Raw genomic sequence first — 57,671 nt, forward strand, 5'->3', positions numbered from 1 at the left:
CCCAACCCAGCATCAAGATGGCGCGGTCGCGGCAATCCCGCCGGGACCCCCGACAGGTGGACAGCAACTGCTCGAGCACATCCCGGGTAATCGGGTGCTGCGACTTCGGGGCCTGGGGCCGGGCGGCAGCGCGGCGGGCCTTGGACCGGGCCTGCTTCACCTGAGGCGCGTCAAACGGGCTGGCCAGGTTCTTCATCCGATGGAAAGCAAGCCAGGAGGCGATGCGCCGGTCCAGCGTCGAAGGGGCAGGGCAGGCGAGGGACTTGCGCAGCCCCTGAGCAATCAGCGCTTCTGCGGTTTCGCGTGCCACATCCGTTTCTGGTGCGTCATTCAGATCACGGGCGTGATCGAGAATGAAGGCGAGGGCGGTGGCCTCAGATTCCGGCCAGTCCAGCGTCGCTGCGAACCGCGCGGACTTCCAAGCGGTGACATAAAGCAGATCCCGTTCATATGCCCGCAACGTGTTTTCCGGTGTGCCGCGCACATAGAGATCGGTGAGCGCCTCCTGATCTGTTTCCGAGAGGGCAGGAGCGGCGGCGGGGAGGTATTGGGCAGGGGGCTTCATAAGGGGTAGTCTGCGCACAAATTCGTGGGAAATCAATCACACATAATAAGGGATACTTATCAAGTGTAATTATGATTCAAGAATGTGACAAAAGTAATGATCAAAAATCTAAAATAATGCGAACAAACCGAAGAAAACGTTTAATCCAAAATCAATCTGACGTTCCGCCCAGTTCTTGAAAAACCTGAAAGAGCGCGTGGAGGTAGGAGGGAAATTGCGAGGCGATCCTGAGTGGAAGCCAACCTTACTTTTAAAACGAGAGATGCTTTTGAGGACAGGTCAAACTGCTTCATCTTCAAATGCTGGATGTGGCGTCCTGAACTGGACTGTCACCCGGTCTGCTGATCTTTTGTTGCGGCCCAGCTTTCCTGCGCAGCCGGGTCGATCCGGTTGGTGATGAAGAGAAAGACTGCGCCAACCCCACCGACGGTGAACATGACGGCCTGCCAGACCAGACCTGCGGCGACGATCGCCGCAGCGTCAGCCCCGAACGGGATAAGCATTGATGCCAGTACCCCCTCGCGCAGACCCAGCCCGTTCAGTGTGACTGGTAGAACGGCGATGATCTTGGCCAACGGCCATGCGAACAGCCAGAGTCCAACATCGATGTCAATGCCTGCCGCCTTGCCAAGCCACCAGGACATGAGCACCAGCGCGGTTTGAATGGCGACGGATGACAGAAAGACCACCAAAAGCCGTTTGGGCTGCCGTGAAATGGATGAGAAATGCCCAACAAGCTTTTCTGCGAAAGACCGCCCGGGAAGGCTGGGGAAGATCCGCCAGACCAGATCGACCAGCTTTGACAACATGACGAGGCAAATGAATACCAGCGCCAGCAAAAAGCCTGTCAGCAAAAGCAATTGCAGCTCCCCCGACTGGCCCGACGCATATACGATGCCAATGGCGGAAATGGTCAGCAGGGCGGTCATGTCGATCAGCCGGTCAGCAGCGGCCACACTTACGATTCTGGGGGCGTCTCCGATCGAGTGATATGCCACAGCGGCTCGGACCGCATCACCTCCGATCGCGCCGGGCAGGCAAAGATTGGCGGCTAGGCCCGCAAAATGCGCACGAATGGCTGTCGATACCGGCAACCCGCCATCCAGCAGATACCGCCATTTCAGCGCCGCACCTATATGGGCCATGATGAACAGGCCAACTACAATGAAGAAAGTTAAAAGATGGACAGATCGGAAGGCGGCCAGGATCTGTTCATCGGAAAGCAGCCAGAAAAGCAAGAACAGGGCAACGAAGGATCCTCCGACCCTTAATAGCCAGTTGCGATACTTCGGTGACAACCGCTGCAAACTTACACCCCACCACCCCAATCGATCGTGCCTTCTACTGTGAATTGTATCAATTCACTTTCTTGCTCAGAGGCATCTGGCAGATCGTTTGAACAATTTGAAACGTATCCCGGTAGAATGAGCGTGGGTTGAGCGATTTGTCACCAGCGGCAATCGGGCTTTTTAACAGGCTGTGGCGCTGAAACATCATGAGAATAAGGAAAAACCCGTTAACTCTCTGAAATGCAACCTGTAAATAGGGGGGAAATTGACATGCAATGCGTGCCTTCCAAATCCATGTGCTTGATGCTGGTTTGTAAAATACTCAACACACCGCCCCTTTTTGTTTGATTGTTGCTTTTTGGAAAACAATCATGAAGAGGTTATATTCACGTTTTGCTTTATCTGCGATGGATGGGCTGTTCCTCTCCGACATGTTTCTACCCTAGGCTTAGGTGGCTTAACGCAGGCAAATCCGGTGAAAAGAGGTTGGGATGATCTCTGCAGATCGCTCGACAATCATGTCCTAGCCGTCGAAAATGTCCGTGACAGGATGACATTTCCCAGATGAAATCGACGGCATCCGCTCTTTGTGCCAATGTGCCAGATGAGGGATATTCGAGAGAATTTGGCGGCGGGTTCCGCCTACCCGGAATGTGATTGTTTTTTGCTTGGTGCCCTGAAGTGATTAAGAGTGTGACCGGAGAAGCCCCATGACCCAGCCGTCTGCAGTGCTTGGCCGCAATGATCTGGCAATACTTTTGTTCATCCTTCTCCTTGCCGCAGTCCTCAGAAGCGCGGGGCTGAACGCGCCCTTGTGGTATGATGAGATCCGGACCGTCGATACGCATATCAGCCTGCCGTGGAATGAGATGATGCGCGAATATTCGATGAACCATCATTACTTTTTCAGCATGAAGGCAAAGCTGGTTTCCCAGATCTTCGGAGATCAGGCCTGGGCATATCGGTTTCCAGCCGTTCTGTTTGGTGTTGGTCTTGTCGGGGTGATCTGGTGGCTAGCCAAAGAGGTTGCGGACAGCACGATTGCGCATGTTTCAGCCTTGCTGGTGGCCCTGTCCTATCATCAGGTCTGGTTCTCTCAAAACGCGCGCGGGTATACTGAGCTGGCGTTCTGGAGCACGCTTGGTTTTATTTTCTTTCTGCGGGGGATGCGCCAGCCAGTAACCGGGACCTGGGTCGCCTTCGGCTTTACTGCCGCTGCCGCTGTTTTCACGCATCTGACCGGTGCGTTTTTCTTTGTCGCTCTGGGAATTATCTGGCTGCTTTGTCTGGCGACTGGGTTCGGCCGGGGTACTCTTACTCGGGAATGGGTGTTGCATCCGCTGATGGGTGTTGCGGTTGCGCTGGTTTTGATCCTGCTCGCATATCTGCCGATTTTGCCAAGTATCGCGGGCACAGTGAGCGAGGTTTCGGCAACATCCGCAGTAGATCCCATGCAGGAATATCAGAACCCGCTTTGGGCAATTGTCGAGGGCCTGCGGACTGCGGTTGGAAACACCGGTCTGCTGATGCTGTTCATCGCCGTCGGTGGGCTGGCGGTCATCGTATTTGGTGCAGTTGGGGCGCATGCGACGCAACCGTTGTTTTTCCCGTCCATCGCCATGCATATCGCCGTGACGCTGGCCCTTCTTCTGTCGCTTGAAATGCGGATCTGGCCGAGGTTCTTTTTCGTCGATATCGGCCTCATCCTTATTCTGGCCGTTGTGGGGTGTCGATACGGTGCTGAAGTGGTGGCACGGTGGACCGGTCAGCCCCGGTTCGGACAGCCGCTCTTTGCGCTGGGTGTTCTGGCGATGATTGTGGTGTCCGTGTTTCTGGTGCAGCGAAACTACTCCGCTCCGAAACAAAACCTGGCTGGGGCTTTTGCGCTTGTGGAAGAAACCCGCAGCCCGTCAGAGCGCATATATGCGATCAATCCGGGCGGTCCCCTTTTCGAAAATCACTTCGACGCCGACTGGGGAACCATCGGGGATGTGCAAGACTATTCCGAAGCGATGGCACAGCCAGGTCCCGTCATGCTGGTTGTTCTGTTTCCAAGCCGGATGTTCCGCGCCATTCCTGATCTGAAACGTGATGCTGAAGGGCAATTAGACCGCGTGCACGCGTTTGCCGGAACACTGGGGGACGGGCAGGTTCTTGTCTATCGGCGCAGATAAACTGCAGACGGATTTGCAGCGCGGCTGAGAGATCAGGGTGAATGACTGTCTTGGGGGTCAAGCCCCAGGCTGCTTTCGACAATATAAAGCGGCCTTTTCTGTGCTTCCGCATAAAGTCGCCCAAGATATTCCCCGATGACGCCCAGCACGACAAGCTGCAGGCCGCCGATCAACAATACTGCAACCATCAATGAGGCATAGCCAGGCACATCCACCCCGTAAATAAGGGTGCGTGAGATCAGGAAAATACCGTAGATAATCGCGGCAAATGCAGTCAGCATGCCGATATAGCCTGCAATTCTGAGCGGTACGGTGCTGAAACCTGTAATACCATCCAGTGCAAAGTTCCAAAGGCGCCAATAGTTGAACTTGGTCTGTCCCGCCGCACGCTCGGGACGGTCATATGCAACTTCGGTGTGTCGAAACCCGACCCAGGCAAAAAGTCCTTTCATGAATCTGTTTTGTTCGCGCAGCTTAACGATGGCCCGAACCACACGTTGATCCATAAGGCGGAAATCACCGGTATTGGCCGGAATTGGCACACCAGAAAGACGGTTGATGACCTTGTAGAACCTGATCGCAGACCAGCGCTTCATCGCGGTATCGGTGTCGCGGTGACGCCGGACGGCATAGACGACATCATATCCTTCGCGCCACTTTTCCAGGAAGGTTTCAATCAGCTCGGGTGGATCTTGTAAATCCGCGTCTATGGGAACAACGGCCTGACCCGAGGCAAAATCAAGCCCCGCAGTCAGTGCGACCTCTTTGCCGAAATTGCGCGAAAAGTTCAGCACTTTGATACGCTTGTCGCGCCTATGCGCCTCGGCCAGAAGCCCAGTGGTTGCATCCGTGCTGCCGTCATTGACGCAGATGATTTCGTAGCTTTCGCCGAGATTTTCAAGGAAACCGCCCAGACGGTCGAACAGGAACGGCAGGACATCTTCTTCGTTGAACATCGGCACAATGATACTGAGCGTCGGCGTCTCTGCCTGGGGCAAGGGAGGGCGGGTGTTCACGTTCTGCGACGCCATGACGAAAGCCTTTTCCTGTCTGGTCCGGCACAGATGATCATGGTTTTGCCCCGGGCTCAAAGAGTTCTGCATGGGCCCGCAGTTTTTCGAATTCCAGTGTTTTCTCATAACCACTCAGCGCCTCACGACGCGCATCGGTGATGACGGGCATTTCTTCATAAGGCCATGTAACCAGCCAGACGCGGGCTTCGGGGTTGTTCCGCAAGGCGGCTTCATGGTTTGAAACAATGAAATTTGCTTCGTTGATGTAGTAAAACAGTGGCGTATCGGCCCAATCCCGATTCCTTAGAAAAACCAGATCATCGGGCTGCATTTCAGTCAGCATGGCTTGTGCAATGCCCTGATAGTCAATGGCATCGCTGGGTTTTCTGAGGGCATAGGGAATACTGGAGAAAAAGATAAGCACGCAAAGGCCTGTCAGAGCCAGTCGAAGAAAGGTGTTCCGAAACAGCCAAATTGTGCCGGCGGCGCAGAGGATCAGCAGGTAAGGCACAAAGATCAGAAAAGCCCGCGGAGCCAGAACGGATACCGCATAAGAGGCCATAAACAGGATCAGTGGAGCAACAACAGCAAGCAGCCACAAAAGCAGTGTCCGTTCTTGGGGGTAGTGCAGGGTGTTCGATGGCAGACGGGGGATAAGGGCCCCCCAGAGCCCACCCAGAACGGGAATGAGCAGCGCCAGAAAAGGTAGGATGGACATCGCCATCAAGGCTTCGGTCCTGCGGTGAGCGATCGAGGCCAGCCAGACCATGAAACACGCTGAACACAGGGCGGCGAGACCCAACACCCATGCAGGGATTTTAGGGTCAGGGCTATAGATCGGCGCTTCGCGTTTTGGGGCTTTCAGACTGGCTGCCAGCACCACCAAAGCAAAGGCGAGAAGAAACCAAACCCAAATCGACCCGATCTGTAGCGGCGGAATGGCGAATTCATCCGTTGCAAACAAAAACCCGAAGGAGAAATACTCGATCAGAAAATCCTGAGATGGATCGGCCGCCCCGCCTTTGCGTGCACGGTAAACCGCATGGATCAGGGCCGGTGCGGATAGGATGAAAGCCAGGGCTTGCACCTGAAACAGCCGGGGCGCCTGTCTCAGGCCCACCCGTTGTAGAAGCGGCCCGGATGTCACATCGGGTCGGGGCAGAACCAGTGCTGTCCAGAACAGATGGATCAGGATCAGGGGCCAGAACAATTCGACCGTCAGAACCCCGACCAAGACCGCTGCGATATAGGCAATTTCGATCCAGGGTCGTGGTCTGTGTGTTCTGAGCAGGCGCAACAACAGCCAGGTTGCCAGAAGGGACAGGAAGGTTCCGGCGACATACATGCGGGCCATCTGGCTCCAGAAGATATGAAAGCCGTGAAGCGACAGCAGCAGTGCGGACAGGCAGCCGATGGTCGATCCGAATACACTGCGGGCGATCAGAAAGATCAGCGGGATCGATCCCAGGGCAAACAGAACTCCTGGAACCCGCAACGCGAAATGCGAGGTTCCGAATGTCTTGGTCCAGCCCAGCATGGCCGTATACCACCCCATGGGGTGCGGTTCGTCGTGAAAATGCCACCAGAGCGTTTCGGCAAAGCCATGTCGTGGCGGTGGTTCGGAAATGCCGGGAATAAGATTTATGCCGGGTACGTAGATTTCGGGGTGGGACAAGCTGCGAGGCTCGATCCCCCAAAGCCGCAATATGACGGTAAGTGCAAGGGCGATGCCAAGGGTGCACAGAACGGCCTGAGTGCGGTATTTGCGCTGGATGAAGAGAATATGTTCGTTATCTGATGGCGGCATGGGGCTGAGTTTCTACAACACTACATGTCAGCTGTGGGTGGCAGGCCGAAGATATCCTGTAAAAGCACTTTGGCTTCGGGTCGCAATAAGTGAGCACCCTGCACGCTGAGGTGATCCCCGTTTCGGAAGACCGGTTCATTGTCTTTGAACAAGGGACAGATGTCTGTGTCGCAAAGAGATAAGAAGAATGCTCGATATACCACGTTTGGATGCGTTTCTGCGACCTCTACGAGAAGAGGTTCGTATATTGCCCTTTGGTCTGCGTAGCTTTCGGCATGCATGCCGATCTCTTCATGTTGATCGCGGGCTTGGAACAGCAGTGAGCGCAGGTGGGTTTTCAAATCAAGATCATCACTGCTGGGTACGTCATCCAGCAGAATGAACTGGCGCTTTGGGAAGGCCTCTGCCAGTCTGCCAATCCCTGTAAGTAAAGCTTCGCGGTTTGTTTGCCCGTTCCAGTCGGTTTGCCCTGCATCGAACCAGATGTCACCGCTATGGCGGTAGGTTGCGCCGGTTATCTGATGCTCCCAGAACGCGGTGATGATGACTGTGTCGATCTCAGGCCTGTCTGCAAGAAAGCTCATGAAAGCTTCTGTCTGGGCGGCATATGACGGGTCGCCCTTTTTTTGGATTTGGGGCAGAGGGCGAAACCCGGCCTGGGTATATTGATAACCGCTCAGCCCGACGGATTGCGCGGCGGCAAAGATCGCCGGGCTGAAAGCATCGGCATGGCTATCTCCGACAAGAACAAAACTGGGGGCGACCCCAGGGGTGCCACGCAGGCAGATATCTCCTGCTCTTGCACGCTCTGGTGTGATGAAATGACAGTTACGTTGATCGTGCAGGAACCGGTCTTCCTGCAGAAGTCGTGTAATGTCCGAAGGCATCCGTGCGGGTAGCCCGCCGGTGATAACCAGACCACCGCCAATCCCGGCAATAAGAACAGCGGATACGCTGCCGAAGGTAAAGATCTGCTGCCGGCCGAAGCCCGGGCTTTTCCGGAAAGGGGCTTCGACATAACGCCACGACAAAGTGGCGAGAAGAAAGGACAGAAGGATACATCCTATAAGCTCTGAAAATGTCAGAGGGTCGACCGAGACATAAATAGCGAAGACAAGAACCGGCCAGTGCCACAGGTAGAGCGAATAGGAAATCTTTCCGATGAAGACCATTGGCGGAACGGATAGCAGCCGGGTTGCGACGGTCTTTCTGTAGGCACCGGTTAGAATGAGAATGGCCGTGCCAAGGCACGGTGGTACTGCCGAAAACCCCGGAAAAACGGTTTCCGGACCATAGGTTGCCACCGGCCAGATGATCAAAGCCATGGCCAGCAGAACCAGCCAGAAGGTCAGATTGGGCCGTGTTTCAATGACCTTTCCCCATCCTTGTGCGACGCAGATCGCGGTCATGGCCCCCAGCAGCAATTCCCATGCGCGGGCCTGGGGCAGATAGAAGGCACCAGGGGGGTTGCGTTGAACCATCCAGACCGACACGATCAGCGAAACGGCTGCAGCGGCGACAAGCCAACCCAGAACGGCTGAGGGGCGGAACATTTTGAACAGTAGAGCCAGTATTGGTGGAAACAGAATATAATACTGCTCTTCCACCGCCAGAGACCAAGTATGCAGCATTGGTTTCAGATGCGCGGCTTCGGTGAAATAGTCTGTTTCGAAATAAAAATAGAGGTTTGACAGGAAGATATTCGCGGCAAACATGCTTTTGCCAAAATCGGCCAGATGGTCTGGCAAAAATAGCAAAACGGCAAGCACCGTTGAAGCCAGCATGACTACGAACAGGGCTGGCAGAATACGCCTGACCCGGCGTTCATAGAAGTTCATGATTGAAAAGCGGCCGGTCTGCAGATCCGTCCAGAGAATTGTCGTGATTAGAAAGCCGGAGATGACAAAGAAGATATCGACACCGACAAACCCACCTGGAAAGCCAAGCCCTGTGTGAAACAGCATGACAGAGCAAACGGCAACTGTCCGGAGGCCGTCAATATCCGGGCGATATTTCATCTACGTCCCCCCTTTGAATGCATATCCTGTGTTAGAATGAAATATAATTGCAAATACTTATGTGTGATTGTGTCAGGTTATTATCATGTGCAGAATACGTGCCTGTATACACAAAAATGATATGAATGATGGAAGATGATACTTTTGTCGTTTTAACGGCCGGAATGTCAGGGCGTTGTGTAAATTTTGACAGGACGTTTAGTGTAAGAGTTTTTTGGTAGCGAGTTCCAGGTTCGGATGAAAAGTCTATCCTTCAATACAGTAGCGGGATTGGTGCTTATCGGTCTGGCGTTACTGTTGCCGAGTGGTGCGCTTGTCGCGGTATTGAGAGGCAGCGATGCGGCTGCCGATCCGGCGCTGTTGCAGGGGATATGGGTGTTCAAAGCCGTCCTGATCCTGACCGGAGGCTATCTGCTTTTACTGCGGTTTCTACCGGTTGGTTATCCGCAATCACGGCAACGGCCAGAGCTTGCGCCGGCCAGCCAGACCCAGAGCGTTGTTTTTGGCCTTGTGTTGTTCGTCGCAGCGGGTTTGCGGCTTTATCACCTTGATACCGGTATCTGGTACGACGAAATTCTGACATCCGTGAACTACATGCCGCTAACGATTGGTCAGATTGTCAGTACTTATCACGATGCCAACAACCATGTTTTGTTCTCGGTTCTGGCGCGCCTGTCGTTGTCGGTGTTTGGCGACAGCGTCTGGGCTCTTAGAATCCCGGCGGCGGTTTTTGGTGTTGGCGGCATTGCCGCGATTTACTTTTTTGCCCGCCGCGTCGGGCCAACCCAAGAGGGCCTGTTTGCAGCTGCGCTGATGACAGTCTCTTATCACCACATCTGGTTCAGTCAGAATGCCCGTGGCTACACCGCACTGCTGTTCTTTTCCGTTCTGTCCAGCGCCTGGTTTCTGGACGCTATGCGACAGGGAAGCCCGCGCAAATGGGGGCTGTATTGTCTTGCGGTTGTTCTGGGAGCTTACGCGCATCCAACCATGGGTCTGATGGTGTTGGCGCATTTTGCGATCTGGGTAGCCGCGTTGTTTCAGCAGGATGCGGCGCGCAGACCTTACCGCTGGAACGGGCTGTTTTTTGGTTTCATTCCGGTGGGTCTGCTGACGTTGCTGGCTTATGCGCTGGTTTTGCCCAGCATGGTGGGCGGTGCGCTGTTGAATTCCGGGCTGCAGGGCAAAGAGAATGAGTGGACAAACCCTCTTTGGGCTCTGGCCGAGCTCTTCAGCAGTCTGCAGATCGGTTTTGCAAGCGCTGGTGTTGTATTCGTAGCGGGTCTTATCTTTGCTGTCGGAGTTGTCAGCTTCGCCCGAACGCGCCCGGCTGTTGTGGCGTTGTTTCTGATCCCGGTCGGAGTCGGGCTCATTGCAATGACCAGTATTGGTTACACACTGTTTCCGCGGTTTTTCTTTTTCACCTTCGGGTTTGCCATTCTGATCGTGATCAGGGGCGCTTCCGTCACCGGCCAGTTGGCGGCGCGGCTGATACGATTGTCTGCGCCAGCGGCAAGGTGGTTTCCTGCGGTGCTGTGTGCGGGCATCGTGGCCGTGTCCATACTGTCATTGCGCCATGTCTATTTGCCGAAACAGGACTACGCTGGGGCGATCGCGCTGATCGAGCGCGAAAAGCAAGCCGGTGATACGGTTCTTGCTGTCGGGATCGCGGGATTTCCGTTCAATGCATACTACCATATGGGGTGGGGTGTTATCGAAACGGGTGATGACCTGGATCGCCTTGCGGCGCAGTCCGGCAGAACGTGGCTGGTCTATACCATGCCGGTGCATGCCCGGACCACGTATCCGGATATTCTGACCCGGATCGAACGGGATTATTCTCTCGCCGGTCGGTTCTTCGGGTCTTTGGGTGGGGGCGAGGTTGTTGTCAGCCTTGAAAACTAGGACGGGTCACCTCGCGCAGATAATAATAGTGCGGATTATTTGAAGGATAACGATTGATATGTGTGGAATTTGCGGGATCCTGCGGATTGATCCGGCGACTGAACGTCCCGGAGAGGGGTTGATCACAGCTATGGCAGCGACGCTGGTTCATCGCGGACCAAATGATGATGGTATCTGGCTGGACGAAGATGTTGCGCTGGGTTTCCGCCGCCTTTCGGTGATCGATCTGTCTTATGCCGGACACCAACCGATGACCAATGAAGACGGTTCGGTGGTGATTGTCTTCAATGGTGAGATCTACAATTTTCAGGAACTGAAAGAGAAATACCGCCTCGAAGAGCGTGGCCATGTCTTCAAATCGCGCACCGATACTGAAGTGCTCATTCATCTTTACGAGGAGATTGGCCTGGATATGATCCCGGAGCTTAACGGGATGTACGCCTTTGCGATCTGGGATACCCGCAGCAAGTCACTTCATCTGGCGCGTGACCGTTATGGCATCAAGCCGTTCTTCTATCAGGAAGATGGCGATCATTTCCGGTTCGGTTCCGAGATCAAGGCGATCATCGCCGATGACCGGGTTGCTCGAAAACCGTCGATGCAGGCTTTGCACGATTTTCTGACCTTCAACTATATCCCGGGCACACAGACGGCCTTTGAGGGTATCTCCGAGGTGCCGCCGGGTCATTACATGACCGTCACTGCAGAAGGGGTGATCACTACACAGCGCTATTGGGATCTTCATTTCAGCGTTGATGCCAGCATCACAGAGGAACAGGCGATTTCGCGATCCTACGAATTGATGGACAAAGCCTTGCAGCGCCGTCTGGTCGCGGATGTGCCGATTGGGGTATTTCTGTCAGGCGGGCTCGATTCCAGTACCCTGGTGGCGCTCATGCATAAGCATGTGGATGAGCCCATTCATACATACTCGGTTGGTTTCGAAGCCCAGAGTTTCAACGAATTGCCGTTTGCCCGGATCGTGGCCGAAGCGTTCAATACCAAACACCGCGAGGTGACAGTCACGGCCGACATGGTCCGGGACATGCTGCCGAAATATCTCAGCTTCACCGATGAGCCATATGGCGACGGCTCGGCGATACCCACCTATTTCATAAGTGAGCTGGCCAAGGACGAAGTGGTTGTTGTCCTGTCGGGTGAGGGCGGCGATGAAGCCTTTGCCGGATATGACACCCATGCGGCCTACAACATCTACAAACAGGCCCGGAAAATACCCGCTTTCATTCGGAACGGTGTGATGAAGCCGCTGGTGAACTGCCTGCCCGTTTCAGATAAAAAGCTCAGCTTTGAATTCAAAGCCAAAAGATTTCTCGGCGGGCTGGACTTGCCGCCGGAAGAGGCACATCTGTGGTGGCGAACCGTGCTGGGCGAAGCCGAGAAGTTCGACCTTTATGCGGATGGGATGGCCGAACCTGGTTCGCTGCAGCCTTCGGTGCGGCATTTTCAAGTGGCTTATGAGCATTGCGGAGCGGACGAGACCCTGTCGCGGCTGATGTATATCGATTCAACCGTCTTTCTGCCTGATGACCTGATGATCAAGAATGATCGCATGACCATGGCGCATTCTCTGGAAGCCCGGGTGCCCTTTACCGACCCGGAGCTGACCGGGTTTCTGGCCACAGTGCCGTCGGATCTGAAGATGAAGAACCGGCGCAAGAAACACCTCATGCGGCGGGCAATGGAAAATGCCCTGCCCGACAGCATTCTCAACAAAAAGAAGGTCGGGCTTGAAATGCCCTATTCCAGCTGGCTCAAGGCTGAGCTGAAGGACCTGATGATGCGCTATCTTGGGCCCGAGAATATTCGGCGCACAGGTCTGTTTCGTGTTCAGGCGGTACAGACACTGATTGACGATCACGTGACCGGAAAACGGGACAATGGTCGCCCGCTCTGGGGGCTTTTAAACTACATGATGTGGTACGAGCTTTATATCGATGCCTAGTCCGGTTTGCGGAACACCCAGAGCGTTGAAATCACATAGCTGGTAATAAATGAGGCGCCGATCGCAACCAAGAGGATAAACCAGAAAGGCAGGGCGGTCACATATCCCAGCCCTGCCACTACTGCGAGACGGCTCACCAAAGATGACAGGACCGCCAGAAGGTACTTCCCATATCCTAGGAACGAGATTGTGCTTTTGTCGGTGTGTTCATAGCTAAAGACATTATGTCCGCAGTAATTGACTGCCGATCCCAGGATAAAGCCGCAGGTCGAGGCAAGGACATAAGGTGCGGAAAAGACTAGGGCGAGCAGCACTGCCAGCAGGTAATCCGCAGTCGTCCCGACAACGCTGATACTCAGAAATCTGAAAAAGAGGCGCTTGTCTTTGAGATTTGAGATCATGGATTTGGCGGCTCGTGCTAATCATTGGCGGAGGAGAGAGGGTAAAATCGGCTGAGGTTCAACGGGGTTTGATGGGCAAAACAGGGACAGCGCGACCGCTGGGTTCCTGTCGGATACGGCCTATCGTCGGGTTGGATAGCCTTTTACCAATGATGAGCCAGCATTGAGGCGTTCGATCTGGCTGCCCGGTCGCACACCATATTCGTGAAACCCGTTTGCGGCCCCGGTCGCATAATAAATGAATTCCCGGTCATAATATCCCTGCGCTGAAGGGGACTGATCCTGAACAATAGCGTTATTGAGGACAACCCAGTCGCGCTGGTTGTCGAACCCCTTGATGCCGCTGACGACGTTCTGTTCGATGACGACATGTCGTGAGGACGCAATGTTGATACGCGGAATAGTGATGCCTCCGTCTTTGCTGCGCCGCACCCGAATGATTGAGTTTTTGCGGATCGACAGGTTGTCGATACCGTCCACCGAGATGCCGTGAACATGCGCATTATAGATGACGTTGTTTTCGATCAGGACATTCTGGTGGCGCAATTGGGGGTCGTTCATGTTCTTGCCACTGCTGCCAATGAATATGGTCTGGGTGTAATCCCCGCGACCGATATCGAAGACATTGTCGCGGATGACGATGTCAGAGCTGCGCAGGCCGGAACTGCGCATGATCTGAATCATGTCCCGGTGATCGCGGTTCGGGACGCCCCGGAAGTTGTGGAGGCGATTACCTTCGACCAAAAGGCCTGCGATGCCGCCAAATCCCATACCGTCTGACCGGATGTCGTATATTTCATTGCCTCTCAATGTAATGTCGGTGCCGTGGCCGCCGGTCACAGCTTTCCACCACTTCCTGAAAGTGTTGTTCAGAATATTGACCGAAGAGCTGCCCTTGAAGCGCAGACCGCGCCCGTGCCCGACGCCGGAATTGTGGTCCCCGTCGAAAACCGAGTTGGCGATCGTTATCCTGTGGCTGTCTTTGATGCTGAACGGGTTGATCGAATCCTTGTCCCCCGGAGAGTATACGTAGTCGAAGGCCAGCCCATCGAGTGTGACATTGCCAGCTTTGTTCAGGCGCAACTCGGTGAAGCAGGCGGGCGATCCCGGAGTGGCCGACCGGATCGTGACAGGTTTGGGAAAAGATTTTTTGATTTTCAAAGAGCCGTAATTGCCGCCGTCCAAAACGAGTGTTTCACCGCCCTTCGCTTTTTGGATTGCAGCAGACAGTTCTGAAGGGGTGCGGATGTTCTGGCCGTTGGCTGCTTTGGCCACATTTGTTGTGATCTTTGGGTTCGTACAGGCCGAGGCCGCGGACAGCGATGCAGGGAGCGACAGAAGACTCAAGCAGGCGCAAGCCAGTACTCCGATAGAGGTGTATATGTGTCGCCGCATCAGAAGGGACCCGCTTTAATCGCTACTACTATGCGAAAAGAAGGCTAGGGGTGCGGATGAGTCGTGTCCACAGCCGTGTATGAGCAGTGTTTGGGGTGTTTTGGCGGGCAAATTGCACCGGGTGACGTAAGGGTACCGGGCAATTCACCGCCGACGCCAGTTGGTGATACGCGAGTACACGCCTGAAAAAAGGCATTTCTGTGACCATTGTTGCGACAAGAGAATCAATTCGTAAAACCTGATGTTACCGCCAAGGGAAGGGGAACAATTCCCGGTATCGAGTATTCGAGTTCACTCGGAAATGACAGCAATTGGGCAATATTGTCCCAATACAGGCAACAGTTTCCAAACATAGCCATATTCTGGCCCCTCTGTCGCCTTCGTGCGGCTGTTCCTTCTGTCCTGGGTGTGCGGGATCTCGTGCGCTGCCACTCACAGCGCCTATGAAACAGAAGGTGAAATATGTCGACGACAATCACGGTAACCTCTGCAGCGGAGTTGAACCAGGCTCTGTCTCAGGCGACAGGTGGGGAAACGATACTGCTTGCGGCAGGTGATTATGGGACTCTGAATCTGGATGGGAAATCAGGTTTCAACATCAACTACGCATCGAACGTAACGATCAAATCGGCAGACCCCAATGCGCCTGCCACAATCTCAGAGATGACGTTGGATGGCGCATCGAACATAACTTTCGAAAACATTACGTTCGATTACACCTTCAATGGTGAATCAACGAGCTATAAGCCGTTTGAAATCAAAAACAGCGCAAACATCACGATCAAGGATTCAATCTTTGATGGCGATCTGGCCCAGGGCGTTTCTGCCATTGACGATGGTTATGGAACAGGGAAAGCCCTGGCGGTGCGGGACAGCACGGGTATCGTTATCGATAACAATGAATTCTATGACTGGTGGAAGGGGCTGAGTGTCGGTGCCAGCACCAACGTCACTGTCTCGGGCAATGATGTGCATTCGCTCCGTTCCGATGGGATGTCGTTTGGAGGGAACCAAAACCTTCTGATCGAGAACAACTATCTCCACGATTTCCGCGCTTCGCCCAATTCCGGGGACCACCGGGACATGATCCAGTTTTCAAAGGGGCTTGGACCCAGTGACAGTGTGATCATCCGGGACAACGTGTTCGACATGGGGACGGGAACACACGCGCAGACAATTTTCATGGGCAACGGTAAAACCGATCCCAACGATCCTGCCATGTTCTACACGAACATTCTGATCGAAGATAACATAATCTACAACGCCCACACTCACGGAATCACGGTTACCGGTGCCAAGGATCTGACGATCTCGCACAACACTATTCTGGCCGTGGATCGGGCTGTGACAGGTGGGATCACTATTCCGAAAATCAATGTCACAAGCACGTCGCAGAACGTCACAATTGATGGGAATGTTGTTTCCGGTGTTGCCGGGCATAACGGTCAGTCGGACTGGACGGTCATTGACAATGTCTATGTTCAAAACACGGACCCGAGCGCGCCTAACCACTACGACAACATGTTTGTCTATTATGCGACTGCGGCACAGGACGGGTACAATCAATACGGTGTTATTCCGGGCAGTACAGTTGATACGATGAATGCCGGTTCGGATCTCGCGATGCAATTTCCTATGTCTTACGATGCATGGGTTGGTAGCACAGGGGTCAGCGCGCCACCCGCGTCGATCAATCCCGGCCCGGCGCCAGCGCAGCCGGACAGCGGCACACCTCCGACCCAGCCGGATACGGGAACAGGGCAGCCGGACAGCGGCACACCTTCGACCCAACCAGACACGGGAACAGAGCAGCCAGACAGCAGTACGCCTCCGACCCAGCCAGATACTGGCGGCACGGGGACTGCACAGGGGCAGGTGATAGTCGATGATTATGTACTGGACATCGCAGGCTTGCCCAATAATGGCCAAGCTGAATTTAGAGGGGATGCCTCAGTTGTGAACACGGCCTCTGGCTCTGCCATTCATTTTGACGGGCACGGTGATGCGGTAAAACTCGGCCGCCTGCAGGAGTTCGAATCTTCGGATCAGCTGGCATTTACCGTCGAGTTTACCAGGGATGAGGCAGATGGCAGTGATCAGCGCCTGGTCTGGAACAAAGGCCGCGTGGGTCTGACTTTGGAGGATGACGGGCTGGTTGCGCATGTTCAGAACAATGATGCCAAGTTCAGCAAAGGGTTCAAGGTCGACAATATCGGTCTCAACGACACCGATACGCACCAGATCACAGTCCTGGTCGATGAAACGGCGGATCGTCTTCAGGTTCTGGTCGACGATGTGCTGGTCCTTGAAGAAACCTCGGTGGATTTCGACTTTTCCGATGCGCATGGCGGCAGACAATGGGGTTGGAACCTCGGATCAACCCGCAAGGATCACGTGGACGGTGAAATCAGCCATTTTGCTGTTGATGACGACGTCACTTTCGTTGACTCGTCAGCTACACAGGGCGATTGGTTGGGGGGGTAATCCAACACCGCGCCACAGGTGCGTATGGAACAAATGAAAAAGCATGTTGGCCGGGTGTAAACTTGCACCCGGCTAAAATAGCATTGAAGGATAGCTCCATCGTAGGTGTGCGCATCTGATGCAATGGATACAGGCGATGCTGAAAGTTATGGGTTTTTGAGTTATGATTTTATCTGATAATCACCGCTTCGTATTCATTCATATACCCAAATGCGCCGGCACGTCGGTGCGCAATGCGGTTCTGCCGTTTCATGATGCAGATGTAAGATTTCTGAAAGAGGTCGAGCGTCACCCGGAGCTGGGTGAGATAGATTACCGCCATCTGCCCCTTGCGCTTTTGCATGATCTCGATCCTGAGGCCTTCCAGAAGCTGCAGGACTACGACAGCTACGCTTTGCTGCGTGATCCGTTCCGACGTTTCCAGTCTGCGATGTCGCAACGGGCCAAAATGTATCTTGGCAAGGAATTTGCTCAGCTTGATGATGATGAACTGCACGGAGAAACCCAAAAGGTCATTGCCTACCTGAATTCTGATCCTGAGGTGGTTGCCTCTGATTACATTCACTTCTCGCGGCAATCCGATTTTATCAGGTTCAATGGTGAGCGGCTGGTGCAGCACCTCTATCCGGTTGAACGGCTTGATTTGCTCGTTCAGGCGCTTTCCCAGCAGATCGGCACGGACATGCTGGAAATTGGGCACGCAAACAAGACAACTGTGTTTCGTCATCCGGCTCTGAAACGCGCCACATATAAAGGTAGTGCGCTGGCCCGGCGATTATTGCCTGCCCCAGTGCATGAAACCTTGCGCGTCTCTGCCCGGCGCGTCTTGATGAAGCCGGGGAGCACCCAGCCGCATCCCGTTTTCTGTGAACCCGATATGCAGAACTTTGTCCGGGAATATTACGCCGCTGATATTGCGTTATATAAGGAGGTTCTGGCAGATGTGGCTGCGTGATTTGAGGTTCGGGTGAAAAGTGGAGTGAGCGGGTGCGACCGGTACAGGAATGGCGCATACATCTTGGAGCGCATAAGACGGCGACGACACATCTGCAGGACACATTGCTCGCGCATCGGGATCAGCTGGCGCAAAAAGGCATAGATTACATTCCCAGAGAGGTATTCGGGCCTCTGCAACGACGCTATTCCAACCCAAATCATTGGCGGCGGCGGTTCTGGTCCGCACCGCTGGCCTATCAGTTCCGGCGTCATGTCAACGCGTTGCGGAATGGTGCTGAAACGGTCTTGTTGTCGGATGAGGATTTGCTTGGATATTCCGACGATCTGCTTGCACGCGATCTCTATCCATCATTTCGGGGAGAGCATCTTGTGAATGCGCTGTCACGTGGGGGAACGGTCAAACTTTTTCTCGGTATCCGGGCTTATGACAAGCTGCTGCCATCAGCTTATGCGCAGATGCTCAAGACTTTTGTACCCAGACCGGAATGGGCTTTGCGGATCGGTGACGCAGTTCTGGATGCGCCGCCCAGTTGGCCCGACCTCATCGAGCGGCTTTTGAGCGCTTTTCCCAACGCCAGCCTTCAGGTCTGGAAACACGAGGATTATCGGGTGTGCTGGCAGGAGATTTTGACGGAATTCGCAGGTCGGGATGTCGGGGTCTTTCCGGACTTGCCCCCGCCAGAACGCACGACCTCGCCATCACACGAGGCGATCCGCAAAGCGGAAGCTCTGGACAGGTCCTTGTCGGTTCAGGAAAGGCGTGCCTGCGTCAAACGTATTTACTACGAAGAATTGCCCGCCGGACCAGACCGTTCTCGGTTTCACCCATACCGGCCCGAGACCGTCGCCGCCTTACAGCAGAAATATGCGCAAGACCTGCAACGGATCGAACGTGAATATCCTGGGATGCTGTTCCAGGTTTCCTGAACTGCGGAAAGGTCAAACGGCCTTTGGGCGTTTCAGGGGTTCGGTTTCGTCAACATGCAGCAGGGATTTTGCAATTGCCAGTTTCTGCTCATCCCATTGCCAGCGCAGTTTTTGTACCGGTGCTGCGCCATTATCCAGAATGCGGGATATCCTGGCGGTGTCGCGGTTGCGAATGACACAGTCATGGACCAGATGTGGCCCCAAACACCCGATTTTAGGAACTTGACGCCAGGCGCGGCGAAACGGGCGGCGCATGTAGATCAACAGCTCAAAGAGTGTCTGGCACCAGAAATAGAGATGGGGTTTCTGCCGATTTTCCCAGTAGCGGACACTATAGTTGTACCAGTCCACCATGATCGGGCTGCCGGGTTCCGCGGCCAGGAACCAGGTTGCAACTTCGCGGGTATATCCGGGCCATGTGAACCACCGGGTTTCCGGGGTCCAGAAGAACGCGAAGAACCCTCGTTGCCCCACAATCGGCAGCCATTCGTCCAGCGGTTTGATGCAAAAGGCCGTCGCGTCTGCCCAGACGCCGCCATGGTCTTTCAGCAGTTTGAAGCGCAGGATGTTGGAATAGGATTGAATCGACATTTCCGGCGATAAGGGAGGCAGGTCGACGAAATCCTTGACCGTATTCCGATCGAGAATACGTATCGTCCAGTCCGGGTTTTTGGCCTGCCAGGACGCGATGCACATTTTCACGACTTCCGGGGCCTCGTCGATGCCCTTGTCCCAGAACATCCAGATGTTGCGCGGAATTGTCCGCGGGACTGCGGCTTCAAAGCCATCCGGTTGTGTTTTTCCGATTTTCCGAGTGACCTTGCGCACCAGACTGCGGAGCTTCTTAACTTTAACCAGAGATACAAAAAACAGAATCCAAGGGTTTCTCGCCAATTTAGTCGCTCCTATAGTCACCCGCTGGTGTTTTAGCCGCCAATTCAATGTGGCACCAGACGTCTGTCAAAAAGTGAAATACCATTCACTGACACTGCTGCTTCATAGGTGTAAAATGGAAACAGATCTGTGATTTGACGACCATTGTCCTGAACATGTTCCAGCGCAAGCGGTGCGATTCAGTTCTGCGTTGCGACCGGGACAATGGTGTCGGTATACTCTTTTGCGGGTGTCTGGTGCGCATCGGATATCTGAGCGAAACCGAAACGAGCAGCTCATAGAGGAAGTGGATGCGTTTTGGTAACGCAGGCTGATATACAGCATAGATCGGGGAAAGGGCATGGTGCCAACAGCACCAAGCCTTCGCTCTATCTTGTGCCAGCGCTTATCCTTGGCTTTATCCTGCCCTATTATTTTGATGTGGCCGGGCTAAGGTTGGGTGGCTATCGAATTGTATTAATTATATTTTTCTTACCGGCTATCGTTCGTTGGCTTGACGGGAGTGACCGGGTTCGTGCGATCGACATCCTGATGGTCTGCTTCGCGCTGTGGGGCGGTTTGGCCATTTTCGTCAATCACGGATTTTCCCAGTGGGAGTTTATTGGCATCCGGATCATTGAGACGCTATCGCCATACTTCATTGCGCGCTGGGTGATCAGGGATGCAGAAGCTTTTCGCTTCCTGACCCTTTGGCTTTTCATTGCTGTTTTGTTGATGCTGCCATTCAGTATTCACCAGAATTTTACGAACCGATCTATATTGCTGGATTTTTTCAGCAATTTTGGTGACGTGTATCGCACAGTACAACATGAGCCGAGATTGGGTTTGTATCGTGCACAGGGATCTTTGCCGCATCCAATCCTTTACGGATTGTTCTGTAGCCCGGTTTTTGCACTGACATGGTATGTTCTCGGATACGACAAGAGTATCTTTTACAAACTCCCAAGGGTAGGCCTTGTTACCTTGGCCGTCTTTTCATCACTGTCTTCGGGGGCATGGCTGTCAGTGGCTGTGCAGTTCGCATTGATGATGTGGTCGACAGTTCTGGCTTCGGTGAAAAAGAAATGGAATCTGCTGCTTTACATGTTTGCGGGTTTGTATGTGTTTATCGAAGTTTTTTCGAACCGATCCCCAGCTCAGATGTTTGCAGCCTATTTGACGCTGAAACCGTCTACGGCATGGAACCGGATTCATATCTTCAATAACGTCACCGACGACATCATGCGCAACCCTGTGTTCGGCATCGGTCTGAAGGATTGGACGCGCCCGCGGTGGATGCTCTCGAGTGTGGACAACTTCTGGCTGGTTCTCGCGATGCGCAACGGCATCCTGGGTTTTTTGCTGTTGCTTATTCCCGTTATTTTGATTTTCCGCGATGTAGGTCGGGCACCTCTGACGGGCAAGTTGGCAAGTTATCGGTTGGGGTATCTTTTTTCACTGGCCGGTATATGTATCGCGGCCATCTCAGTTCACCTTTGGGATGCGATCTTCTGTTTGCTGATGTTCATGCTGGGGGCGGGCATCTGGTTCATCGACGCCAGGGACGAAGACGATGCGGGGCAATCAGAGCCTGTACCCGCGCGCGCGCGGCGGATCAGGTATACCCGGTTTGAATGAAATGCTGTGTGTGTTGCCGACGATATCATTGATGCCTTCGTAATGGCGATCAGGGTGCGGAAAATTGGTTTGTTTTTGGTTCGGTCAGAGTAAATGGTAAAGGATTTTCGATTGAAACAGCTTTACAGAGATTTGGAGATTTATCTTTTCTATACCTCCGTACAAACGGGGCCTGCCCGGGACAACACCGATGTCGGTGTGATGAGATGAGGGAAGCCAGCCAGATGACGGTTCAGGACAATAAGGTGATGACAGATGCTGGCCTGGGGCATAAGCCGAAACGGTCGCGGCTGCGTAAGAAAATTACTCAGGTTCCTATTTCTTTTCGAAAGAATTACGGGCTGCTGAAGAACCCGGAATTCTGGCAGATGCTTCCCTTGCTTTTGATTTGCAGGTTCAGCGACCGAGACTTTGCCAAAAGCCGGACCAAGGTCTTTGTCGGAACGCATCACAAGGCTATGACCACCTATTTTAAGGCGGTGCTCAAGCTGCTGGCCCTTGGGTTGGGGGTGCGGTTTGAAGATATTTCCAAAGGACCACCAAAGCCGGAAACCCGTGTTTTCCTGTCGCCGCACAGCCGGACGCCGCTGTCCGAGATCGGACCATATCGGGGGATACATATTATGCGCGATCCGCGCGATATGATCGTATCATCCTATCACTACCATCTGTGGACCAACGAACTTTGGGCCCATGTGCCGGACGAAACCGGCAAAACCTATCAGGAAAAACTGCAGGCTGCCGGAAAGACCGAAGGGCTGTTCATGGAGATCCGTCACTTCATCTATTTCAGCCGCGAGAATCTCGAGAACTGGGATCTGTCCGACCCGGATATCCTCGAGGTGCAGTATGGTGATCTGATGGGTCCCCGCCGGGATGAAATCTATGCGGAAATCTTCACCTTCCTTGGGATGACTGGCAGGGTGCATGAACTGGGTGTCCGGCTGATGCGCCTGTTCGAGGCTGGCAAGCGCAGCAAGATTTCTGCGACAAAACCAAATGAGCGCGCACATATCCGCAGCGGGCGCAGCGGTCAGTGGAAAGATGAACTGGAGCCCGAACATATCGCCTATATCGAACAGGAGCTCGGGCATATTCTGGACAAGTTCGGGTATACCCGATCAGGTTAACGGTAAGAGCCGTTTTTTTGTCATTCCAAGCATACGGCGCAATTGTTTTGCCGGTGGCATTCGGCTGGCCAGAATGTCGTCGAACTGAGCTGAGCTCATATCTCCGCGCAGGGATGTGCGGGCACGCAGGAAGCTCTTGTCGTTCATGTGCCCTGTATCGCTTGAGAACGCGACCGTATATCCGTTGCGGCGCAATGCGCGTAGGACACGGGCGTTGTACAAGCCAAAGGGGATGCCTGCCTCGGTGATCGGAAGGTCGCAGATGTCCTGCAGTACGTTGCGGGAGTGTCCGAGTTCCCTATTGAGCGCATCTCGGTCCAACCCGCTCCAACCGACATGTGCAATGCCGTGGCTACCGACGCGCATCCCGGCATCCAGCAGGGCCGAAATGTGATCGCGCCCCAACGATCCGGGTTGGTCCAGCCGTCCAGTCAGAACAAAGAAACGCGCGGACAGGCCCCGTTCGACCAGAGCTGGAAGCGCGATGTCATAATCCGACAGGTTGCCATCGTCAAAGGTCAGAACAAAGGCCTGCGGATCATGGGCTGCAGCGACGCGGTCAAGAATTCCCGTAAACTGCGCCTCGGACAACCAATAGGGGGCCTCTCCCTCTTCGAGGTCGCGGGCCGGTGAGCCAATGCCGTGAAAATTGAGTCCGATCCGACGTGCCATTTCAGCGCTTCAACCTCCCGTGCAGAGCTTCGGCTAGACCGATCAGGTTTGCCATGGGACCTGCCGGCCATGCCTCATAGGGTCCTGCGGCCGTGGTATCTGTACCGCCGGTACGCAATTTGAAACGGGTGACGCTGGGGTTTGCATCCTGATCTATTCCGCCCAGGTCAAAGCACCTGATCCCGTGTTCCCGACAATGCAGTATGGCCTGCCACATCAGATAGTGCCCGGCATTGAGCTTGCGCCCCGCTTCCGAAGTTGCTCCGAACAGATAGACAGCGTTTGTGCCGGTGCGTCCGATGGTCATTGCGCCGATATCGGCACCGTCCTTGCGTGCAATCAGAACATCGTGTTGGAAATCCGGCCCCGTGAGCGGATAGTAGAATTCCGGCGGAATGTCAGGCTGGAAGCCTTTGGCGGCCTGCACTTGTTCATAGAGCTTGTGAAATCGCCCTGACAGATCCGCAATCGGACCGGTCTCAAGCACTATTCCCGTCTTGAGTGCATTGCGCAATGGGTTGCGCCATTTGCCGTGCAGAGCGCGCATCAGGGTATCGTCGTCCTGATCAGGGTCAATCAGGACCGTCCGATACGGGCTTGCCCGTTCGGTGGGCAAAAAACCGGCACCTGTTACCGCGTCGTCGGTGGGGGTGGCCATGACCGGAAAGCGTAGGCGCAGGACATGACCGCTGTCATGTACGTGCCGACGCAGATCCGAGAGGATTGCGCGGACCATGGCTGCATCGGGAGTACCCCGCCCCTTGGGGTGGATCAATGGCCCGGCCGCAATCCAGGCAATACCGCGGTTCAGAACCGGAACCCGTTTGATCCTGAGACATGTCGCAGCCACCGGTGCGCCCTGCGCATCATGCAGGCCGAGAAATTCGGCGGTTGCCCCTATGCGTCTGGCGGCGGCCCGCGCATAGGTCACGCTTTGCTCATAGGTGAGGTCTTCGAACCTGTTGCTCAGGCCGGGCCAGTCTTCCGCCGCAACCCGGCGCACAGAGAGGGTGCCATCAACCATCAGATCACTGCAGTTTCCGCATGAGGCGTCAGCATCCGGTCCAGATCGGCCTCTTCCTCCGCTTCAAGAGGTTTAGAGGCCCGCAGCGTGAATCGTTCAGGAACCGAGCCACCTGGACGTGGTTTGGCCGGTACGCCGTGCTGCTCCAGAAACGCTGCAACGCTGGCCAAGATGCGTTTCGGGTCGGCGCAAAGCGCTTCGTATTCGACCCTAAAATGCCTGTCAGCTCCGATATGGGCGCAATCGCGTTCAATATCATTGGCAACGCCGACAACCTGCCGACAGGCACGTTCGATATCGGTGTCGCCACCTGCATTTGAGGGGCGGACAGACCACCATTCCTCATGATCCCGCTCAGGCCCCTTCTTCCGCCTTTGGGCCCGGATGATGGATCTGGCAGTGTCTTTGGCATCCCGCCGGATTTCAATGAAAAGACAGCCGTGAAACAACGCATCCAGCAATCGCACGCGGTTGGAATGCATCACGTTCTTGTTGATGAACGGGGCGTCTGACAAGGTCGACATGCCTGCCAGCGTCGCTTGGATTTCCGCAATAGGTAAGGATGTAAGGTGCCGCTCATTTACCCAAGGGCCATCCTCCAGCCATCGCTGCCAAATCCAGCCGCCTTCATTCGGAGCAGCCCATCCCGAAATATGGCCATAGTCGCTTTGGTAGGCGGGCGTGTGGTCCGATATCAGCTTCCCTCCGATCCGGGTCGCGGCCAGAGGGGTTTTGTAGAACCGGTGTGCAAGGTTGGAAAAAAAGGCGAAATCGAAGCCGGTTGTCATAAGCTCATAAAACAGAGACGTGCCGGATCGGGGGGCGCCCAGAATGAAGATATGCGGCCACCGCGCGGCGGGCTGCTGCGCAAGCATCCGGCGTTCAAGCGGGGTGAGAACGGTGTGGACAATACCGCGCAATACGGGTTTCGCCAGGTTCTTCATGCCAACATGTCCGGGGCGGGTTGCGGTGGCACCTGCCCCTGTGGAGGCCTGATCAGAGCCCCCAGCAGAAACGCAAATCGTGCCCGCCAGGCCTGGGCGCCTTCGTGCCGGGGCTTTATCAGGCTTATCGGCAGAAACCACACGCCCCGCAACAGATCCCCGATTGTCATGAGACCGGTTCCGAGCCATGCGATCAGTGGACCACGCGAGAAGCGCAGAAACAGAATATGTCCTTTGGCGATCTCGACGGATTTCCAGGGCGAGGTCTGTCCGGTGGAAACCGCGCCGTAGTGCAGAAGCCGGATGTCCGGGTTGTAACACACTTTCAGACCGGCCTGACGGACCCGCCAGCACCATTCGGATTCCTCGCTATACATGAAAAATCGGTCATTCATGACGCCGACGGTGTCGATGACCGTTTTGGGGACCATCATGAAACACCCGGCGACGACATCGACATCCTGTACGGTGTCACGAGCACGCGAGGCATAGCGCTGATCCCCGAAAAGGCGGGTTTTGCGGATGATGCGGTTTGGTATCAGGATATTCCAGAAAAGGCTGCTCAGGGAAACCTGACGGAACAGGGTGGGCTGTTGTATGCCGTTTTCAAGCGAGACATGCCCACCAAGAATGCCAATGTCTGGATTGTTTTCCAGGTATGAGACAGCGCGCTCAAGCGTTCCGTCATAAACCTGTGCATCCGGGTTGAGGATCAGCAGATAGCGCCCTCGTGCCTGTCGGATGCCGATGTTGTTGCCCCAAGCATAGCCACCATTTTGTCCTGCGGCCATAATCGTCGCTTCGGGAAAAGCCGCCCGCAAGGCTGTGACGCTGTCGTCGCTTGAATCGTTGTCGACGACAATGACTTCGAGTTTCAGATTTCCCCGATGATCTAGCACTGACTGGATTGCCTTGGAGGTCACATCGTGGGTGTTGTAGTTCACGATTATGACGCTCAGATCCAGTTCCGGAAGAACGGATGTCGTATCAGAAACGGATGAGCTCGGCCTCTGATCGTTTTGCGCGTGGTCCATCCTGTCCGGTTCTCTGGCTATGTACATCGAATGATCTGTCACTGTTTACTAGTTTAACCTACAAGTCCCAGGGGCGGGATTGCTCTAACGTTGCTTTGCCGCGCTCGAATCCAGGTAATGTTTAAGTACGCGCTTTGGAAACTGCAGCGCGACCTTCTCAACGCCGTCGGGTTGACCGACCAGCAGCCAAAGCAACAGATGTGTTGCGACGTAAGTGAACGCTCCGGCCAGGACTTTTGTCAGGAAGATGACAAGCAGCCTTGGGACGTCATCCCAGGATTCGAAAGCCCAGCCAACATGGACCGGTGTTCCAAATGCGCTGGCAATAAACAACACAACCGCGATCATGGCGATACAGGAGACGATGCTTCTCCAGGCTACAGTCAGGGGGCCAAAGAACGTACGCGTTCCGTGCCGTTTGGCGATTGTGAGGGTCATCGCGATGGCAGCAACGCTTGCGGCACCTGCCGCGATCAGCGCACCAGTGAACCCGAAATTGACGCCGACCAACATGAAAAGGCAAACCAGTACCAGCAGAATGGTATTTCGGGCGAACAGGAGCTTTGTCGATCCTTCGACATAAGTTGCCGCCCGAACATTCGCCTGCAAGGTCTCCAGGGCCTTGAGTGGAGCCAGAATCCATATCACCTGCGCAGCCGCAAGCCACTTGAAGCCGAAAACGACAAGGATGATGTGGTTGGCCACCAGAGCCATGCCGACCGACATCGGCAACACAATTGCAATGAGCAATTCGTTGAGCCGGATGAATGCTTCGTCTTTGCGGTCCGTATTCCGGGCAATATCAGCAAGGCCTGGATAGATCACCCGCTGCATGGGGGCAAAAAGCTGGGTCGTTACAAGCGTGCTGATGCGGTTGCCGAGCCGGAATATCCCGGCATCGGCCAGTCCCAAGGTCGCGCCGATAATCAGCTGCGGCATGTTTTTGGAAAAGAACTGAGCAATCTGGGCACCCAAGGACCACGTGGAAAACGACAGACTGTCGCGCCACCGGGCCAGCGACAGTCGCGGAGCCATTGGGGCCATGCTAAACGTCCAGATACCGCGCGCTGTCAGAGCACAGAAGTTGGCAACAACAATTGCCCAGAAATCGCGCCAGACCCAAGCAAGCGTAATCGCTGTAATCGAATAGATGACTCGAATGAGAGTTTCTTCACCAGCGGCATAGCCGAAGCGAAGTTTTCTTTCAAAGAGTATGAAGCGCGGGCTTCTGAAGGCGACAGTGATGGCCAGTAGGCAAAGAGCGGGTGTGATCTGAACCAGCTCGGGGACGCCAATCAGAGCGACCAGCGGTCGGGACGCAAGGAAGAAAAGAGCGACCGTCATTCCAAAGATCACCTGAAAGGTGAAAACGGTCTCCAGGTGATCCTGTGTAACGTCATCCAGCCGTATGAGTACCATGGCGATCTGACGTTGCAGCATTTCTAGAAAGGCTGTTGCAATCAGAAAATAGGCGGCTACGCCAAAATCTTCGGGTGTTAAGAGACGCGCCGTAATGGCAAGCGTGACCAACCCAAGCCCCTGCCGGAACAAGCCTGATGCAAAGAGCGTCGCCGCGCCGACGGCCAAGGCGGAACTGCGGCTAGACTTGGGTTCATTGGGTTGTTCCAAAAGCACTATCTTTCCAATTTGGAGACAAATGACAGCATAGCAGACAAATGTTTCGCTTTCTTCTTTTGCCACAGCCGGGCCTGAACACACAGAGTCGCCACACTGGTAAACCGGTGGTCGAATTGATATTCAAACGAGCGTTGGTGTGTTGCGATTGGAAACTCCATGATTTTCGTTTTGAGTCAGAATGTTGAACCGATTTCTAATGTGTACTCTTGTTTCGTGTCAAAAAAATGCAGCACTTTATAGGGTAATTTTTTAAAAGTTTCCCAGATAGCTCTCTGACTATGCAAGGGCGCTTACGGCAGGGCACCTGATATTTATATCAGCAGCAAGAACACCGCCTGACAGTTTTAAAACGGTAAAAGAGTATGAAGATTGCAATTTTTGGGTTGGGATATGTGGGGTTCACGGCGGCGTGCTGTCTGACCCGCGAGGGGCATGAGGTGATCGGCGTCGATGTGAATGCCGACAAGGTCTCTGAGATCAACGCCGGGCAGCCCCCGATCAAGGAACCGAAAGTGGCCGAGTTGCTGACCGAAGCGTTGGCCAGGAACCTGATCCGCGCCTCGGTTGAAATGCCGGACCTCAGGGATGTGGATCTGGCCATCGTCTGTGTCGGTACGCCCAGTTCCACAGATGGCTCGCATAACATGAGTTTTGTGGCCGAGGTGACGCGCCAGATTGCTGAAACCGTATCGCCGGACCGGGCGCGGCCTCTGACGGTGGCGTACAGGTCCACCTTCCGGCCGGGCACCGTTCGGCAGCTGATCGAGCCGATCTTTGAAAGCTATCTGGGCGATCGGACGGCGCAGGCGGTCGAGATTGTCTATAACCCCGAATTCCTGCGCGAGGCTTCGGCGGTAGATGATTTCTTCAACCCGCCCAAGATCGTTGTCGGTACAGCAGACGGCAACCGATCCGCAGTGATGGATGAAATGCACGAAGGGCTGGATGCGCCGGTGTTCTATACCGCCTTTGAAGAGGCCGAGATCACCAAATTCGTCGACAATACCTGGCACGCCACCAAGGTGGCCTTCGCCAATGAGGTCGGCCGCATCTGCCACAGCATGGGCGTATCCGCCAAAACCATGCACGAGATTTTCGTCTCGGACACCAAGCTGAATATCTCGGCCTATTACACCCGTCCCGGGGGCGCGTTCGGGGGATCGTGCCTGCCCAAGGATGTGCGGGCGCTGCAGCATATCGCGGGCGAGGTTGGGGCGCATACCCATCTGATCGACAGCCTGTTGCAGACCAACCAGGCGCACAAGACCTATCAGGCGCAGGATATCATGGCGCGGTTGCCTGACGGGGGCCGGGTGCTGATGGCGGGGCTGGCCTTCAAGGCCGGAACCGACGATCTGCGCGAAAGCCCCAATGTCGATATCGCCCGACGCCTGTTACAGGCAGGTTATCAGCTGTCGGTCTATGACCCGGCCATCAAGCCTGCCGACCTGCGCGGACAGAACCTGGGCTATGCCTTTACCCATTTGCCCAATGTGGGCAGCCTGCTGGTGGATCGCGCTACGGCCGAGGCCGGACCCTGGGATCTGGTGGTTGGATCAAACCGGATCGTGAATGACCTGAACCTTGGCGATACAGAGGTGCTAAGAACCTATGAATATGACTAGCCCCGTATCCGCCATTCAGCCGATCTCGTTCGACGAGCTGCGCCAGAGCCAACCCCTGAAAGGGTTGAAGGTTCTGATTGTGGTGGAAAACCTGCCCGTGCCCTTCGACCGCCGCGTCTGGATGGAGGCCCGCACGCTGGCCGCCGCAGGCGCGCTGGTCTCGGTCATCTGTCCGACTGGCAAGGGGCATGAGGAGCGTGTCTGGGAAGACGAAGGCATCAAGGTCTATCGCCACCCGCTGCCTTTGGATGCCAGCGGCGCGCTGGGGTATCTGTTGGAATATGGCGCGGCGCTGTTCTGGGAAAGCTGGCTGGCACTGAAGATCAAGTTTACCCGCGGTTTTCACGTCATCCATGGCTGCAACCCGCCTGACCTGATCTTTCTGGTGGCGCTGCCCTTCAAGCTGTTTGGCGTGCGCTATCTGTTCGATCATCACGACATCAACCCCGAGCTTTATGAGGCCAAGTTCGACAAGCGCGGGTTCTTCTGGAAGCTGATGAAGACGTTCGAACGGCTGACCTTCGCCTCGGCCCGGGTATCGATCGCCACCAATGAAAGCTATCGCAAGATCGCCATCGAACGCGGCGGCATGGCGCCCGAGGATGTGTTTATCGTCCGCTCAGGCCCCGATCTCAGCCGGTTGCAGCACCTGCCGCCGAACCCGGACTGGCGCAATGGGCGCAAATATATGGTCGGCTATGTCGGCGTCATGGGCGATCAGGAAGGCATCGATCTGCTGCTGGAATCCGTGGCGCATCTGGTGCAGGTTCAGGGGCGCGACGACATTCAGTTCTGCCTTGTGGGCGGCGGCCCCAGCCTGGACAAGCTGAAGCAGCAATCCGTCGATATGGGCCTGTCGGACTATGTCACTTTCACCGGCCGTGCGCCGGATCAGGATCTGTTCGAAATCTTGTCGACCGCCGATGTCTGCGTGAACCCGGACCGGGTGAACGAGATGAATGACAAATCCACCATGAACAAGATTCTCGAATATATGGCGTTCGAGAAACCCATCGTTCAGTTCGACGTGACCGAAGGGCGGTTCTCGGCGCAGGAGGCCTCGCTTTATGCCAAGGCCAATGATCCAGTGGATATGGCCGACAAGATCACCGAACTGCTGGCGGATGACGAGCGCCGCGCTGCCATGGGCCGCTATGGGCGTGCAAGGGTCGAGGCTGAGATGGCCTGGCCCCATCAGGTGCCCGCGCTGATTGCAGCGTATAAGCGGATCTGGAAGGGCTAAAGCGCAATCCGAAAAGTGAAAACTGGTTTTCGGATTATATTGCGCACTACTTCAAAGGCTTAGAACGGCACGAATTGCGGCAAGCGGTTCAGGCTGGGTTCCATGAACCGCTGCAGCCTTGCATCCGCATCCGCTTCGGTTTCACCGGGCAGGATCGGGGTCACAAAGCGGACCAAGGCACCATCGGTGCGGCCCATAGTGAAACCGTCCTGGATAACGCTCAACTTGGCGCGGAAATCGTTGACCATACGTTTGCCGCGCTGTTCGAACCAGTAATAGACCAGCTGTTTTGACAGCTCTTTCTGGATCACCGCGCGATTTACGGTGAAGCTGCCATAAGGTGTGTCGCCCGGGTTGATCTCATAAGGCTCCAGGCTGAAGATTTCCCAACCGCCAACCGGCAGGCAAACCTCGGGCGAATGGATGCCGTCGCCATCGGTTTGCTTGTTGTAGAAGGCCACAAACATGTTCACGAAGTCACCCGACCCGCTATCGATATAGGTGGCGTGAAGATAATCGCTGGCCCCCAGTGTCCGTTCGACCTTGGGATCAAGGCTAGTGGTCGAGCCTGACCAATCGCCCAACTGGCGTGGGTAAAGCACAAACGGATCCCGCTCGATTGGCTTTACCTCTGAGGCCGGCCGCAGGGTCCACGCAGTAGAAACCGCCAAAGTTAAAAGTGCCGCGATGGCCAACGCCACTGATGCGCGAATACTCAAAAAACGCAGTGCGACGGCGCCCAGCCCCTGGGTGTCCAGATCGATTGTTTCGGCAAAAGGCTGCGGGTTTGGGGCCAGACGCTGCAACCCGATTGCCATCAGGAACAGAATGACCACGCAAAGCAGGAAGATGATCCAGCCTTCGAAGAAATGCATGAAGCCTTCGGCATGTTCGATGCCGTGATGGTTGACCAGCACACCGATCACACCGATACGGACCGAGTTCATCAGTACTGTCAGAGGTGCGGCTGCAACCAGCAGAACCACCTTGTGCCAGATCGGGCCACGATACAGCAGGGCAAAGAGATACGAGAAGCTGAGGATCGGGAACAGGTAACGCAGGCCTGAACAGGCCTCGGCCACCTGCAGCTTGTAGACCCCCAGATCGATGATGTTGCCTTCGATAAAGACCGAAACACCAGCCATCTGCACGAACCACACGCCCAGCTCGGATGAAATCCATTGCAGGAAGATCGTCAGCTTCCAATAGACGAACTGCGGCAGGGGCAGCATGAACACCAGATGCAGCACGGGCAGCTGATGGTATTTGCCCCGCTGCCAGCCGAATACGGTTAGCATAACGCCGCCCACCCAGATGATCATGGCATAGGTGACGATGTCGGAGATGCGGGCCAGATTGCCCAGAATGGCGATGAGCAGGGCCACGGCAATCGCCGCCACACCCGGCCACCGATCGCGCACGACCGGATTGGGTGGCGGCATGTCCCTAAGTTCACGCAGGAAGAGATACAGCGAAATGATCGGGATCAGCGGACCATGGCTGTATTCCGGAGTGCTCCAGGCAGCTCCCAACGACACGATCCCGATCCAGAAGACGGGCACCGACCCAAGCAACAACAAGGCAAACCAGAACAACCCTGCGGTGTTTATGACCGGCAGGCCGCCTCGGGCCGCTTCAATGATATTGTCGCGGCCGTTTTTCGAATCGAAACGATGCATCACTACCCATCATGCATAATAAACCACGCCCCGAAATCATGGTGACACAAGCTCCCGTGATTTTGATCTGAAGGCGATACAATACGTAGTGTTTGGAGTATTTGTTGACGACACGAACCCAGCCAAAGCAAATCAGGGTTTGAGGGTGAACCTCCGCCCAAGCGTCAGGAAGACCGAGTCCGAGGTTGCCTTAAAGCCGTTCTGGTCGTCCATCTCGTACTGATAGCCTACGTTGAGCGCCCAATCCTTTGTGATCGCGCGCGTATAAGAGGCGTTGAATGTGCCGCGCTGTCTTGGATTGGATGAACCCGTCCCTTCGTCTTCCTGATCGATGAAATTAACACTAAAAGACAGGCCGGATACCGGGTTTATGAAATAATCATATGTCAGGAAGGCCAGAGTCTGCCGGGTTTCCACACTTTGTGTACTGGTGCCGACCCGTCGTTGAATCGTCGCGCCGATTCGAGAACTGGCCAACTGATAGCTGTAGTCGATCTGACCAATCGGCGTCACTTCGTCAAAAGGTCCCCGAGTAAAGCCGACATTGAAGCCGAACAACCCGCTGGAGCGTTGGAAGGTTCGACCGACCGTCGCGTTGATTCTGGAGCCGTTCACACCGAATGTCTGGTCAAACAGAACATCGGCGGTTCCATCCGGCAGCGTCTTGCTCCATGCAAAACTCCAGACGAAATCTTCGGTCACGTCATTTATGTTGTTGGCACGCTGTGTGTCGTCAACCTGGCTGTAACCGATGTTCGCACTGAGGCTGGTGATGGGGGAAATATTATACGTCACACCCGTTGATACGACTGTTGTTTGCCGATCCGTCTGGACGTTGTCATCAGCCACGAAATCCCGGTAATCGACACTCAAGTTACCCTGCAGAACCGGAGAAAACCGAAATAGAACCGCAGCTGTGTAATCGTCGGACCGGTTGTCGAACAGGTTCGGGTCGATTGTGTTCGTATAGCTGCGTTCACGGTGATTGTAAGTGAAGCGGAATCCCAAAGGATCGTTCAGGCCGGTTTCCCAGTCCAGATTCCCGCGTGTGTTGACCTGATCACCTATGGTGCCGATCACGTCCGAGGCGTCGATGACGCCATCCAGATTCGTGTCCGTCAGCGAGCGATTGAAGGCAAGGTCTCTCTCGCGGTATTCAGCAAGCAAACCAAGCCGGCTGTTTGCGCGTATACGCTGATAGTCCAGCCGTGCGAGCGGATCCGAGAAGCTGGATTCCGTTCCGATAATTGGTTCATTGGCGATCCGGTATAGCCCAGACAGATCGAATCTCAGCGTCGAATCCGTTGTCTGTTTCAGAACTCCAAGGGCAAGCGTGTTTTCCCACCAGGTGGTCGCCCCCAGCGACGGGTCGGTCAGACGCAGGTTGTCGTCATGTCTGAGCGAGGTCAGGTAGTCCAGTGTCACAGTCAGGCCGGTTCCGGTGCCGGTCGGTTGACCGGTCAATGGCTGGCCGACCTGCCGCGCCGGGTTTCTCAGCGCCTGCTGCGAAATAAGCTGCTGGCTGGGTGACTGCTGTACAAGCGTTGATGTGACCGGCGCCTGTTGCACGGTTGTTTGCTGTGTCTGCTGTGTTGTCGTTTGCGCTGTTGAGGTTTGCTGCCCAACAACTGGCATAACTGAAATTATTAAAGCAGCCCCACCCCCCAGAACGGTGGACAGCCTGAATTTCGATTTTCCCACCTGTATCAGCCTCTATTCGAACAAGCGGCGTGATGGCACGACCACAACATCTCCGGTTCTGAGCACTGTATTGCCTTGGATGCCACCGCCCGATCCATTGTAGTTATAGATATATTTGTTCACCACGCCTGTTTTACTGTCAGCTCTGCGCAATTCGATGCGCTTGCGAGCCGCGAAATTGGTCAGGCCTCCAGCCTGAGCCAAAACCTGAAGAATGGTTGTACCTTCGGTCGCCAGAAACTTTCCCGGTATGTTGACCTCGCCCATGATGAAAATATCAATGGTTGGGCCGGTTGCGGCCAACCCGCCCTGAAGAGGAGGGGGTGCCAGCGATGCGACCGAGATAAAGACGGTTGGCGGCGTGTTGAAATTCGAGGACAACGCCGATGCGAGAGAAGAACTGAGCCCATTGGTCGATCGACCAGCGGCCCGAAGCGATCCGGCAAGCGGGAAATTGATGGAACCATCCGGCAGCACCAGAACTGTTCGGTTCAGGGTGGGGTCTTCGAGCACTTCAACCTGAAGCGCATCGCCCGGCTTAATCTGGTACGAGCTTTGTGCCCATGCCCCGGTCGCCACAATCATAGCGATGATGAAAGCGATCAATGGTCCTATAACTGTCCGCATATTCAAATCTCTCACTTTTTTCTGTTTATGCCTCTTCCCACAGCCTCAGACAATCCGCTGTGAGTCCAGCGGTCGTGAGATGCGGCAGAAATGCAGCGCTCTTTCCCGGGGTGTTATTGCCCCGGATTGTCGGCAACGCTCGTACGTTCAATTTCCTCCTCCAGTGAGGGTGAAATATCCAGCGGGATGCCTGTCGCCTGAGCGGCCCGGTATGCCCGCAAGGCGTCTTCTCTTCGGCCAACGGCATCATAGGCTTTGCCCAGATGGTACAGCACCAAGGGATGGTCAGGTATCGCGCGAGCGGCAGGTTCGAGATAGGCCACCGCTTCTTCATAATTCCCCAGCCGGTATGCCAGCCAGCCGTAAGTGTCCTGGAACGCAGGTTCGCGCGTGCCGCGAAGGCGCTGCGCCAGAACCTGAGCGCGTTGCAAGCTTTCCTGATCGTCGCGATGTGTAGTCAGCAGGCTTGCCAGATTGTTGGCTACAATCAGAGACTGATTGCTGAGCGGGTAGAGGGTTTCGTAGACCGAAATGGCCTGATCCAGATCGCCAGCGCGTTCATGAACCGCCGCCTGCAGCATCAGAAGATTGGGATTTTCAGGTTGTGCGGCCAGCGCTTCGATCAGGATATTCTGGGCTGCGTCGGGGGTGCCATGCTCGGTTTCAAGCGCATGCAGCGCAATCCACGCTCTGGTGATATCCGGACGCTCTCCGAGAACGGCGCGATAAAGCTGCGCGGCCTCATCATATTCACCGTTTCCGGTCAGGGCATAGGCCTTGATCAGGCGGATTGGCAATGACTCGGGATCCTCTTCGAGCAATTGATCAAGGCGGGCAAACGCTTCGGTTGTTTTCCCCTGCACCAGCATCAGGCGAATCAATGCGATATCGGCGGGCAGTCCGAATTCGGGATCTTCGGCCAACTCCTTCAAAAACATCGTTAGGTCGTCCGTCTGTTGCTGAGCTGCCAACCTCTGGGCCTTAAGCTCATTGGCCACGCGCCGCGCTTCGGGGGTGTCGAGCTCGCTGATCGAACGCTGCACCGTTTCCAGACGGTCCCAATCCTGTGTTCCCAAGTAGATCTCGCCCAGCAGGAACAGTAGCTCGGGCTGATCCATGTCCTGACGCAGGGCATCGACCAGAACGCGTTCAGCGATTTCTAGATCGCCATCCGCAATCAGAAACTGCGTATAGCGTAGCGTCTCTTCCGGCGCATTCCGGGAGACCTCGGTCGCCAATGCCAGCATTTCGCCCATCAGCTCTCGGTTGCCGTTGCGTTCATGAGCCTGCGCCAGCAGTGTCATCAGTTGCGGGTCACGGGGGGCCTGACCAAGGGCTTCACGCAAAAGCACAATGGCATCGCCAATATTGTCTTCATCGATCAGCCAGGACGACTTGAACTTAAGCGCATCCACCTGCGTGGCGTCTTCGGAAAGTACATTTTCGATCAGAAGGCGTGCTTCCTCGGGTTGACCGGTCTGGAACAGAATCCGGGCGAATTCCACTTCGTTTGCCCGGGTCTGCTCGGTTCTTTCCGCGCCCTCAAGCAGGGCACGCATGTCGGCAATAGCAGCTTCCTTGTCGCCCGAACGGAATTTCAGTGTCGCGCGGAGTGTCTTGAAACGCGAGGCATTGGGGCCACCTTGCGAGATGATCCCGTCCAGTTCGGCAATCGCGGCTGCGGTGTCGCGGTGTTCATTCAGAAAAGCGATCAGCCTCTGAGCTGGCATGTGATCTTCGGCTTGTGCCTCTACCTCGGCACGCAGCATCCGTTCTGCGGCGTCAAGGTTGTTCTGATCGATATAGTGCTGAACAAGCACTTGCTCGATGCCCTGATCGTCAGGAAAAACCTGAGTCATTTGCTTGAGCAACGCTTCGATTTCAGCTGGCTGGTTCAATTCTTGCAGCGCCAGCAGCCGGGTCGAGTAGAGATTTGGCTGCTCCGGTGCAAATTTCAGGGCCGCGCCTGTCTCTTCCAGCACTCCATGCCAGTCGCGTTCCCGGATAAGGTGGTCGATCAGAACCTGTCGCGCCGTAAGGAGATCAGGGCGGGCATCCAGCATCTCATGGGCTGTGTGTACGGCAAACTCCAGTTGGTTGGCGTCTCCGTTTCTGACCGCGTCCGTATAAGCCAGCGTATTGTTGATGGATTTGATCTCGACATCATCTGGTGCCAGCGCGGCAGCCGCTGCGCCGTGACGCCGCACACCATCCCAGTTGCTTGTCTCTAGCGCGATTTCGGCCAGGCTGCGTTGCCCTTCGAAGTTGTCGGGATATTGTTCTATCAGTCGTAGGTATTGGCCATATGCAAGAGACAGATTGCCCCGCTCGCGTTCCAGTCGCGCAAAGGTCAGGCGTGCTTCCTTGTGCTGACCGTTAAGCTTGAAGACATTCTTGAATTCGACAAGCGCGCGCTCGACATCACCTTGCTCCAGATGCGCCAACCCGGCCTGGAAATGAGCCTCAGCCCGCTCCTCAGCGGTATCGCAGGCGCTCAGAAGCAGAGAGAGGCTTAGAAAGACAATCACCAGACGATTGCCGATTGGAAAGCAGAATTTACTTGCTGTGGTCATGAAACGTGTTCCCGGCGGCGAAAAATACAGAGCCCTGCTCGACTAGACTCAGGAGCAGCCCTTGCTGTCAACAGCCGGTGCCGCGCAGCACAACAGCGACCGTTTGCACTAGGATCGACAGATCCGAGGAAAAAGACATGCCTTTCCAATATTCGGTGTCGTGTTGAGCCCGTTCGGCAAACGAGGAATTGTTGCGCTTGGAAACCTGCCATTGCCCCGTGATGCCGGGAAGCATCAAGTAATACAGTTCACCGGGATACAATTCCTGCTGGTTCACCATCATCGGACGGGGGCCGATCATGGACATCTCACCCACAAGAACGTTCCAGAACTGCGGCAACTCATCCATCGAGGTTTTGCGCAGGAAAGTACCGAACTTGATGATGCGTGGGTCATCGCGCAGTTTCTGGTTTCGGTTCCACTCTTCACGCGCTTCGGGGTTGGCATCCAGATACTTCTGAAGCACCGCATCAGCGTCATGCACCATTGTGCGGATTTTCAGCATCTTGAAAATCTTGCCGTTCTTGCCAACGCGTTCCTGCCAGTAAAACGGCGTCACGCCCTGAAAGGCCAGAAATACGGCCAAAAGCGCAATCATCGGAATGACGAACGGTGCTGCGAGCAATGTAAACGCAATATCAAAAATGCGCTTTCCGACACCCCTGTAGAACCCCGAATATTGCACTGAGGTTGGCATAACAGAGATGCTAGAGTAGCCCGCGCCAGCGTCGGCCACGTCTTTCGAATGACTTGTCACTATTTAAACCCCCAACACACACTAATACTTACGAACCACTTACCAAACTCAGGAACAGAACACGCTCGACCTCAACTACATATACTAAAAGTCTTGTATTTTTATGTCACTTCGACCCTGCGCTTACTCACTCGCGGGGTCATTTTCCCGTAACCAAGTGTTAACAAATTCAGGTTGGCTTGCAAAACAATAATGCGGACACGCACACTTCAGAGTCACTGAATACAAGCATTTTCTGACGGTATCGTGAAACTTTGCCTGACTGATCTGTTAAAAGTTACCGAACTATCGTTTCTTCTCCGGTAACAATCGATGAAATTTTGTGCTTTTGAGTCTGAAATTGGGCTCTCCGAGGCCTTTTTCCCGTACTCAGGCCAGATTTCTGCGGCTCCTTCGTCGGGCCTTTTTCTAAAGGTGTAGATGGAAACAATTGCTGGAAATACTTCTGATTGAGGGGGGAAGGCAGGTCAATTCATCGCGTGCGCAGTTTAGTGGTGCCTGCTATCTTGATTTTGTGGCAAAGTCGTACCCAAGTACTTTTTGTTTATGTGACGTGTTCTTTATGTGAAGGATTTCTGGTGGTTCAGAGTATGAGTTCAGATAATCTCCAGGGGGCCGGTGCAAGGTTTGACAAGGCAGAAGGTAACCGAGGTGCAATGGCGTCCAGTGACGGGTTTTATCTAGATTATTTCGGGCTCAACCAGCGGCCCTTCACACTGCTTCCAGATCCTGGGTTTATGTACTGGTCACCGCTGCACAAGCGCGGCTATTCGGTGCTGCAGTTCGGCATAATGAGCTGCGCACCAATCACAGTGCTGACGGGTGAGATCGGGGCCGGAAAAACAACCCTGGTTCAGCATCTTCTCAGTGAAATGGAAGATTCGATCACCGTAGGGCTGATCTCGAATGCGCAAGGCGGTCGAGGAGAGCTGTTACAATGGGTCCTGCATGCTTTAGGCCTGCCAATCGACAACGACGCCCCCTATGTACAGCTGTTCCGGGAATTACAGGATTTCCTCGTCGCGGAATATGCGGAAGGGCGGCGTGTGGTTCTGATTTTCGACGAAGCGCAGAACCTGACTGTCGAAGGTTTGGAAGAAATCCGCATGCTAACCAATATAAATGCAAACACGGATGAGCTGATTCAGCTTGTTCTGGTTGGCCAGCCTGAATTGCGGGACATGGTTCTGGACCCTAAGATGCGCCAGCTAACGCAGCGTGTGGCCGCAAGTTTTCATTTGGAGCGGATGGATGAAGCGTCAGTGGAAGCTTATATTGGGCACAGGATGAAAACGGCTGGCGGTTCGGGCGGCGAGTTTTCAAAGGAAGCCTGCGAGCTGATCTTTCAGCAGACCCGCGGTGTTCCTCGCCTAGTAAATCAGTTTTGTGATTTCGCCCTGCTCTACGCTTGGACCAATGAGGCGGAAAAGGTCGATGAGGGGGTTGTAAATCAAGTGATCGACGACGGTGTGTTCTTTGGAGGAAACTCACTCGAGAAGGAGCTGATAGTCTGACATGAGCCCTGTTCGTTATTACTTCTCGATTTTTCTGAGACGGTTTCAGTATTTCCTCGTTGTGGCGACGATTGTCTCTGCGCTTTCGATTACTGTCGCGATGATCCTGCCACCATCCTATGTTTCTCAGATGCGGCTGATCGTTGAATCTCCACAGATTCCGGGCAATCTGGCCGCCAGTACCGTTACGACACCTGCATTCGAACAACTGCAGATCGTCGAGCAACGGCTGCTGACACGCCCAGTTCTTTTGGACATTTCTCGAAAGTTCGCAGTGCTGCCGAATCAGGAAGAAGCCAGCCCTGACGAGATCATCAATGAGTTGCGTGCCAAAACAAGAGTGAGCATCTCGGCCGGTCGCAATCAGGCGAACCTGATGACCATCACGTTTGAAGGCAGAACCGGGCAAATAGCAGCCGGGGTGCTGAATGAATACCTAACGGAAATTCAGAAGCTTGATGTTACCTATCGCAAGGAACGCGCTTCGGACACGCTGGAGTTCTTTGAACAGGAGGTTGAGCGTCTGAGCGATGAGCTCGACAAGCGCAGCGCGCGGATTCTTGAGTTCCAGCAGGAGAATTCCGGCGCTTTGCCTTCCAGTCTACAGTTCCGGATGGCACAGCAGGGGTCGTTGCAGGCCAACCTTCAGCAAACGGATCAGCAGATTTTCTCGCTCCGTGATCAGCGAGAGAAACTTCTGAATATCTATAGTACAACCGGCCAGATCACCACCGCCGTACAGCAGCCTCAGACACAGGCGCAGCAGCAGCTCAGTCAGTTGCGCAACCAGTTGGATAATCAGCTGGGAATCTATTCTGAAAGCAGCCCGCAGATTAAGATACTGCGGGCTCGTATAAGCCGTCTGGAAGAAGTTGTTGCAAATGAACAGGCCACCAACGCTGCGCCGTCTGGTCAACAGACGGGTAATTCGACACTCGATCTTCAATTGGCACAGCTTGATTCACAGATAGCTGCACTTGAATCCCAACGGGCTATAACTGAGGAAAGCCTTGAAAAAGTAACTGTGACAATCGATCAGACACCGGCAAACGCAATCACGCTGGCGGAGCTGCAGCGTGATCACAGTAACATCCAGGCTCAGTATAATACTGCAGTCAGCCGCTTGGCATCAGCTTCGACCGGCGAGCGCATTGAAGTCACCTCGCAGGGGCAACGTATTTCGGTGATCGAACATCCCGCCGTGCCAAGTTCGCCAACCAAACCCAACCGCCTGATGATTGCAGGCGGCGGGACGTTTTTTGGCATTGCACTGGGGTTGGGGCTGGTTGTTTTGCTGGAGTTGTTGAACAAGGCTGCGCGCCGGCCGGAAGACTTGATTAATAAGCTGGACGTTTGGCCAATCGCCACCATCCCTTATGTGCGTTCCAAGGGCGAAGTGATGATGCAGCGGGTGACTTGGGTGAGCATCGTTCTAGCGATCCTGGTGGGCGTGTCCGCAGGGGTTTGGGCCGTGCACACTTATTATCTACCGTTGGATTTGATTACCGATAGGGTAATCGACAAGCTGGAGGTATATTGGTGATTTCTGTCCTCGTTAAGTTAGGGAAACTGTAATGGAACGTCTTCAGCAGGCGATTCAGAAAGCCCGTGAGGCGCGCGACAGTCGCCAACCACAACCTCTGCCGTTGACTGACGAGCAGCGCCATGTTCCTGAGGCGAATGCTGATGAAGATATCTGGCTGTCGGTGCCAGAGATCAAAATTGAGTCACGCCTAATATCCCGCAACCGCCTGATGTCATATCGTGGCGGGCCCAATGCAACGCCCTATGACATGCTGCGAACCAAGATGTTACAGCAGATCCAGTCCAACGGCTGGCGCCGTGTCGCCATCACGTCACCTTACAGCGGTTGCGGCAAGAGTACGACAGCAGCGAATCTGGCCTTCAGCCTGGGACGGCAGGAAGATCTGCGGACGATAGTGATAGATTTCGACATGCGTCGCCGGGGGCTGGCCGAGATTCTGAAGCAATCCGGCAATTACAACATGGCGGACGTCATTCAAGGGAACGTGCCCTTTCACGAGCACGCCCTGCGCCACGGGGAAAACGTGATCTTCGGCCTGAACTACACACCGACACGCAACCCGGCGGAAATTCTGCAAAGCAAGCGGATGATCGAGACGCTGGAGCAGATCGAAGCCGAATACAAACCTGATATCATGTTGTTCGATACTCCGCCGTTAATGGCGAGCGATGACAGTCACGGGTTCCTGAGAAATGTCGATTGCGCCCTGCTTCTGGCAGCCGCAGAAGAGACCAGCATCGATCACATCGATGTTGCCGAGCAGCAGTTGGCAGAGCTGACAAAGGTCATGGGTATCGTGTTGAACAAATGCCGTTATATCAGTGGGGCATTCGGCAATGAGTACGGCAGCTACTGACGCGGTCATCATTCCTCACTACAACGATCTGCCCCGGCTGGAGAGATGCCTTCAGGCCCTCAGAGAGAATGATCTGACAGGGACGGAAGTTGTTGTAGTCGATAACGCATCCCCCGTTTCACTGGACGGAGTACAGCAGGCCTTTCCCGAGGTGCGTTTTGTGGTGGAATCGCAAAAAGGTGCGGCCCATGCCCGCAATCGCGGCGTGGCGGAAACCACCGCATCACGGCTGTTCTTCATTGATGCAGATTGTGTTCCCGCGCCAGACTGGCTGGCAGTCGGGCGCCGAATTGCCGACCGCGCCGATCTGATTGGCGGGCGTGTCGATGTGTTTGACGAAACCCCGCCACCGCGCAATGGCGCCGAGGCGTTTGAAGCGGTCTTTGCCTTCAATTTCCGCCGCTATATCGAGGTTCAGGGATTTTCCGGCGCTGGAAATCTGCTGACCCGGCGTGATGTGTTCGATGCAGTTGGCGGTTTCATCAACGGTGTCTCGGAAGATCGCGAGTGGACCATGCGCGCTGTCGCCCATGGCTACAGTCTGATTTACGAAGACACGTTTCAGGTCAGCCATCCATCGCGGCAAGATTGGCCCGCTCTCAGGGCGAAATGGCGTCGCACAACACAAGAGGCCTACCAGTTGAACGGCACTGATGCTGTTGCACGGCTTCGATGGGCGCTTCGCGGACTGGCCATGCCCGCCAGCGCGATCGCACATACTCCCAAGGTTTTTTCCAGCGACAAACTCGCGTCATCCGGCGAGGTTCTGCGGGCGACATCCACGTTGTTCAAGCTCAGATGCCAGCGGATGGTCTGGATGCTGCGCCAGGCGGCGGGCGGCAATATCTAAGCAAGCCAAAAGAAAAGGGACCGCATGTGTGCGGCCCCTCATCCAGAAAGGTCAAGTTACTGTTTCGCTCAGGCCGTCTTGCGGCGGCGTGTCAGCGCCAAACCACCCAGCGCGGTCAGCAGCAGAAGACCACCAGCAGGCAGCGGAACCGCCGATACGTCAAAGTCAAACGTAACCGGGCCACCATTTGCCGACTGTGAATTCGCCCAGCTGAACACCAGGTTCTGGCTCAGAGAATTCGGCGCTACGCTGCTGAAGAGCGTGCGGAGCGTTGTCTGAACGCCGCCAAGAATTGATGTTGACGCCAAAACGTTGGCGGGGTTGGCTGCGTCGACCCAGCTCATTGTCAGACCGGTGAATGTGCCCAGCACATTGATTGTAACAGATGCGTTCGCGGTCCCTTTTAGCGGATCAACCGGCGATGTGAAATTCACCGAATACATGCCGGGTCCACCATTGGTGGCAACAGTACCGATAAAAAGATTATCGGACGTAATGTCATAACTGTTGTTTGGCTGAACCACGGTTAGCGCGCTGGCTGATCCTGTCATCACTACGGCAGCGAAAAGCGCCGCAGCCATCATTTTCAAAGATTTAAGCATTAATTCCCACCCTCGACCTTTTTACACACAATCTGCACGCATCTATGGCGTGAACTCTAACTCTCTAAATGTTTACTTTATCTTTATCCTCTTGCGAAGACTTTTTTGAAAAAATGCGGCAATTTTGGGGCATTAGGGTGCTTCATGGGGTGCAATAGGGGCATAACATTGCGTTTGTTTCCGATACGGTAACGAATCTAGCGCGAATCCGGCTTTTACGAGGCGTGCCTGCCTGAGGTCATCCTATTTTGAGGCAACCCTTAGGATCGGACTTTTGCGATTACTTTAAATTGGAAACAATGCCACCTTTATGTCGATATTGTATACTTACAATGTCTTCTTGGATCTTTGTCATGCGCATCTGGCAGGGAAAAAGCCCTTAAGCAGGGGGCCGGTCATATTTCTCCTTCGGTGCTCGGGAAGATTCGTGTAGCGTTGAGCCGTTGTTATAAGAAGTTTAGGCACGCATTCTCGATCGGAATTTGCCGTTTAGTCGTTTGTTTGTAGTGCCCGCCTGTTAACGAGGAGATGTTGCGAATGGGTGTTGGCCAGAACATAGCCGCAGACAATGCGAACTGGACCTTTGGGGGTAATGTTCCCGATACTTTTGTCGACCACATCAAGCTGTCCGTGCCACTTTATGAAATGGGCCATGGCCTGATTTGCCAAGTTTCGGATTTCTTCGTGCGCAATGACAGCCTGTGCTACGAAATCGGTACGTCGACCGGAGAATTGATCCGCAAACTGGCAGAGCACAATTCCGGGAAACCGGATGCCCGCTGGATCGGCATCGATGTAGAGCCTGAAATGGTGAAGGTTGCCGAAGCCCATTGTGCGGATGTTCCGAACATTACGATCCTGCACGACGATGCCCGCCATATGGAAATGGACAAGGCGGATTTGATCGTCAGCTATTACACGATGCAATTCGTCCCACCGCGGTATCGGCAGGAGCTTTTTAACAAGATTTACCAGTCACTGAACTGGGGTGGTGCATTTGTCATGTTCGAAAAAGTTCGCGGGCCAGATGCCCGGTTCCAAGACATCATGACGCAACTCTATAACGAATTCAAAATCAGCAACGGCTTTTCAAGCGAAGAGATCGTCGAAAAATCACGCAGCCTGAAAAGCGTATTGGAACCGTTTTCGACCCAAGGCAATCTGGATCTTCTCGCTCGGGCCGGCTTTGCGGACGTGACGAGCATTCAGAAATACATCTGCTTCGAAGGATTTCTTGCAATCAAGTGATAACGTGCCGCAATTCTGAGTCGGAACCAGGGCGAGATGAGCTTTTCCAGGGCCTGATTGACGGAGGCTGCCAAGAAAGCTGATGAACGCGTCCGATTGCGATCTCAAAGATATGAGTCTCAATGCAAAGCAGCGCCAGTCGGGCTGGACAATACAGGTGGCGCTGGAAGACGGGCTGAAGGCGACATCGCGTATTTCGGTATTGGGAATGAAGGAGCTGTAGGACAGCAATGACTGCTAAGTACGCATCCCAAAGATCGTCCCGATGGCTCAGAGGGATTCTGCTTTTCGCTGCGACAATAATCGTCTGTCTGGCGGTTCTGATTATCAATCGTGGACCACTCTTCTATTTTGACACGGGAAGTTATTTTAAGCAGGGCGATGCGGCGTTGTCCCTGATCTCGCCCATATCGGACGATTCCGGAAAAGAAATCGGGACAAGTCGCGCTCGGGCAGAAGAGGCGGGCAAAAAGGACCAGACGACCGTAGGCTCACGCTCAATGGCCTATGCGCTTCTGGTTGCCGCATTCTGGAGAGCCGATGCATTGGGTGGGGTTGCGGGCATCCATTTGGCAATGCTGTTGCTTGCGGTTTGGTTGGCGGTGCAGGCGTTGCAACGCAGCACACAAACAGGACGCAGCACGCTTCAGCTGATGAGCATTCCGTTACTGGCCGCAGCGACGACCTCGCTGCCCTTCTATATCGCCTATATTATGCCGGATATTTTCACATCGGTGATACTGATCCTGATTGCAACGGTTGTAGCCGCAGGACGTCACATGCATCCTGTGGAGTGGCTGGGCGCGTTTGCGCTGGCCGGTTTTGCTGTTGTGCTGCACCCCTCACATTTTGGGATCGCGGTACTCATGGTGCCCTTTGCCATTTTGGCCGCCCTGCTGCGCTTTGGGCATGGTCGGTGGCTTGCAGTGGCGTTTATTACGGGGCTGGTCGGTCTTGCCATTGCCGAGCGCAAAGCGTTCGAGCTAGCCGCTGAGACCGTTACTAAAAAAGAGGTTCTTTATACCCCTCATATCACCGCGCGACTGATTGTGGACGGTCCTGGACTGGCGTACCTCGAAGAGGTGTGCCCTCGGGACGATCTGGCAACCTGTGCCCTACATGAAGCGCTATCCTGGTCCAACGACCCTTACCGTCTGACCGCCACACATATCATTTTCGAGCGTTCCGAAAATCTCGGCTCCTTCCGGCTGATGCCGATCGAGGACCAACAGGCAGTGGCCGCCGAGCAGCGCGACTTCTTTCTGCGGGTACTAGCCGCGCGCCCATTTGGAACGATCTGGGCACTGGGCGGGAATGCGGTAGATCAGTTAGGTATGAATAGTGTTGAAATGACCATTCCGAATGAGTCCGTTACCCGCAACGCCAAGTCCCTTTCGGGATTACCCGAAGCGCAACTGGCGGTTCTCGACGACATTGTACTAATGCGCGATCAATCCTGGTTGGGGGCAGCCAATGCCATTCATTCGGCGATCTACCTGATTTCTGCGGCCTCCGTGATCGTATTGTTGCTATGGCCCGGACGGATTGAGCCTCCGCTGAAGCTGTTTGCGCTGTTCATCCTCATCGGAATAGCGGTCAACGCGCTGGTTTGTGGGGGAGTATCACAGCCCGCGGATCGTTACGGCGCACGCGTGATGTGGTTACTGCCCTTTACAGCTGCCTTTCTTTTTCTTGTTCAACGATCATCAGCGCCGCAAGACACGGCCGGAGAAACCCCGTGACGTCAGATCAATCCCCTACCATCAGTGTGATCATGCCTGCCTTCAGGGCTGAACACCTGTTGCCGCGCGTCCTGCCTCCATTAATTGAAATGCTGAATACCGGTCAGGTGCAACAGCTCCTGGTCGTGGACGACCAATCCCCCGACGGTACTGCCGCTCTTGCCCGCGAAATGGGCGCGACAGTTCTGACCACACCAGTCAACGGCGGACCGGGTGCGGCGCGCAATCTGGCCGCTGAACAGGCCACAGGCGATATCTTGTGGTTTGTGGATTCCGACGTCATCGCATGGCCGGACGGGCCCGAGCATATTCGTCGGGCGATGTCCGAAGACAATGTAGGCGCCATGTTCGGATCTTATGACGATGCCCCGGACGGGCAGTCATGGTTTTCACGTTACAAGAACCTTCTGCACCGCTATCACCATCAGCGTGCCCGCCGCGAGGCGCGCACCTTCTGGGCCGGGTGTGGTGCCATCCGGCGCGACGTGTTTCTTGAAGTCGGTGGCTTTGATGTCAAAACCTATGAGGTCCCCTCGATTGAGGATATCGAGTTGGGCTACCGGATCGCGGCCACCGGCAGACGTATCCTGGTCGAGCCGCAATTGCAGGGCAAACATCTGAAAGTCTGGACCATCCGCAACAGCCTGAGCACGGATATCTTCTGCCGCGCCCTGCCCTGGGCCCGACTTATGATTTCACGCGAGGGGCTGACGGATGACCTGAACACGTCGATGGCCGAGCGGGCGCGGGCCGCAATTGCAGGGCTGTTGCTGCTGTCGCTTCTGGCCCTGCCGTTCTGGCCGGGGACCTGGCCCCTGCCCCTGCTATTGCTGGCGGCAGCCTTGGTCGCCAATCTGGATCTGGTACGCGCCATGGCCGGACATGGCGGGCCATGGTTTGCATTCAAATGCCTGCTCTACCATCAGGTCTATTACGTTTATTCTGCCACCGTCTATGTCTGGTGCCTGTTCGAATATCACGTCCTGGGGCAAAAGCAGAAACTGCGCGTCACGCGAAACTGACAGATCGCGTGACATGGCTGATTAATCGGACCTAGATCAGAACTGCTTGGCGGGCAGCTGCTCGAACGGCAGTTTCTCGATCTGATCAAAACGCGGGTTGCTTTCGTGCACATAGAACGTGTCGTAAAGCGAATTGCGTACAAAGTGATACCCGTTGGCAAACAGCAACTCGTTGAGCTCGGGCGTAGGGCGCTCGATTGTCATCGCCAGGAAGCGGTACTTGTCGAACGGGAAATTGCGCAGAATCCGTGTCTCGGACCCTTCGACATCCAGGCTGAAATAGTCGATGTCCTTTGGTGCGTCATAGCGGTCGAACACCTCCTCCAGAGGCACAGCTTCTACAGTGACAACCTTGCCCTTCTCGCGGAACTTGGCCAGTTTCGCGGCGCGGCGCTCGGTCATGTTGTCGGCTTCATCCACCAGCAGGCTGCTGCGCTGACCGTCGATCATGAATTCCAGTTGGCCAGGTTCGGGGTCGACGGCTAGCGGGACTGGCGTGGCCGAACGATGATGCCAATTGATGATCTTGTTGTAGTTGACCGGATTGGGCTCGATCAACAGTCCGGTCCAGCCATAATGCTTTTCCAGGGCAAAGGTGTTGGAATCGGAAAACCCGTCGGCAGCACCCAGTTCGACAAAAAATCCGTTGCGCTTGCCGTTATAGACTTCGTTGATCACCCACATGTCCTGCCCACGGTCCGACACCTGCTTGGGCATGTAACCAAGATTGTTCATGGCAAATCGGCGGCTGAAATTCCGGGTGCTAACCACACCGATATAAGCGAAATAGGCTGGCTTCTGGAGGAGTGGATAGGTTTCAACCAGCTTGGTGAGATTCTGCTTCATAAAGTTCTCCACTTAACCGCCCGCTTTCGGCTTTTCGGGCAAAAACATTGTTGCACTGACATCGGCTACCTTAACCCTGCAATTTTCGCGATATCCCACACCGGGTACAGCGTTTCGCGCGTTCCACGTCCAAAAATTATGTCAAATGGCACGTGATAGACACGCGCAATGCTGATCGGAACGTCGGTGTTCCCAAGGTCGCTTTCGTAAGCAGCCCGATCACGCACCACCAGGATCCGATCTTCGACCACATCGCCGATCATGACCTCTCCGTCTTGCAGAGGTTCGGATGCGGCGCGGATGAAATAGTCCGCGACGGTGTTGTCCGGCGCAGGCATTCCGGCATGTACATAAACCGAAAGCCCACCGGCCATATAGCGGTTTTCAAGCTCGGCCCGTGTCCAGATCGGCGGGAAGGCTTCATCAATCAGCGCTTGGACGACGCGAATCTCGTCCAGATCAGGGAACGGGGCGGTCTCGGTTTCAATGGCAATGCGATGCCCCAAGTCCCGCGTCAGGGTAAACGGGCGCAATGATTCCGGCCAACTGATCCAGGTGCTGACCATCACCCCGGCCAGAGCGCAGACCAGCGCCGGTGCAGGCGCAGCCTGAACCGGGCGCAGGCGCCAGAAAACGATCAGCGGAATGACTGCGGCGGGTGCGAAATGATGCGGAAGGATGCGGTAGGCCTGAACATAGAAAAACAGAACATAGGCGATAACGGTCAGGGTCAGGGCTTTGGACAGCTTGTCCTGCCAGCGCCACGCGAGCAATGCGAGACTGGGCAATATTCCGCAGGGCAGCAGCCAGAACAAGAACCGTCCGGTATCAAAGATTGTGACATACCGCAGGCGGCGCAGGATGCTGCCCGTGTTGAACTCGCTGGACACACTTGTCAGCCCCGACGACCGCAGCCCCATTTCAAGCAGCGATGCCAGGATCACGACGCCAACGGCGATCACTCCTCCGATGATCACCTGCCGGAACGGCAGGGGCCGGGTCAGCAGGAAATAGGAAATCAGGAAGAAACCGATCAGCAGGATACCGTTCGGCGCGGTCAGCAACGCCAGCGTGGACACAACCGCCATCCAGCCAAATCTCTGCTCAGTAAAGAATAGGATATAGCCCAGCACCCCAAGCAGGATCATCGGCTCGCGGGTCATGGGCAGGGCGATATCAGCAAAATACGGATTGTAGGACGGGTTAAACGCCATCACGAAGGAAAACAGCAACAGCGCAGCCCCAAGCCCGATAACGGAGCGCGCATCAGTACGCCCGTCCGGAGTGCGTACAAAACCCAGCATGACCCCAAAAAGGATCGAAAGACCGGGCAGATAGGCCAGGCGAATGGAAACTTCATAGGGCCCAAAGAACCGCATAAACCCGGTTTGCAGGAAGGTCTCCGTCACCATCTTCGGCGTCGGATAGCCACCAATCGCCCCGGACTCCGGTGGCCAGAACGGCAGGCCTCGGGTTATGAACAGCATCGCGTTCAGAAAGCTGTGCGCGCCGTCGTCGTTTAGCGCCTCCCAATAGAACTTGGGCGACATCAGGATCAGTACCGCCAATGGCAGTAGGATCATACCGGCGACATCCCATCCCCTGCCACGGAAGATATCCGGATTGGATCGGGCAGAGATCAGGCCAATGCCGGGCAGGCAGAGCAGGACGTTCAGAAGGGTGAACGCCGTCCCGGTCATGGGAACACCGCTGATGGCCTGCATCGCAGCCGCAGCGGCCGGCACGCCAAACAGGGAAAACGTAAAACCCTTAAGCAGCCAGTGTTCGAAACGATCCCCGGGTGTTGCAATTCCCAACGCTAAAAGCAGGCCCGGTGCAACAAACAACGCTGATGCCGACATGACCGCCAACGGCACCCAGATATACAAAAACAGCACTTCACTTGCGATGAAGTAGGGCGAGGCACCATCTGCCAGCGCCGATTTTGCCGCCAGTATCGCCGCAACATCCTGACCAGCCAGCACAATGCCAGTCAGTAAAATCAGGAATATTGAAAGCCGCAATAGCATCACTTCATATACAAACTCATCAAAATACAGCAGTCGCCAATCGTACAGTAAAAACCATATTGTTTTCCTGCTGAATGTAGGCTTCTTCAATCAACCGATTTACTGATACCATGTAATGCTCGTCAGGTTACGTGTTTTGTACCAGCCGGATGGATTGCAGGCACGGTGCGGTATCAATACAGAAAATCTGTTTTCATTGGAGGAATTGAGGAAACAAATAACCTGCGTCCGTTTCATGTGCATTTCAGACCATCCGGTATGTATGGCCAGCTCGAGTCACTCTGAATCCGCTAATGCGCAGCCCCGGGGGCTGAAGGTCAGGGATCAGAGCGCAGTGCTTTTGCGGAAGGCCTTTTCATCAGCCGACTTTTTCTTGGTGTCGGCCTCGAACTCCTCGTGATAGGACCGTTCGACATTCACATCCCACACATCATTGTTCTCACCCATGATATTGCGGGCAGCATACATCGCCGACAGCATCGAGTGATCCTGATTGTTGTAGCGGTGTAGACCATTGCGACCGACAGTCTGGAAGTTCTCAAGCGACTTAAGCCAGCCGCTGACGGTGTCCAAAGCATCCTTGTACTCGCTGTCATAGACTGGATAAGCCTTGGGCTGTCGGATAACCGCGCAATCAATAACATCACCAGCCTTGGCCAAACCGAGTTTTTCAAGCTCTTCACTGGCAAGATGCTTTAGATCCTCGTCAGCGGATGACCACAACCCGTCACCTTTCTGGCAGAAATACTCCATCCCGATCGACGCGGTGTTCTGGTCGGGCAACATTTCCTTGGACCAAGCCCGGAAATTCTGGATACGACCAACCTTCACTTTGGGGCTATGGATGTAGATCCAATTGTCCGGGAACGGGTCAGCATGATCCAGAATCAGGGTCACGATCAGGAAATCGCGATACCGCAGGCGATCTGCTGCCTCGACAACCTCGGGCGGCGGCGGCGGATCAAAAGCGTGGATCAGATCACGTACCGCCATAGAATTGATGAACTCCGTGCCTTCCACCCTCTCAATGTGTTTTTCACCGTCTTCCGTCCAATGACGCACATCGATCGAGGTGACTCGGTTGTCCTCGCGGTTCACCTTGATCACTTCGGAATGGGTTTCGACCGATCCACCCTTTTCCTTGATCAGATCTCGGGTCTTTTCCCACATCATACCGGGACCCAGGCGAGGGTATTGGAATTCTTCAATCAAGCTGGCCGTGTCATTTGCGCCCGAAATCGCGTTCCAGACCGCTTTGGGCAAAGACAGGTTCTTGATCCGCTGCGCGGCCCAGTCCGCCCGGATTTCCGAGGGCGGGATACCCCAGACCTTCTTGGTGTAGCTGTGGAAGAAATGCATATAAAGCCGCCCGCCAAAGCGGTTGATCACCCATTCTTCAAAGGTATCTTCCTGCGGCTTGGGCCGCAGCTTCCATTTGATGAAGCTGCCGATGATCTTATAGGTCTCATAAGGACCGATATTGCCCAGAGCGTTGAAGATACGCAGCGGATAATCATAAAATTTGTTGCGGTAGAAGATGCGGCTCAAGCGTTGCACGGTGATGAAGTCATCACCCATCACCTCGTGCCACATATCCTCGACTTCCTGCACCTTGGTAAAAAACCGGTGCCCGCCAATATCGAAGCGGTAGCCTTTATGCGTTTCAGTTCGCGAAATGCCCCCCACCATATCCGAGGCCTCAAAAACCCGGGGAACATGCGTATCACTCAGTTTCTGGAGTTCGTAGGCGGCTGTCAGACCTGCTGGCCCACCCCCTATAACTACGACTGGAACAATATTTTTTGGCAAATCACTAACATCCATACAAAAACCCTTATCTCACGGTACAAGAGGTTATCGTCGATTCACAACAAATTCCTAATGGCTCCCCAATAGGAATGCCTGCTGGCCATTTTTTCCCCCTGCGCAGAGCGAAATGGAAACATGGGTAAGCAGGCACTTACAGCACCCAAACCCAAAGATCCGGACCGCCTGAAAACCTCGATTACCTCTCCTGAAAACGGGTGTCCGACTTGCAGGGAACACAATCGCGAGCGCCTTCCAGGCAGCACATAAGGCTTCCAACGTATTGAATAGTAAAACAGTTATTCACCTTCAAAACCGCCTTTCAACGTTTTGAAATCACCATTGTCAAACCCGAAACGCTGCTGCGACGGGCACCATGTCTCTGACCCACCGCGCCACCCATTCGCGCCGCAGAATATGTTGCGATCTGCCTATGGATCTGACGCAGGAGGGCTAATCAACAATACCCGCTCATCCGTCATATTGTGCATACCCAGATGCCAGAGTACCCGAAAATCGGATGCATCATGACTCGGAGCCTTGTGAATCTTGACATGGGCGAACCGCTCCCGTCCTACTGCTTGCGAGTGTTTGTAGGATCAAGTCACGCCGGGTCCGGGTTCAGGACCTGAAAATTGGTGGCTGGCTTCGTTGTTAACGAGGGAGCAATTTTATGAAGTGCGTTATTCTGGCCGGTGGTTTAGGGACCCGGCTCAGCGAAGAAACCGTCAGGATACCGAAACCCATGGTCGAGATCGGGGGAAAACCGATCATCTGGCATATCATGAAAATCTATGCCGCCCACGGCATTACCGATTTCATCGTCTGCCTTGGCTACAAAGGTTATGTCATCAAGGAATACTTTGCGAATTTCTTTCTGCACAGCTCGGACGTCACGATCGATCTGGCCAATGGCGGGCTTGAGATTGCAAACAGCAAATCGGAACCGTGGCGCGTGACGCTGGTCGATACCGGCGAGGATAGCCAGACGGGGGGACGGCTGCGTCGCGTCATGCATCTGCTCAAGGATGAAGACGCCTTTTGCATGACCTATGGCGACGGGGTCGGGAATGTCGATATCGGCGCACTGGTTGCCTTCCACAAAAGCCACGGCAAACGCGCCACACTCACTGCAGTCGTACCGCCAGGACGTTTCGGCGCGCTGGAACTGGCCAGCGATCAGATCGAGCGTTTCGCCGAAAAGCCGGGAGGAGACGGTGGCTTTATCAATGGCGGGTTCTTCGTTCTGCATCCTTCAGTTGGTGAGCTTCTGGACGAGGATGGCGCGATCTGGGAACGCGCCCCGCTTGAAACACTGGCCGCAGAAGGCGATCTGATGGCGTTTCGTCACAGAGGCTTCTGGCAGCCGATGGATACGCTCCGCGACCGCCGTCAGCTTGAGGCGCGCTGGCAGGAAGGCAATGCTCCGTGGAAGGTCTGGGAATGACGCTGTGTTCCGCTCCGAAAATCATCCTGCTTGGCAATCTGGGCTATATTGGCCCGGTCGTGGCTGCGGCCTTGCGGAAATCTTACCCCAACGCCAATCTGATCGGCCTTGATCCGGGGTTTTTCTCGGACCGGCTGACCACGCATGATGCATGGCCCGAGCGGGTTCTGAACCAGCAGATCATCGCGGATATTCGTGACATTGACGCGTCGCTGTTTCAGGGGGCGGATGCGGTTGTCGCGCTGGCGGCCATCTCGAACGATCCGATGGGCGCGCGGTTCGAAACCGTCACCACGGAAATCAATCAGGACGCCATTGTCCAGGCGGCACATCTGGCCGCCGAGGCCGGGGTATCGCGCTTTGTCTTCGCCTCCAGCTGCTCGGTATATGGCTTCGCCGAAGGCGATGCGCGATCCGAGGATGCGCCGCTGAATCCGCTGACGGCCTATGCCCGCAGCAAAATCGGGACCGAGCGCGCGCTTGGGGCCATGGACACGCCGGGGATGCTGCGCACTGCGCTGCGGTTTGCCACCGCCTGCGGACCGTCGCCCCGGCTGCGGCTGGATCTGGTGCTGAATGACTTCGCCGCCTGCGCCACCACCGCAGGCAAGATCACCGTGCTCAGCGATGGCAGCCCGTGGCGGCCGCTGATCGATGTGCGCGACATGGCGCGGGCCATCGACTGGGCCATCTCCCGGACCGAAGATGCCGGAGGTCAATGGCTGGCGGTCAATGCCGGGTCGGATGTGTGGAATTATCAGATCCGCGATCTGGCGCAGACCGTGGCCGAGGCGGTCCCCGGGGCCAGTTATTCGATCAATCCCGACGCCTCACCCGACAACCGTTCGTACAAGGTCGACTTTTCGCTCTACAAACAGCTGGCACCCGAACACCAGCCAGAGCAGACGCTTGAAGGAACCATCCGGGACCTGTTGCAATTGCTGAACGACATCAACTTTGGCGATGCCGATTTCAGATCGTCACCGCTGATGCGGCTTAAGGCGCTCGAAGAGCATATCCGCAATGGAACGCTGAGCGAGGATCTGCGCTGGAGGATGCCGCAATGACACAGCCCACTTGCCGAAGCTGCGGTGCAGCCCTGACCCAGACGCTGGTCGATCTGGGGCTTTCACCGCTGGCTAATTCCTATGTCCCGCCCGAGCGTGCTGGCACCGCCTGTCCGCGCTACCCGCTGCATGCCTGGGTCTGTAACAATTGCCATCTGGTGCAGGTCGAAGATGCCGTGCCAGCGGACGAGATATTCAATGCGGATTACGCCTATTTCTCCAGCTATTCGGACAGCTGGCTGGCCCATGCCAAGGCTTATGTCGAAAGGATGGTCGATCGGTTTGATCTGGGGCCGGATGATCTGGTGATCGAGATCGCCTCGAATGACGGATATCTGCTGCAGTATTTCGTGGAGAAAGGCATCCCGGTTCTGGGGATCGAACCTTCAGGCAGCGTGGCGGCAGCGGCCGAAGAAAAAGGCGTGCGCACGCTGGTCGACTATTTCGGCAAGGCACTGGCGCAAAAGGTTGCTGCGGCAGAAAAACCTCCGGCGTTGATCGCTTCGGCCAATGTTCTGGCGCATGTGCCCGACATCAACGATTTCGTCGCCGGGATCGCCACGCTTCTGACGGGTGATGCGGTCTATACGGTCGAATTCCCTCACCTTCTGAACCTGATCAACGAAGTCCAGTTCGATACGATCTATCACGAACACTACTCCTATCTGTCGCTGCTGGCGGTCGAGGCAATCTTTGCCAAGGCGGGCCTGCGCGTGTTTGACGTTGAAGAGCTACCGACCCATGGCGGATCGCTGCGGGTGTTCGCCTGCCTTGAAGGCGCCAGCCACCCCGAAGGGTCTGGTGTGGCCAAGGTCCGCGCGGACGAGGCCGCAGCGCAGTTCGACCGGCCTGAGGGTTATATGAATTTCACCACGCAGGTCGAAGCGCTGCGCGACGGGCTGCTCGCCTTTCTGCGCGAAGCAAATGCCAGGGGGGACACCATTGCCGCCTATGGTGCCGCCGCCAAGGGCAACACACTGTTGAATTATGCCGGGATCGGTCCCGATCTGATCTCTTACTGCGTTGATCGCAACCCGGCCAAGCAGAACACGCTGCTGCCCGGCAGTCATATCCCTGTACACGGGGTCGAAGCGCTGCGCGAGACGCCGCCGGATTACGTGCTGATCCTGCCCTGGAACATCCGTGATGAAGTCATCGACCAGATGGCCGACCTGAAGGCGCAGGGCACCCGGTTCGTGACCGCCGTGCCGGAGGTCAGGATCAGCTGATGGCACGGGTTCTGCTGACCGGCGCAACCGGATTGATCGGACGCGCAACAATCCCGGCTCTGACAGAGGCGGGCCATGAGGTGGTGACGCTGGGCCGCAATCCGGCAAGCGACATCGCCTGCAATCTGCTGGACCCCGATGCCACCACAAAAGCCCTTGAAGCGGCCCGCGCCAGCCATCTGGTTCATCTGGCCTGGCATGACGGTCCACGCGACCGATGGATTTCTGCGGCCAATCTGGACTGGATGGCCGCTACGTTGCATCTGGTACGGGAATTCGCGCGAACAGACGGCCAACGCGCGGTCTGCGCCGGAAGCTGCGCCGAATATGATTGGTCGGTACCGGACCTAACCGAAACCAGCCCTCTGCGCCCTCGCACCTTGTATGGTGCAGCCAAGGCCGGAACCGGTCTGGCACTGTGTGCAGGTCAGAAAGCACTTGGCTTGTCCCTGGCCTGGGCACGCATCTTTTTTGTCTACGGGCCGGGTGAGCCCCAGGGGCGGCTGTGTGGCGATCTAATTTCAAACCTCAAGACGGGACGTCCGGTCGATTGCACCGACGGGCGGCAGGAGCGGGATTTTCTGCATGTGAGCGATTTGGCGCGCGCGCTGGTACGGTTGCTGGAAGCCGACGCGACCGGCGCGGTCAATGTAGCCAGCGGTACCGTAATCCCGGTTCGGGAACTCATTGAAGAGGTTGCGAAACAAATGCATCACCCCGACCTGGTCCGACTGGGTGCGATCACGCGCGCAGCAGACGATCCTGCCCGGCTGGCAGCAGATGTGGGCCGGTTGCGGCATGAGGCTGGCTTTGTGCCGCAACATGACATCACCTCGGGCGTGGCCGACATTCTCAGATCTGAAGGGGGACAGACGTGAAGAAACTGCTTGTCCCCCGCAAGAAATCTTTCATGCGCTTCGCTATGGTCGGTGTATTGAACACAGCGTTCGGCTATGCACTCTTCACCATTCTCAATCTGTCCGGCTTGCCCCCACAAGTCGCGCTGGTGATCTCGTTTTCCGGTGGGGTTCTGTGGAATTTCATGACCCATGCGCGCCTCGTGTTCGATACCAAGGGCCTGGGTCGGTTGCCATTTTATATCCTGTCCTATCTGGTGGTTTATGCATTCAATGCCCTGTCTCTGGAGGGTCTGCTGTCCGTGGGATTTCAACCAATCATTGCGCAGGGGATAATCGTCCTTCCGGCCGCAATCTTGGCCTTCATCCTGATTTCCCGGGTGCTGACAGATCGCTTTCCATGGCAACAGGAGGTGTAAAAAATGCTTGAATATAATATTCTGGCTTAAAAGCCATTGAAGACCGAACTGACCATGGAGTCTGAAATTTGACATAAGAACTGTACCGCGAGGATAGTTAACTAATGCGTCTTTACCTTGCCGATCTCGGCCACAACCTCGTTACTGCAACATCGGACACCTACCCGTTAGGTGTCGGAAATCTTGCGACTTTCGCTCAGGCTTATGCAAAAAGCCCAACGCCAATTGATGTTGCGATCTTCCGTGACCCCCAAGAACTCAAAACCGCAATCGACACGGCCGCCCCGGATGTAATCGGCTTTTCCAGCTATTCCTGGAACCACCATCTGGCCCTGTCCTTTGCCGACTATGCCAAGGCAGTGAACCCCGACAGCCTGACCCTGATGGGTGGCCCCAACTTTCCACTGACCGAAGATGAGCAGGAAAGCTGGATCCGGACCATGCCGCAGATCGACATGCATGTACGCGGCCCCACCTATGAAGGTGAGCGTGCCTTTCTAAGCACGTTGCAGCGTTTCATCGATGTCGGCGGCC

45 protein-coding genes and 1 pseudogene (1 of these 46 running past the window's edge) are annotated in these 57,671 nt (G+C 55.1%); 24 read left to right on the forward strand and 22 right to left on the reverse strand.

From position 1 onward, the window contains the following. Positions 1 to 565 (reverse strand): annotated as a pseudogene (locus GS630_RS21155) (integrase); the annotation flags it as partial. Positions 566 to 894: 329 nt separating this feature from the next. Continuing rightward, positions 895 to 1,872: a lysylphosphatidylglycerol synthase transmembrane domain-containing protein gene (locus GS630_RS21160; RefSeq protein WP_171712231.1), complete on the reverse strand. Its 978-nt coding sequence runs from the start codon at positions 1,870 to 1,872 to the stop codon at positions 895 to 897. Between the two features lie 692 nt (positions 1,873 to 2,564). On the opposite strand from GS630_RS21160, the gene GS630_RS21165 reads away from it, so the two are divergent. Continuing rightward, positions 2,565 to 4,028: a glycosyltransferase family 39 protein gene (locus GS630_RS21165; RefSeq protein WP_171621484.1), complete on the forward strand. Its 1,464-nt coding sequence runs from the start codon at positions 2,565 to 2,567 to the stop codon at positions 4,026 to 4,028. Between the two features lie 32 nt (positions 4,029 to 4,060). Here GS630_RS21165 and GS630_RS21170 read toward each other — a convergent pair whose 3' ends face one another. The 3 genes from GS630_RS21170 to GS630_RS21180 are packed head-to-tail and all read right to left on the reverse strand — an operon-like array spanning position 4,061 to position 8,866. Beyond that, positions 4,061 to 5,059, reverse strand: a complete 999-nt coding sequence (locus GS630_RS21170) for a glycosyltransferase family 2 protein (protein WP_171621483.1) — start codon at positions 5,057 to 5,059, stop codon at positions 4,061 to 4,063. A gap of 37 nt (positions 5,060 to 5,096) precedes the next feature. Continuing rightward, positions 5,097 to 6,848: a glycosyltransferase family 39 protein gene (locus GS630_RS21175; protein WP_171621482.1), complete on the reverse strand. Its 1,752-nt coding sequence runs from the start codon at positions 6,846 to 6,848 to the stop codon at positions 5,097 to 5,099. Between the two features lie 20 nt (positions 6,849 to 6,868). Continuing rightward, complete coding sequence (locus GS630_RS21180; protein ID WP_171621481.1) at positions 6,869 to 8,866, reverse strand: acyltransferase family protein; 1,998 nt, start codon at positions 8,864 to 8,866, stop codon at positions 6,869 to 6,871. 237 nt (positions 8,867 to 9,103) lie between these two features. On the opposite strand from GS630_RS21180, the gene GS630_RS21185 reads away from it, so the two are divergent. Together GS630_RS21185 and asnB are read left to right on the forward strand one after the other, a co-directional pair. Continuing rightward, positions 9,104 to 10,771 carry a glycosyltransferase family 39 protein gene (locus tag GS630_RS21185; protein WP_171621480.1) on the forward strand — a complete coding sequence of 556 codons (1,668 nt, stop codon included), beginning with the start codon at positions 9,104 to 9,106 and terminating at the stop codon, positions 10,769 to 10,771. Positions 10,772 to 10,829: 58 nt separating this feature from the next. Further along, the gene (gene asnB, locus GS630_RS21190; protein ID WP_171621479.1) at positions 10,830 to 12,734 is read left to right on the forward strand and encodes an asparagine synthase (glutamine-hydrolyzing); all 1,905 of its coding nucleotides are present in this window, start codon (positions 10,830 to 10,832) and stop codon (positions 12,732 to 12,734) included. Here the strand turns inward: asnB and GS630_RS21195 are convergent. Further along, entirely contained in the window at positions 12,731 to 13,135 is a 405-nt protein-coding gene (locus GS630_RS21195; RefSeq protein ID WP_171621478.1) for a GtrA family protein, read from the reverse strand. The two genes, asnB and GS630_RS21195, sit on opposite strands and share 4 nt — an antisense overlap. 120 nt (positions 13,136 to 13,255) lie before the next feature. After that, positions 13,256 to 14,530 (reverse strand): right-handed parallel beta-helix repeat-containing protein, encoded by a 1,275-nt coding sequence (locus GS630_RS21200; RefSeq protein WP_171621477.1) that lies wholly within the window; start codon positions 14,528 to 14,530, stop codon positions 13,256 to 13,258. A 462-nt stretch (positions 14,531 to 14,992) separates the two neighbouring features. Between GS630_RS21200 and GS630_RS21205 the strand changes: the two genes are divergently transcribed. The 3 genes from GS630_RS21205 (at position 14,993) to GS630_RS21215 (ending at position 18,898) form a co-directional block, all read left to right on the forward strand. Continuing rightward, positions 14,993 to 17,014 (forward strand): right-handed parallel beta-helix repeat-containing protein, encoded by a 2,022-nt coding sequence (locus tag GS630_RS21205; protein ID WP_171621476.1) that lies wholly within the window; start codon positions 14,993 to 14,995, stop codon positions 17,012 to 17,014. Positions 17,015 to 17,177: 163 nt separating this feature from the next. Then, positions 17,178 to 17,969 (forward strand): sulfotransferase family 2 domain-containing protein, encoded by a 792-nt coding sequence (locus GS630_RS21210; protein WP_171621475.1) that lies wholly within the window; start codon positions 17,178 to 17,180, stop codon positions 17,967 to 17,969. A gap of 32 nt (positions 17,970 to 18,001) precedes the next feature. Beyond that, on the forward strand, positions 18,002 to 18,898 hold the full coding sequence (locus tag GS630_RS21215; protein ID WP_171621474.1) for a hypothetical protein: 897 nt from the start codon (positions 18,002 to 18,004) through the stop codon (positions 18,896 to 18,898). Between the two features lie 12 nt (positions 18,899 to 18,910). On the opposite strand, the gene GS630_RS21220 is transcribed toward GS630_RS21215, so the two are convergent. Further along, positions 18,911 to 19,792 (reverse strand): capsular polysaccharide synthesis protein, encoded by an 882-nt coding sequence (locus GS630_RS21220; RefSeq protein ID WP_171621473.1) that lies wholly within the window; start codon positions 19,790 to 19,792, stop codon positions 18,911 to 18,913. Between the two features lie 297 nt (positions 19,793 to 20,089). Between GS630_RS21220 and GS630_RS21225 the strand changes: the two genes are divergently transcribed. Both GS630_RS21225 and GS630_RS21230 read left to right on the forward strand, forming a co-directional pair. Next, positions 20,090 to 21,409 (forward strand): hypothetical protein, encoded by a 1,320-nt coding sequence (locus tag GS630_RS21225; protein WP_171621472.1) that lies wholly within the window; start codon positions 20,090 to 20,092, stop codon positions 21,407 to 21,409. A gap of 206 nt (positions 21,410 to 21,615) precedes the next feature. Further along, on the forward strand, positions 21,616 to 22,539 hold the full coding sequence (locus tag GS630_RS21230) for a sulfotransferase domain-containing protein (RefSeq protein ID WP_171621471.1): 924 nt from the start codon (positions 21,616 to 21,618) through the stop codon (positions 22,537 to 22,539). Here the strand turns inward: GS630_RS21230 and GS630_RS21235 are convergent. Genes GS630_RS21235 through GS630_RS21255 form a run of 5 tightly spaced genes read right to left on the reverse strand, consistent with a single transcriptional unit; the run spans position 22,531 to position 27,842 of the window. Continuing rightward, a complete protein-coding gene (locus GS630_RS21235; protein ID WP_171621470.1) occupies positions 22,531 to 23,211 on the reverse strand; it encodes a polysaccharide deacetylase family protein in 681 nt (226 codons plus the stop codon). The genes GS630_RS21230 and GS630_RS21235 overlap by 9 nt on opposite strands. Before the next feature lies 1 nt (position 23,212). Further along, positions 23,213 to 24,235: a GNAT family N-acetyltransferase gene (locus tag GS630_RS21240; RefSeq protein ID WP_171621469.1), complete on the reverse strand. Its 1,023-nt coding sequence runs from the start codon at positions 24,233 to 24,235 to the stop codon at positions 23,213 to 23,215. After that, positions 24,235 to 25,179, reverse strand: a complete 945-nt coding sequence (locus GS630_RS21245; protein WP_171621468.1) for a sulfotransferase — start codon at positions 25,177 to 25,179, stop codon at positions 24,235 to 24,237. Before GS630_RS21245 ends, GS630_RS21240 begins: the two co-directional genes overlap by 1 nt. After that, complete coding sequence (locus GS630_RS21250; protein WP_171621467.1) at positions 25,176 to 26,240, reverse strand: glycosyltransferase family 2 protein; 1,065 nt, start codon at positions 26,238 to 26,240, stop codon at positions 25,176 to 25,178. Before GS630_RS21250 ends, GS630_RS21245 begins: the two co-directional genes overlap by 4 nt. Before the next feature lie 57 nt (positions 26,241 to 26,297). Next, complete coding sequence (locus tag GS630_RS21255) at positions 26,298 to 27,842, reverse strand: oligosaccharide flippase family protein (protein WP_171621466.1); 1,545 nt, start codon at positions 27,840 to 27,842, stop codon at positions 26,298 to 26,300. A gap of 371 nt (positions 27,843 to 28,213) precedes the next feature. Here GS630_RS21255 and GS630_RS21260 point away from each other — a divergent pair, with 371 nt between their 5' ends. Both GS630_RS21260 and GS630_RS21265 read left to right on the forward strand, forming a co-directional pair. Next, positions 28,214 to 29,476, forward strand: coding sequence for a nucleotide sugar dehydrogenase (locus GS630_RS21260; RefSeq protein WP_171621465.1), 1,263 nt, complete (start codon positions 28,214 to 28,216; stop codon positions 29,474 to 29,476). Further along, entirely contained in the window at positions 29,469 to 30,719 is a 1,251-nt protein-coding gene (locus tag GS630_RS21265; protein WP_171621464.1) for a glycosyltransferase family 4 protein, read from the forward strand. Before GS630_RS21260 ends, GS630_RS21265 begins: the two co-directional genes overlap by 8 nt. A gap of 59 nt (positions 30,720 to 30,778) precedes the next feature. On the opposite strand, the gene xrtD is transcribed toward GS630_RS21265, so the two are convergent. From xrtD to GS630_RS21290, 5 genes are all read right to left on the reverse strand, one after another. Next, the gene (gene xrtD, locus GS630_RS21270) at positions 30,779 to 32,398 is read right to left on the reverse strand and encodes a VPLPA-CTERM-specific exosortase XrtD (RefSeq protein WP_171621463.1); all 1,620 of its coding nucleotides are present in this window, start codon (positions 32,396 to 32,398) and stop codon (positions 30,779 to 30,781) included. Positions 32,399 to 32,530: 132 nt separating this feature from the next. Further along, positions 32,531 to 33,967, reverse strand: a complete 1,437-nt coding sequence (locus tag GS630_RS21275; protein ID WP_171621462.1) for a hypothetical protein — start codon at positions 33,965 to 33,967, stop codon at positions 32,531 to 32,533. A 144-nt stretch (positions 33,968 to 34,111) separates the two neighbouring features. Continuing rightward, the gene (locus tag GS630_RS21280) at positions 34,112 to 34,726 is read right to left on the reverse strand and encodes a polysaccharide biosynthesis/export family protein (protein WP_171621461.1); all 615 of its coding nucleotides are present in this window, start codon (positions 34,724 to 34,726) and stop codon (positions 34,112 to 34,114) included. A gap of 113 nt (positions 34,727 to 34,839) precedes the next feature. Next, on the reverse strand, positions 34,840 to 37,299 hold the full coding sequence (locus tag GS630_RS21285; RefSeq protein WP_171712233.1) for a tetratricopeptide repeat protein: 2,460 nt from the start codon (positions 37,297 to 37,299) through the stop codon (positions 34,840 to 34,842). 67 nt (positions 37,300 to 37,366) lie between these two features. After that, positions 37,367 to 38,056 carry a sugar transferase gene (locus GS630_RS21290; protein ID WP_371809152.1) on the reverse strand — a complete coding sequence of 230 codons (690 nt, stop codon included), beginning with the start codon at positions 38,054 to 38,056 and terminating at the stop codon, positions 37,367 to 37,369. Positions 38,057 to 38,550: 494 nt separating this feature from the next. On the opposite strand from GS630_RS21290, the gene GS630_RS21295 reads away from it, so the two are divergent. The 4 genes from GS630_RS21295 (at position 38,551) to GS630_RS21310 (ending at position 42,822) form a co-directional block, all read left to right on the forward strand. Continuing rightward, the gene (locus GS630_RS21295) at positions 38,551 to 39,570 is read left to right on the forward strand and encodes an ExeA family protein (protein ID WP_371809153.1); all 1,020 of its coding nucleotides are present in this window, start codon (positions 38,551 to 38,553) and stop codon (positions 39,568 to 39,570) included. Positions 39,571 to 39,631: 61 nt separating this feature from the next. Next, positions 39,632 to 41,113, forward strand: coding sequence for a lipopolysaccharide biosynthesis (locus GS630_RS21300; protein WP_216604517.1), 1,482 nt, complete (start codon positions 39,632 to 39,634; stop codon positions 41,111 to 41,113). 31 nt (positions 41,114 to 41,144) lie between these two features. Continuing rightward, a complete protein-coding gene (locus tag GS630_RS21305; RefSeq protein ID WP_171621458.1) occupies positions 41,145 to 41,972 on the forward strand; it encodes a CpsD/CapB family tyrosine-protein kinase in 828 nt (275 codons plus the stop codon). Continuing rightward, complete coding sequence (locus GS630_RS21310; protein ID WP_171621457.1) at positions 41,953 to 42,822, forward strand: glycosyltransferase family 2 protein; 870 nt, start codon at positions 41,953 to 41,955, stop codon at positions 42,820 to 42,822. Before GS630_RS21305 ends, GS630_RS21310 begins: the two co-directional genes overlap by 20 nt. 68 nt (positions 42,823 to 42,890) lie before the next feature. On the opposite strand, the gene GS630_RS21315 is transcribed toward GS630_RS21310, so the two are convergent. Then, on the reverse strand, positions 42,891 to 43,424 hold the full coding sequence (locus tag GS630_RS21315; RefSeq protein WP_171621456.1) for a VPLPA-CTERM sorting domain-containing protein: 534 nt from the start codon (positions 43,422 to 43,424) through the stop codon (positions 42,891 to 42,893). Positions 43,425 to 43,961: 537 nt separating this feature from the next. On the opposite strand from GS630_RS21315, the gene GS630_RS21320 reads away from it, so the two are divergent. The 4 genes from GS630_RS21320 (at position 43,962) to GS630_RS21335 (ending at position 47,436) form a co-directional block, all read left to right on the forward strand. Then, the gene (locus tag GS630_RS21320) at positions 43,962 to 44,672 is read left to right on the forward strand and encodes a methyltransferase domain-containing protein (protein WP_171621455.1); all 711 of its coding nucleotides are present in this window, start codon (positions 43,962 to 43,964) and stop codon (positions 44,670 to 44,672) included. Between the two features lie 82 nt (positions 44,673 to 44,754). Then, positions 44,755 to 44,895: a hypothetical protein gene (locus GS630_RS21325; protein WP_171621454.1), complete on the forward strand. Its 141-nt coding sequence runs from the start codon at positions 44,755 to 44,757 to the stop codon at positions 44,893 to 44,895. 7 nt (positions 44,896 to 44,902) lie between these two features. Continuing rightward, on the forward strand, positions 44,903 to 46,414 hold the full coding sequence (locus GS630_RS21330; protein ID WP_171621453.1) for a hypothetical protein: 1,512 nt from the start codon (positions 44,903 to 44,905) through the stop codon (positions 46,412 to 46,414). Beyond that, positions 46,411 to 47,436, forward strand: coding sequence for a glycosyltransferase (locus GS630_RS21335; RefSeq protein WP_171621452.1), 1,026 nt, complete (start codon positions 46,411 to 46,413; stop codon positions 47,434 to 47,436). The genes GS630_RS21330 and GS630_RS21335 overlap by 4 nt, the downstream gene beginning before the upstream one ends. 36 nt (positions 47,437 to 47,472) lie before the next feature. Here the strand turns inward: GS630_RS21335 and GS630_RS21340 are convergent, their stop codons facing one another. From GS630_RS21340 to GS630_RS21350, 3 genes are all read right to left on the reverse strand, one after another. After that, a complete protein-coding gene (locus GS630_RS21340; protein WP_171621451.1) occupies positions 47,473 to 48,282 on the reverse strand; it encodes an FkbM family methyltransferase in 810 nt (269 codons plus the stop codon). A gap of 65 nt (positions 48,283 to 48,347) precedes the next feature. After that, positions 48,348 to 50,306 carry a hypothetical protein gene (locus GS630_RS21345; RefSeq protein ID WP_171621450.1) on the reverse strand — a complete coding sequence of 653 codons (1,959 nt, stop codon included), beginning with the start codon at positions 50,304 to 50,306 and terminating at the stop codon, positions 48,348 to 48,350. Positions 50,307 to 50,636: 330 nt separating this feature from the next. Then, positions 50,637 to 52,121 carry an NAD(P)/FAD-dependent oxidoreductase gene (locus tag GS630_RS21350; protein WP_253285963.1) on the reverse strand — a complete coding sequence of 495 codons (1,485 nt, stop codon included), beginning with the start codon at positions 52,119 to 52,121 and terminating at the stop codon, positions 50,637 to 50,639. A 670-nt stretch (positions 52,122 to 52,791) separates the two neighbouring features. On the opposite strand from GS630_RS21350, the gene rfbF reads away from it, so the two are divergent. The 6 genes from rfbF to GS630_RS21380 form a co-directional block, all read left to right on the forward strand. After that, positions 52,792 to 53,565 (forward strand): glucose-1-phosphate cytidylyltransferase, encoded by a 774-nt coding sequence (gene rfbF / locus GS630_RS21355; protein WP_171621448.1) that lies wholly within the window; start codon positions 52,792 to 52,794, stop codon positions 53,563 to 53,565. Further along, positions 53,562 to 54,632, forward strand: a complete 1,071-nt coding sequence (locus tag GS630_RS21360; RefSeq protein ID WP_171621447.1) for an NAD(P)-dependent oxidoreductase — start codon at positions 53,562 to 53,564, stop codon at positions 54,630 to 54,632. The genes rfbF and GS630_RS21360 overlap by 4 nt, the downstream gene beginning before the upstream one ends. Beyond that, a complete protein-coding gene (locus GS630_RS21365) occupies positions 54,629 to 55,861 on the forward strand; it encodes a class I SAM-dependent methyltransferase (protein ID WP_171621446.1) in 1,233 nt (410 codons plus the stop codon). Before GS630_RS21360 ends, GS630_RS21365 begins: the two co-directional genes overlap by 4 nt. After that, entirely contained in the window at positions 55,861 to 56,739 is an 879-nt protein-coding gene (locus tag GS630_RS21370) for an NAD(P)-dependent oxidoreductase (protein ID WP_171621445.1), read from the forward strand. The genes GS630_RS21365 and GS630_RS21370 overlap by 1 nt, the downstream gene beginning before the upstream one ends. Next, the gene (locus GS630_RS21375; protein WP_171621444.1) at positions 56,736 to 57,137 is read left to right on the forward strand and encodes a GtrA family protein; all 402 of its coding nucleotides are present in this window, start codon (positions 56,736 to 56,738) and stop codon (positions 57,135 to 57,137) included. Before GS630_RS21370 ends, GS630_RS21375 begins: the two co-directional genes overlap by 4 nt. Positions 57,138 to 57,241: 104 nt before the next feature. After that, positions 57,242 to 57,671, forward strand: partial view of a B12-binding domain-containing radical SAM protein gene (locus GS630_RS21380; protein ID WP_171621443.1) — the start only. The gene runs 1,607 nt beyond the window's last position; 430 of the gene's 2,037 nt are visible here — the first part of the coding sequence; the start codon lies at positions 57,242 to 57,244; its stop codon lies beyond the right edge, outside the window.

It is taken from the genome of Ruegeria sp. HKCCD7303 (assembly GCF_013111185.1).
In the GTDB taxonomy this organism is placed as follows: Bacteria; Pseudomonadota; Alphaproteobacteria; order Rhodobacterales; family Rhodobacteraceae; genus Ruegeria.

Bases quoted from the DNA above. Each gene is read 5' to 3' on its own strand.
- GS630_RS21330 (WP_171621453.1), top strand. From the start codon at position 44,903: ATGACTGCTAAGTACGCATCCCAAAGATCGTCCCGATGGCTCAGAGGG.
- GS630_RS21195 (WP_171621478.1), bottom strand. From the start codon at position 13,135: ATGATCTCAAATCTCAAAGACAAGCGCCTCTTTTTCAGATTTCTGAGT.
- GS630_RS21365 (WP_171621446.1), top strand. From the start codon at position 54,629: ATGACACAGCCCACTTGCCGAAGCTGCGGTGCAGCCCTGACCCAGACG.
- GS630_RS21175 (WP_171621482.1), bottom strand. From the start codon at position 6,848: ATGCCGCCATCAGATAACGAACATATTCTCTTCATCCAGCGCAAATAC.
- rfbF (WP_171621448.1), top strand. From the start codon at position 52,792: ATGAAGTGCGTTATTCTGGCCGGTGGTTTAGGGACCCGGCTCAGCGAA.
- GS630_RS21370 (WP_171621445.1), top strand. From the start codon at position 55,861: ATGGCACGGGTTCTGCTGACCGGCGCAACCGGATTGATCGGACGCGCA.
- GS630_RS21260 (WP_171621465.1), top strand. From the start codon at position 28,214: ATGAAGATTGCAATTTTTGGGTTGGGATATGTGGGGTTCACGGCGGCG.
- GS630_RS21200 (WP_171621477.1), bottom strand. From the start codon at position 14,530: ATGCGGCGACACATATACACCTCTATCGGAGTACTGGCTTGCGCCTGC.
- GS630_RS21245 (WP_171621468.1), bottom strand. From the start codon at position 25,179: ATGAAGAACCTGGCGAAACCCGTATTGCGCGGTATTGTCCACACCGTT.
- GS630_RS21240 (WP_171621469.1), bottom strand. From the start codon at position 24,235: ATGGTTGATGGCACCCTCTCTGTGCGCCGGGTTGCGGCGGAAGACTGG.
- GS630_RS21170 (WP_171621483.1), bottom strand. From the start codon at position 5,059: ATGGCGTCGCAGAACGTGAACACCCGCCCTCCCTTGCCCCAGGCAGAG.
- GS630_RS21360 (WP_171621447.1), top strand. From the start codon at position 53,562: ATGACGCTGTGTTCCGCTCCGAAAATCATCCTGCTTGGCAATCTGGGC.
- GS630_RS21320 (WP_171621455.1), top strand. From the start codon at position 43,962: ATGGGTGTTGGCCAGAACATAGCCGCAGACAATGCGAACTGGACCTTT.
- GS630_RS21325 (WP_171621454.1), top strand. From the start codon at position 44,755: ATGAACGCGTCCGATTGCGATCTCAAAGATATGAGTCTCAATGCAAAG.
- GS630_RS21180 (WP_171621481.1), bottom strand. From the start codon at position 8,866: ATGAAATATCGCCCGGATATTGACGGCCTCCGGACAGTTGCCGTTTGC.
- GS630_RS21285 (WP_171712233.1), bottom strand. From the start codon at position 37,299: ATGACCACAGCAAGTAAATTCTGCTTTCCAATCGGCAATCGTCTGGTG.
- GS630_RS21310 (WP_171621457.1), top strand. From the start codon at position 41,953: ATGAGTACGGCAGCTACTGACGCGGTCATCATTCCTCACTACAACGAT.
- GS630_RS21235 (WP_171621470.1), bottom strand. From the start codon at position 23,211: ATGGCACGTCGGATCGGACTCAATTTTCACGGCATTGGCTCACCGGCC.
- GS630_RS21165 (WP_171621484.1), top strand. From the start codon at position 2,565: ATGACCCAGCCGTCTGCAGTGCTTGGCCGCAATGATCTGGCAATACTT.
- GS630_RS21250 (WP_171621467.1), bottom strand. From the start codon at position 26,240: ATGTACATAGCCAGAGAACCGGACAGGATGGACCACGCGCAAAACGAT.
- asnB (WP_171621479.1), top strand. From the start codon at position 10,830: ATGTGTGGAATTTGCGGGATCCTGCGGATTGATCCGGCGACTGAACGT.
- GS630_RS21280 (WP_171621461.1), bottom strand. From the start codon at position 34,726: ATGCGGACAGTTATAGGACCATTGATCGCTTTCATCATCGCTATGATT.
- GS630_RS21340 (WP_171621451.1), bottom strand. From the start codon at position 48,282: ATGAAGCAGAATCTCACCAAGCTGGTTGAAACCTATCCACTCCTCCAG.
- GS630_RS21305 (WP_171621458.1), top strand. From the start codon at position 41,145: ATGGAACGTCTTCAGCAGGCGATTCAGAAAGCCCGTGAGGCGCGCGAC.
- xrtD (WP_171621463.1), bottom strand. From the start codon at position 32,398: ATGCATCGTTTCGATTCGAAAAACGGCCGCGACAATATCATTGAAGCG.
- GS630_RS21210 (WP_171621475.1), top strand. From the start codon at position 17,178: ATGATTTTATCTGATAATCACCGCTTCGTATTCATTCATATACCCAAA.
- GS630_RS21315 (WP_171621456.1), bottom strand. From the start codon at position 43,424: ATGCTTAAATCTTTGAAAATGATGGCTGCGGCGCTTTTCGCTGCCGTA.
- GS630_RS21230 (WP_171621471.1), top strand. From the start codon at position 21,616: ATGAGGGAAGCCAGCCAGATGACGGTTCAGGACAATAAGGTGATGACA.
- GS630_RS21265 (WP_171621464.1), top strand. From the start codon at position 29,469: ATGACTAGCCCCGTATCCGCCATTCAGCCGATCTCGTTCGACGAGCTG.
- GS630_RS21205 (WP_171621476.1), top strand. From the start codon at position 14,993: ATGTCGACGACAATCACGGTAACCTCTGCAGCGGAGTTGAACCAGGCT.
- GS630_RS21185 (WP_171621480.1), top strand. From the start codon at position 9,104: ATGAAAAGTCTATCCTTCAATACAGTAGCGGGATTGGTGCTTATCGGT.